Consider the following 57671-nt stretch of genomic DNA (forward strand, 5'->3'; position numbering starts at 1 on the left):
AAATCGATGAATTGGCAGTTGTTATTTTAGCTATTTATGATTTTTATGTAACAGAAGGAACGGAGGAAAGAGACAAAATTGTACACATGCCATACGGCCATGGAAATGTGTACATTCCACAAATAACAGAGCGTATGCCACATTTTCCTACGTTAGAGGATTCCCTTCAGTTAACTTGTCAAGTAGTTACTAATGAGTTAGTAGAATCGGTTACGGTAAAGATTGAAAACGAATCGAAAACCTGGGAATTAGAAGAAATATTAAAACCTATTGTTAAAAACAATACACAAGTGTACGAACAAAAACTAGCACCTCTTCCTTACCATGAAAAATATCAATATTATTTTGTTGCAACATTAAGTAACGGAGAGCAGCTATTGTCGGAACGTTTTGAAGTGTCAACATTAGAAGTACACAAAGTTCGCCATTTTAATTTGATTCAACAAACAGACAATCAGTTGTTGTTATCATTTGGGGAGGGCGAAAAAAATTATGGTTTATCATTTTCATTTAGAGATTGTGGTTTGGATATTAGCTTACAACAAAATGTTCTGATAAAGGCTGACAGAGTTACTAATACGAAATCTACTTCATTGCAATGTGGAGAATATATCTTAAAAGTGATTCTAGATAAAACAATAATTGAAATTTACAAAGGTGGAGAAAGAATTCTCGCAACTCATCCATTGTATACTCCAATCGAATGGAAGACGGATGTAAATGAGCAGGTTAAAGAATTTGTCATTCATTGGTTTAGTCCAGAAACTGAGCAGTTTTATGGATTTGGAGAACGTTATAATTCAACAGAGCAACGCGGACAGCTGATTGATTGTTTTGTTTACAATCAATATCGTGATCAGGGTACGAGAACGTATATGCCAATACCGTTTTATATGACAAACTCAGGATACGGTTGTTTTGTTAATACAAATTTATATACAAAATTTGATATTGCAAGAGAATTAAAAGATAAATGTTCGATTACTATAGAGCAGGTTCCTCATATTCCTGAAACTAAGTTGCATTTTTATTTTGGAAATTATAAAGAGAACATTCAGGCCTTTACGAATGATACAGGTAAACCAAAAATGATTCCTGCTTGGGCTTTAGGACCATGGATGTCAAGTAATAATTGGGATAGAGAATCAATTGTGATAAAGGAAGTAGAAGTAACAAACAAACATCAAATTCCAGCAACTGTTCTCGTTCTTGAACAGTGGAGTGATGAGACCACTTATTACATGTTTAATGATGCTGAATATATGCTAAAGGCTCCAAGTGAAAGCTATAGCTATAAAGAAATAAATTTTCCAGAATGGGGTAGATGGCCGAATCCGAAAGGAATGATTGACTATCTTCATGATAATGGCTTAAAACTTATTCTTTGGCAAATTCCAATTCAAAAATATTTAAACAAACAGCAACATCCCCTTAAAGATCAAGATGAAGCGTATATGATTGAAAAAGGGTATGTTGTAAAAAATGAAGATGGTTCACCTTATCGCATTCCGGAAAACTGGTTTACTGGAAGCTTAATAATGGATTTTAGTAATAAAGAAGGTTGTGAATGGTGGTTTAAGAAACGTCAATATTTAATTGATATTGGAATAGATGGTTTTAAAACTGATGGTGGTGAATTTGTATTCGGGAAAAATCTGAAATTTGCAAATGGTCAAACAGGTAGTGAAATGCGGAATCAATATCCGAATGATTATATTTCAGCTTATTTTAATTTTGCCCAACAAAATAAAGGTATTACATTTAGTCGAGCTGGTTATGCTGGAGCACAAAATTTTCCGGCACATTGGGCAGGAGATGAACGCTCTACGTTTGCTGCATTTAAACGCTCTTTAATAGCAGGTATAAATGCAGGTTTAGCAGGAATACCTTTCTGGAGCTGGGATTTGGCTGGATTCAACGGGGATATCCCATCAGCTGAACTATTTATGCGTTCTGCAGCGATGGCAGCATTTTGTCCGATTATGCAGTACCATGCTGAGAGTAAAGGAGAATTTAATCAAGATCGTACTCCCTGGAATATTGCGGAAAGAACAGGACAAGACGAGGTAATTGATGTATATCGCTTCTTTGCAAATGTCCGTATGAATCTTTTACCGTATATTTATCAAGAAGCCCAAAAGGCAAGTGAATCAGGTTTGCCAATGATGAGAGCGCTAATGGTTGATTATCCAGATGATGTTAGGGGCCGTGGATTATATGATGAATATCTTTTTGGAGAATCACTATTGGTTGCTCCCATAATTGAAGAAGGAGCAGTAACAAGGAATGTATATCTACCCGAAGGTACTTGGTTTGATTTTTGGACAAATAAGAAAATCAAAGGACCAATCATGATTCGTGTGAATGCTCAGGTGAATCAAATTCCTGTATTTGTAAAAGCAAATCGAATATTATTATTAAATGTGGCAAAAAGTAAGCAATTAGGTTCTTGGGTAGGAAATGATATAACTAGCTATAAAACACCATTATGCAAGATTTACTGTGATGGTACATTTGAACAGAAACTTATAGATCACCTTGGAAATCAAGTTTTCATATCGGTTCACGAGGAAGAAGAAGAGATTGTAATTAAAGTTAATGGTGAAATAGATAGCCTGGAATTTGAAATAGTTGGAATTAATAAATCTGCGAGAATCATTCAACATTGATTAATAATTCATATTGATCCAGTTAACAATCCATCGTAATTTTAAAAATTATCATTTATTGTCAAAAAAGGGAAATGGAGGTATTTCTATGTTAGATACAACAAGTCATGCAATTTTACCTTCAAAAGTAAATAAAAAAGCAGATGTCTGTCATGCGATAACTTCCATTCAATCATTTGAATGGGATGGGAAAGTATTAACAGGTACCCTGTCAAAAGGAACATTTTGTCTCTATCTCGTTAATGAGAAGACAATACGATTTATTCTAAATCCTTTTGGAGAAGTTAATCGTACCCCATCAATAGCAGCAATTGGTGATGTTGGGTGTATGTCAGGATCCCTTGTAGAAATAGATGATGCGATTTTACTTCAATTTGGTATTAATGAGTTAATTATAAAAAAACAATCTTTTGGATTAACTGTTAAAAAAGAGGGACAAGTAATATTTCAAACAGCTAATCCTTCAATTGCTTATAATTCAGCAAAACATATATTTTTTTCAATAAAAAAGAATCCTGACTCTCCTATTTATGGTTTAGGTGAAAAAAGCGGATTTATAAACAAAAATGGCTCAAAGATTAGTAATTGGAATACGGATGTATACTCTCCACACAATAAAGATACAGTAGAACTTTATCAATCTATTCCACTAGCTATAATACATGATCAAACTAAAACAACCGGAATCTTCTTTGATAATTCCTATCGTACAGAGTTTGATATGCAGACATATCGTGATCAAATGTCAATTATGGCTGAAGGTGGGCAAGTAAACACATATATCATATTAGGACAAGATCTCAAAGAGACTGTCATGTTATATACAAACCTTACTGGTAGAACACCCTTACCTCCGAAATGGTCACTTGGTTATCATCAGTCGCGGTATAGTTATACCTCTCAAGATGAAGTTATGCAAGTTGTCCATCAATTTAAAAACATGGAAATTCCTTTAGATTGCGTGTTCTTGGATATTCATTACATGGACGATTATCGGGTCTTTACTTTTGATGAAGACAAATTCCCTCAGTATAAAGAAATGATAGCGGAACTTGCCCGACAAAATATTGATATAGTTCCAATAGTTGATCCTGGAATAAAAAAGGATGTTGATTATTCGGTTTATAGAGAAGGAATTGAAAAGGGTTATTTCTGTAAATACCTAGAGGGTGAAGTATATTTAGGTGAAGTTTGGCCAGGAGTAAGTGCTTTTCCAGATTTTTTTAATAGTACAGTTCAAGAATGGTGGGGCGAACTTCATCGTTTTTATACAGAATTGGGTATTAGAGGAATATGGAATGACATGAACGAGCCTTCTGTTTTTAATGAAACAAAAACAATGGATTTAAATGTTATTCATAATAGAGATGGAAAGAAGATTACTCATAATGAAGGACATAATTTGTTTGGTTTATATATGAGTAAAGCTACGTTTGAAGGATTACAGAAACAGTTAGGGAACGGTCGACCATTTTCTTTGACAAGAGCAGGCTATGCAGGTGTTCAAAGATATTCAGCTGTATGGACTGGAGATAACCGCAGCTATTGGGAGCATTTGGAGATGTCTTTACCCATGATTATGAATCTTGGAATGTCGGGAGTTGCATTAGCTGGTGCAGATGTTGGTGGCTTTTCATCAGATACAACTCCAGAATTACTAATTCGCTGGACACAAGTTGGAGCCTTTCTTCCATATTTTCGTAATCATAGTGTACAAGATTCTATTTATCAAGAGCCATGGGCATTTGGAGAAAAAACATTAGTTTCGGTTAAAAAATATATAGAATTACGTTATCGGTTTATGCCATATTTATATACTATATTTCATGAAGCAGAACAAACAGGACTTCCTGTTGTTCGCCCATTAGTTATGGAATATCCTAGTGATCCGGAGACATTCCAATGCAGTGATGAATTTCTTTTAGGAAGTCAGGTATTGATTGCTCCTATTCTTCGTCCAGGTAAAAGTCATCGTTCCGTATATTTACCAGAAGGTAGTTGGTACGATTTTTGGACAGAGCAAAAGTACGAAGGGGGTCAATACCATTTAATATCTGCGGATTTAGATATACTACCAATATTCATTAAAGCAGGGACCATATTACCTTTAGGAACACCTGTTAAAAATACGAAAGAAAATCAAGATATAGAATTGCAAATTTATTATTCTGAGGAAGATATGATTGGGTATTTGTATGAAGATGATGGTTATTCATATAATTACCGAGATAAGCAGTTTAGTTTCACTACTTTTAAAATAAAAGAAGGTCAACTTAATATTGAAAGGGAAGGACAACTTTCCAAATTAGCTTCCATTAAAAGTACAAGATTAATCGGTGAAATTTAATAAATAAAAACAAGTAGAGGATGTAATATAATGGAAAAAACAAAAGATTGGTGGAAAAAAAGTGTTGTTTATCAAATCTATCCAAAAAGCTTTAACGACACAAATGGAGACGGAATAGGTGATATTCAAGGTATAATTGAAAAGCTAGATTATCTAAAAAATCTTGGAGTTGATGTAATATGGTTATCACCTATTTATGACTCTCCACAAGAAGATAATGGCTATGATATTAGAAACTATAAATCTATTTTTGAACAATATGGAACGATGGAAGACTTTGATCAATTATTAATCGAAATGCATCAAAGAGATTTAAAGCTGGTCATGGATCTAGTGGTAAATCATACTTCAGATGAGCACTATTGGTTTGTAGAATCAAAGCGCAGTAAGGAAAACCCTTATAGAGATTATTATATTTGGTGTGATGGTAAAGGGAATGGAGAACCATTAAACAATTGGGGATCCATTTTCAGTGGATCTGCTTGGCAATATGATGAAGAAACAAAGCAATATTATCTTCACTTATTTGCAACAAAACAACCGGATTTAAACTGGGAGAATCCAAAATTAAGAGCAGATATTTATGAAATGATGAAATTTTGGTTAGATAAGGGAATCGATGGCTTCCGAATGGATGTAATTAACTTCATCTCAAAAGATCCTTTATTTCCTGATGGAGAAGTTAGAGAAGGTCAATTATACGGTGATGGTGGTCCATATTTTGTAAACGGTCCACGAATCCATGAGTTTTTAAAAGAAATGAACCGTGAAGTTATTTCACATTATAATGTGATGACTGTTGGTGAAATGCCAGGTGCCTCTCCTGAAGAAACGAAGATTTATACGAATCCAGAGAATAAAGAACTAAATATGGTTTTCACATTCGAACATATGAATTTAGATTGTGAAAATGGTGATAAGTGGGACTTGAAGCCGATTGATTTAGTTGAATTAAAAAAGAACTTCGAAAAATGGCAAACATCGCTATATGAGGTAGGCTGGAACAGCTTATACTGGAGTAACCATGATCAGCCGCGAATAGTTTCCCGCTTTGGTAATGATCAAGAGTATCGAGTGAAGTCTGCGAAAATGCTTGCTACATGTTTACACATGATGCAGGGGACACCATACATTTACCAAGGTGAAGAAATTGGAATGACTAATGTGCATTTTGAAACACTTGATGATTACCGTGATATTGAACTCTTGAATATGTATAAAGAAAAAACATCTTTAGGCTGGTCACATGAAAGAATAATGGAAGCTATTTATACAAAAGGTAGAGACAACGCACGTACGCCAATACAATGGGATGATTCAGATAATGGGGGTTTTACTACTGGTACTCCTTGGATTAAAGTCAACCCAAGATATAAAAAAGTAAATGCTAAGGAAGCCTTAGATGATCCAAATTCAATCTATTACTATTATCAACGACTTATACAATTAAGAAAAAATAATGAGATCATTACCACTGGCAAATTTGAGCTGATTTTGCAAAATGATAATAATATATTTGCATACAAAAGAATTGGGGAAAAAGAAACGTTACTGGTACTATGCAATTTCTCTAGTCAATCAATTGAATTACATGATAAAGAGATTTTGGCATCAATAAATAATGCAACCATTTTAATATCGAATGAAGAGGACAAAAAAGTACGAAGTTTCTTAGCACCTTATGAATCAGTGGTTTATTCTATAAAATAAATATTTAGTATACATTCGTATGCAATAGTTTTGATATTTTTTCTGTCCACCAATCATTTAATTTAACAAATTTTAAAAACATATTTAACTAATCGAATAATTCCCATCTTAGCAGATGGGAATTATTTGGTGCTTACATCATTTTCTATTTGGCTTACTTTATGATATTGTTTCCAATCGAGTAGTAGGGAGGTTTACCTAAACCACCACAATTATTTGTTCTACTATAAAAATAACCCCAAAACTGGTAGCACTTTAGGGTACAGCTCGGTCAAGGAAATACAGGTGGGTCCTTACCAGTTTTATAAGGAGGTAAAAAGATGAAAAGAAGATTATTAATTGGGATAGATTTAGGTGGTACAACCGTAAAATTTGCCATTTTAACTATGAATGGTAATATTCAACTAAAATGGAGTATTGAAACAGATATTGAAAATGAAGGAAAGAATATCATTCCAAACATTATTGAATCTATTAATCATCGCCTAAACTTATATGGATTATCAGCTAATGATTTCTTAGGTATCGGAATGGGTTCTCCTGGAATAGTGGATCGTGAAAAAGGGACTGTCATCGGAGCGTATAATTTAAATTGGAGTACATTACAACCAGTAAAAGAACTGATTGAAGCTGGTACAAGCATTCCATTTTACCTTGATAATGATGCTAATGTAGCTGCATTAGGGGAAAGTTGGAAGGGGGCTGGTGAAGGTGTTGCCAATGTTGCCTTTGTTACACTTGGTACAGGTGTTGGTGGTGGCATTATAGCAGAAGGAAAATTAATTCATGGTTTTGCTGGATCAGCAGGGGAAATTGGCCATCTTATCGTAGAACCTAATGGTTATCAATGTACTTGTGGAAATCAAGGTTGTCTAGAGACAGTAGCAAGTGCAACAGGTGTTGTCCGATTAGCACGAGATTTGTCTGGTGAATTTGCTGGTGAATCAGAATTAAAATGGTTAATTGACGATGGACAAGAAGTGACTTCAAAGACAGTATTTGATCTAGCAAAACGAGGAGATAGGCTTGCTATCATTATAGTAGATAAATTTTATTATTATTTAGGATTAGCTTGCGGAAATATTGCTAATGTTTTAAACCCTGAAGCAATTGTTATTGGTGGTGGAGTTTCAGCGGCAGGAGATATGCTGTTAAAGGGAGTAAAAGAATACTTTCATAAGTTTACATTTCCACAAGTAAGAACAAGTACAAAAGTGAAACTAGCTCAGTTAGGAAATGACGCCGGAGTAATAGGAGCAGCATCGTTAGTTATACACTCAGAAAAAGAAATTTAGATTAATTAAAAAATGAAATTTCCACATTAGTCTTTGTATTATTTGAAAACAAAGAAATATTTGTATTATATAGAGATAAAGTTACTAAAGGAAAATTGACCGGATTTTCTTTATAATAAATTTTGTAAGCATCACTGTTGCCACCTAGTTAAAGTCTTTTTAGCTATGTGACTATCGGATTGGCAATAATATGCTTCATTATACTTTAGACAAAATTATATTCAATAAAGGGATACAAAAAAAGTTGCTGGTGGAACATTTACCTGTAGCTTTTTTAATTTTAGACTTTAGTCTGTTGAGCCAGAAGAAGGTGAAATATTAAACCACCTAAGTCTATAGTGCATAATTTACATCAAAATTAAATACAATTCATTTTGGTATATAGGTTGATAGCTAAGGTTATCAATCTATATTTCTATTACAAAGACTTAATAATTATTTTGTTGAAATAAATAGATAAGTGATTTATTATATAAGCAGATGATTATATAAATAATGTACATGGAACGATTATAAATAAGTAAATCTATAAATGGAGGTGTTTTAGCATGGAAAAAACAACAGTAGAATTAGAACGAGCTGCTAACGTTATCAAATTGTTAGGCGATAAAACACGATTAACCATCGTTGCGATTTTAAAACACCGGGAGTGCTGTGTTTGTGAAATTCAAGAAGTGTTTGATATGAGTCAGCCATCTATCAGTCAGCATCTTCGCAAATTAAAGGATGCAGGGCTGGTTAAAGAAGATAGAAGAGGTCAGTGGATTTATTACTCACTAAATTCACAAAATGATCTATATGGTCTTATTGAAGATATTTTGGAGCATGTACCAGATCAAACAGAGAAAATTAAAGTAATAGAAAAAAACAATCCTACACTTCAATGCGGTTGCTAGGGGGTGTGTTCTGTAAGGGGAAAAAACAATGAAAAAAAAGTTAATCAGTGAATTCTTAGGCACCTATTTTCTTGTTTTTGCCGGGACAGGTGCAGTCGTAATTGATGAAATCACAAAAAGTTTAACACATGTAGGAGTAGCCATTACATTTGGGCTGGTAGTCACGGTATTAATTTATACGTTTGGACATTTATCTGGTGCCCATTTTAATCCTGCTGTTACCATTGGTTTTTTAATCCATGGGGATATAAACAAAAGGGAAACACTTTATTACATTGTTACTCAAATCATTGCAGGAATTGCAGCAAGTGCAACGATATTATGTTTATTTGGCAAGGTTGCTTCATTAGGGGCTACTTTACCAAGAAGTTCATGGTCACAAGCATTTATATTGGAATTTATACTTACGTTTTTCTTAATGCTTGTTATTTTTGGATCTGCCATTCATGGAAAAGCTCAAAAGTCATTTGCAGGAATTGCCATTGGTGCAACAGTAGGTTTAGAAGCTATGTTTGGCGGTCCTATTTCTGGTGCCTCGATGAATCCTGCCAGATCAATTGGTCCTGCAATTGTATCAGGTACAACTCAATATTTATGGGTATATATTGTCGCAACGATTTTAGGAGCAAGCTGCGCGGCAATTATTTATAAAATACTAGACGAAAAATAAAGGAGAAAACATCATGTCTACAAAAAGAATTTACTTCTTATGTACAGGAAACTCATGCCGTAGCCAAATGGCTGAAGGTTGGGCAAAAAAATATTTAAGTGATGAATGGGAAGTTAAAAGTGCAGGGATTGAAGCTCATGGTTTAAATCCTAACGCTGTAAAAGCGATGAAGGAAGTAGATATTGATATTTCTAATCAAACGTCTGACATAATTGATCCTGAAATTTTAAACAATGCTGATATGGTTGTAACATTATGTGGAGACGCTGCTGATAAATGCCCAATGACTCCCCCACATGTGAAACGTGAACACTGGGGATTTGATGATCCAGCAAAAGCCGAAGGAACCGAAGAAGAAAAATGGACAGTCTTTCAACGTGTTCGTAATGAAATCGGAGCCCGCATTAAACGTTTCGCTGAAACGGGAGAATAATAAACTAAATAACCAAGAGGTTGTCTCTTGGTTTTCTTTAAACGGAGAGAATAAGCAAATGCTTATTTAATAATATATTGGGGGTATAGATATGAACAAGGTTGAGATTTTTGATCCTGCGATGTGCTGTTCAACTGGCGTATGTGGTCCAAGTGTTGATCCAGAATTAACAAGGGTGGCTTCTGCTGTTTATTCATTAAAGAAAAAGGGCTTTACTATTCAACGTTATCAATTAACAACAGACCCTGATAAATTTGCGGAGAACAAGGAAATAAATCGTGTTTTTATGGAAAAAGGGCCTGATGCGTTACCTGTTGTCTTAGTAAATGATCAAGTTGTGAAAGTAGGAAGTTATCCAACAAACGAGGAATTTGCTGAATGGTTTGAGGTAAAGGCTGAAGAGTTAAATGAAAAACCAAAAGCGCGCCTTTCAATCAATTTAAAAGATCTGAAATAAATTGAAAGAAGGAATAAACATGTACCCATCATTTAGTCCTAATGATATTAATACGCAGTTTTTGTTCTTAACAGGAAAAGGCGGAGTAGGAAAAACATCTACAGCTTGTTCCCTTGCCGTGGCATTAGCGGATAATGGAAAAAAGGTTTTGTTGATTAGTACAGATCCGGCTTCCAATCTACAAGATGTATTTGGAATTGATTTAAACAGTACTCCAAAATCTGTTCCTACTATTGAAAATCTATTTGTGAGTAATATAGACCCTGAAGCTTCAGCCAAGACTTATCGTGAGAAAGTTATAGGGCCTTATCGTGATAAGTTTCCTGAAGCAGTGGTAGCTACGATGGAAGAACAATTATCAGGTGCTTGTACAGTTGAAATTGCCGCGTTTGATGAATTTACAGGTTTTCTTACCAATAGTGAAATTGTGGATCAATATGACCATATTATTTTTGATACGGCGCCAACAGGACATACATTACGACTTTTACAACTACCAACTGCTTGGAATGGATTTTTAGAAGAAAGTACGCACGGTGCATCCTGTTTAGGACCTTTATCTGGATTATCAGAAAAAAAAGCCCTGTATTCAAGTGCAGTATCTGTCCTTTCTGATCCAGCTAAAACAACTTTAATACTCGTAACAAGACCAGAAGTTTCAGCCCTGTTCGAAGCAAATCGTGCCTCAATTGAACTGAAAGAGATTGGAATTAAGAACCAAATGCTTATTATAAACGGTCTCCTTCAGAATCATAACGAGGATGATAAAGTATCAACCGCTTTTTACCGGAGACAGAAGGATGCACTAAACCAGATACCGGAAAATTTAAAGAGGACCAACACGTACTCATTACCATATGTACCCTATTCCTTAACAGGTATCGATAATCTTCGACATCTAATTAAACCATACGATTTGGTTTCGACAACTAAGTTGAATAGTGAAAATCAATCAAAAAATCTTCCAGGATTAAAAGATGTCATTGATGACTTTTCTGCAAAAGGGACAAAGCTGATTTTTACGATGGGCAAAGGCGGAGTAGGAAAAACAACCGTTGCATCTGCCATCGCGGTTGGTCTTGTTGAAAAAGGGCATCGGGTTCACTTAACAACAACCGACCCTGCTGCGCACTTAGATTATCAATTTAAATTTGACCATTTGAATCAAAATTTAACCATTAGCAGTATTAATCCCAAAGTAGAAGTTGAAAAATATAAAGCTGAAGTGATTGCCAAATCAAGTACGGATTTAGATGAAGCGGGTCTCGCTTACTTAAAAGAGGATTTGGAATCACCGTGTACAGAAGAAATTGCTGTTTTTCAAGCTTTTGCTGAAGTAGTAGCTAAATCAAAAAATGAAATTGTCGTCATTGATACGGCACCAACAGGACATACCTTATTATTGTTGGATGCCTCCCAGTCTTATAGTAAAGAAATCGAAAGGTCAACCGGTGATGCCCCGGAAAGTGCAAAAGAATTGCTGCCGCGTATTCGAAATCCAAAAGAAACAGCGGTTGTCATTGTTACTCTTGCAGAAACAACTCCTGTTTTAGAAGCATCCAGGTTACAAGATGACCTAAGACGGGCTGATATTCGTCCACAATGGTGGGTCATTAATCAAAGCTTATCTGCTACGAACACGAACGATCCTATTTTAAAAGGAAAAGCTATGGCAGAAAATGCATGGATTCAGGAAGTAGATGAAAATCTTGCAGAGAAATGTGCGATTATTCCTTGGTTACATGAAGAAAAGGCTGGATACGAAAAGCTAAAAGATTTCATTTATTAATGTTGAAGCAAGATGAATAGGAGGAAATGAAAATGAAAATTACAGATGAAGCAAAAGAATTGTTAGAAAATGTACTAAGTGAAAAGGGAGCAGAAGGAGTTCGGTTATTTACCGTTGCTGGTTGCTGCGGACCTCAATTTGCGTTATCTTTAGATGCACCGCAGGAATCTGATACTGTTAAAACGATTAACGGAATTAAAGTAGCGTTCGATTCACAAATTACTGGGACTGAAGAATTAACGTTGGATAAGGAAAAAAATCAAGATGGCGAAGGATTAGTTTTATTAGGTGCAAGTAGCTGTTGTTGAGAATAATATTTGACTGGAAGACAGACCTATTCATATTTGTGAATAGGTCTGTTTTTATTGGTTAAAACTTAACGAATACTAAAAGGAACTATATGAAGAGACGTTTCGTATGCTTTCCTTCTGTGAAAAAACATAAAAACATACTTAGTGATGAAAGCACGACAATTGTATCTTTCAATCCCCTTTGTGATTTTGAAGCTCGGTATTATCTATTTGTCGCCAGGCCCTAAATCAAAGCCTGGCGACTACTTTCTACTTATTTAAGGACTAAATCATTTTCTTTTTCACGAAGCTTTTTATCAAGTAATTCCTTGCCGGCAATACCAGGATGCGTCATTTCAAGTGGGTGTAAAATGATATCCAGCTCGCTATTGGTTAAAACACCTCTTTCAAGGACAATTTCTCTAACCGGTCTGTTTGAAATAATCGCTTCCCTTGCAATCGATGCGGCTGTTTCATAGCCGACATGTGGATTGATTGCTGTGATTACACCCACACTATTATTCACGTAAGCTTCCAATCTTTCTTTGTTAGCTGTAATACCGCTTAAGCAATGGGTACGGAACACGGTAAAGACATTGGTCATTACTTTAATAGATTGTAATAGATTGAAAGCGATGACAGGTTCCATAACATTGAGTTCAAACTGACCGGCCTCGGATGCCATGCTGATTGTCAGGTCATTCCCGGCTACCTGGAAAGCACTTTGATTTAGGACCTCTGCCATAACCGGGTTAACTTTTCCTGGCATTATAGATGAACCCGGTTGGCGCGGGGGAAGATTAATTTCACCTAAACCACAGCGTGGACCAGAGGTCATCATCCGCAAATCATTGGCCACTTTTGACATGTTCAACATGCAGATTTTAAGGGCAGCTGATACTTCAATATAGCAGTCTGTATTTTGGGTGCCATCAACAAGGTCTTCTGATCCTTTTAATGGTAAGCCTGTTATTTTCGCTAAAAAATCAACTGCCTTTTTGATATATTCCGGTTCGGCGTTTAATCCTGTACCCACAGCTGTTGCCCCAATATTGACTTCATATAAATTATTGCGTGTTGCTTTAATCCGTTTAATATCTCTTCGCAACACACGTGCGTAAGCTTCAAATTCTTGGCTGAGAAGGATAGGTACAGCGTCCTGCAGATGAGTTCGCCCCATTTTAATCAGTCCATCAAACTCATTTGCCTTTTTCATAAATTCTGAGTGAAGGTCTTCCATCACTTTAATTAACTTTTCTAAAGTCATGAGTGCAGACAAATGAATCGCTGTAGGAAAAGAGTCATTTGTTGATTGTGCCATGTTAACATGGGAGTTTGGGCTTATGGCCTTATAATTTCCTTTTTGCTCGCCTATTATTTCAAGCGCACGGTTGGCAATAACTTCGTTGGTGTTCATGTTAATTGACGTCCCTGCACCGCCTTGAATTGGGTCTACGATGAATTGGTCATTTAGTTTTCCTTCGATTACTTCATCAGCGGCTGTCATAATAGCATTTGCTATTTTTTTATCCAATTGTCCAATTTCTGAATTGGCAAACGCAGCTGCTTTTTTCACCATTGTAAGCGCTTTAATTAAAGCTGAATCTATTTTATATCCGGTGATTGGGAAATTCTCAACTGCACGCATTGTTTGCACACCAAAGTAGGCATCAGCCGGAACCTTTTTTTCTCCAAGAAAGTCTTTTTCAATACGGAAATTCTTTGAATCATTCATTCTAGTCATCTCCAATGTATTTTTTAAGATTTTTCTAAAAAGTAATCGATAGGATTGAGGAAGTAATTTTTCGTTATAAGATAATCATACTCAGGATCATACCAAGCCCTACGGAAACGATTGTAGCAATTAAGCCCGGTATCATGAAGCTGTGATTTAATATATATTTCCCAATTTTCGTTGTACCAGTTCTATCAAAGTTGATGGCTGCTACAACTGTTGGATAGTTTGGTATAAAGAAATATCCATTCACTGCCGGAAACATTGCAATTAACAAAGCCGGAGAAATTCCGAGTGTTATACCAAGAGGCATTAAAGTACGAACAGTTGCTGCCTGGCTGTATAACAGGATCGATAAAGCAAATAAAGCAACAGCAAATAACCACGGTGCTGCTGTAACTAAATCAGAAATAGAACCGGAAATTAATTTAAGATTTCCTTGGAAGAAAGTGTCTCCCATCCAAGCAATACCAAAAATAGCTACAACAGCAGTTGCACCTGCTTTGAAGACACTGCCCGAAACAATTTCTTGTGCATCTGGTTTACAGAAAATAATAATAAGCGCGGCAATCGTTAACATGACAATTTCAATTGCAGCCGGCATGCTCAGCCTTGTAAAGGTTCCATTAATCGTCCAACCCGGGCGCAACGTTTCAAATGAGCCTAATAAAACAACCAAAATTGTTGCTATAAGGAAGAGAACGACCGAGAATTTTGCTTTGCTAGATGCGATGAATTCTTTCTTATCTTTTTTAATCGGCTCTAAACCTTCTTCTAAACGTTTTAGATAATCAGGATCCTCGTTTAACTCTTTTCCCATTTTGCTTGATACAAAAGCTGCAATCATACAGGCAATAAAAGTAGACGGAATACAGATTAATAGAATATCGAGCAAGTTGATTTTAAAACCAGATAAAAGTGAGAGTAAGGCAACAGTTGCTGCTGAAATCGGGCTTGCTGTTATGGCTTGTTGTGAGGCAATAACAGCGATGGCCATTGGCCTTTCCGGTCTCACACCGGATTCACGAGATACTTCCGCTATAACTGGTAAAACCGAATAGGCAACATGGCCTGTTCCGGCACACAGTGTAAATAGATAAGTAACGATTGGGGCAATGAATGTGATCCTTTTTGGATTTTTCCTTAAAGCCCTTTCTGCTACATGAACAAGGTAGTCCATGCCTCCGGCTGCTTGCAGAGATCCAGCCGCTGTCACGACAGCCAAAATCATCAGCATAACATCAATTGGTGCTGTAGTAGGTTGAAGTCTAAAGACAAAAACAAGAATAGCCAGCCCCACTCCGCCCATAACACCGAGACCGATACCGCCTAATCGCGCGCCGATGAATATGCATGCTAGAACAATTAAAAATTGTATCCAAAACATAGTAATTGCCTTACCTCCTAACAATTGGAATGTTCAATAACTAATCTTTGCTTTTACCCGAAATGAATCTTGATGTTTTCCTTTACCCCCGTAAGTAATTGTGAAAAAATAAAGCCTTTTGTTGACCCATCCTTTTAAGTTGGAACATTTCTTTGTTCAATAAGAGCATGTTTGACAATCTACATAAATCTACATAAATCTACAAAACCAATAGGAAGTGTAATAAATTTGTCGTTTTTCATCATTCAAATACAAAATGTTTTATATTAATTTGTATTAAGATGTAGAAGTGAAACACTCTCTAAAATGGAAGTGGTCCTTATGTGCGATAAATTATTGACCTACTTATTTATGATCATTACAGTTCCTATTGCTGGGGAATTAAAATTCTATCCATTTGATGGTTCTGACATTAGAGTAAGCTTGGGAACACCCGTCTTTTTCTTTATTTTGTTATGGTTACGCAAAATCCATCCTGTAATTGCCGGCTGTTTAACCGGAATTGCAGTTGTGGTCTTTCGGATATTTCTTGACAGTATTCAGGTTCATTCATTCACCATCCAGAACGATATTTGGTTAAATTTTCCTGCATTCTTTTATTACTTAACATTCGCTTCGCTCTTTTATATTTTCAAAATCAATAGTTTGAATGAACGTCCATTTCTCATTGGATGGTACGGCGTCCTGATAGAAATTATCTCCAGTTTAGTTGAAATTTCTATACGTTTTTCCATCGCCCATGTACGAATTACTATCCATACTTTTATTCTCATTGCAGGGATAGCTGTTATCCGAAGTTTCTTTGTCCTCGGCTTTTTTAATATTCTTATATTGAGAGAGACAAGACTTGAGAAAGTACACATTCAAGAACGGACGGAGCAGATTTTACTATTAATTTCAAATTTGTATGTAGAAATGTTTCAATTGAAAAAGTCCACTATGAATGCTGAGGAATTGACAAGTGCCTGCTATGTGCTTTATCGGGATTTAAAAAGGCGGGAGAATCACGAACAGGCAAAAGTAGCTCTTAAAATTGCAGGGGATTTGCATGAAATCAAAAAAGATAATCAGCGTATTTATGCAGGATTATCAAAGCTAATGATTAAAGAAAACTTAGATGATTTCATGAACATTGAAGAAGTCATCGACATCATAATTCGTGCAAATAAAAGTTACGGAGAGATGCTCGGTAAAACGATTCATTATCAGGTAAACATCTTGGGTGTACATCCGCAATACCTAACGTTTTTCCTCTTTTCTCTAATAAATAATCTTGTAGCTAATGCTGTCGAAGCCATTCATATGGAGGGGAGGATTAGGTTAACAGTTGAGAGAATTGTTGACATGGTCAAAATAAAGATAAATGATAATGGCTGCGGAATTTCCCCGAAAAACAAACCTTTTATTTTTGAACCTGGTTTTACGACAAAGTTTGACCAAATTGGAGTTGCTTCAAATGGAATCGGATTATCTTATATCAAAAGTGTCATTGAAAATATTGGTGGAGAAATGATACTCGTAGATTCAACTCATACAGAAGGAACTACCTTTGAAATGCTCCTTCCGGTAGCAAGCTTAATTGATAAAGGATGATAAATAGTGAATTTTTTTATTGTAGATGATTCCGCGATTATTATTGAAATGCTTTCAAATATCATTGAAGAAGATGGATTCGGGACTACGGTAGGTGAAGCAGAGGACGGCTCAGAAGTCTATCCTGATATTCTTGCTAAACTGGAAGTTGATGTCCTGCTCATTGACTTGCTCATGCCCAATCGCGATGGAATTGAGACAATCAGGGAAATAGCCCCTTTCTTTAATGGAAAAATCATTATGCTCTCACAAGTCGAAACAAAGGATATGATTAGTGAAGCCTACTCGCTTGGAGTAGAATATTATATCACAAAACCAATTAACCGTCTTGAAGTTGTGAGTATCCTTAAGAAAGTAAGTAACCATCTGTTGCTGGAAAAATCACTCCATGACATTCAAAATTCATTAAGCTTTTTAAGTAATCATACTCAAAACAATTTACCTAAAATCGTTTATCAGAACAAAGTAAATCCGATTATATCTTCCGGAAAAAGTATTTTGCTGAAACTTGGGGTTATTAGTAACAGCGGGACAAAAGATTTACTTGATTTATTAGAAGTATTAAATCAATTAGAAAATGAAGGAATACGTGAAATGCCACCTTTAAGGGATTTGTATGAGATGGTTGCTGAAAAACGACTTGGCAGTACCGTTTCACAAAATGAAATAAGAAAAGAAATAAAGTCAAGTGAACAACGGGTACGAAGAACCATCTATCAAGCGCTTGAGAATATCGCTTCACTTGGGTTAACTGACTTTGCAAACCCAACATTTGAAAATTATTCATCGGAGCTTTTTGATTACAGTCAAATAAGAATGAAAATGCTTGAGTTGGAAAGAAAAACGAACAATAACCCCAGTTCCATACGGATCAACATCAAAAAATTCATAAAAGCGTTATTTATGGAAGCAAAAGAAAACGAATAAACCTGTTTTTGCTGTTTCCCTATATTTATTAAATATCCTCCAATGCAATAGTAAGCTTCTGTTAGCCATTGTTTTGATTGATACGAGACCAGATAACAACAGGGATAAGCAGTAGTGAAAGGATGCCTCCGCAAAGTGAGAGCATAGCGTAACTCGATTGTGCTACAACCATCCCAGAAAGAGCTCCTCCAGATGCTCCAGCCAAAGCTATTAAAACATCAACCGTTCCCTGCATTTTTGCACGGGTGGATGGGTGAGTGGAATCAACGATGAGTGCTGTACCACTAATTAAGCCAAAGTTCCAGCCAAGCCCAAGTAAAGCAAGGGCGATCATGAGTACTAGCATGGAATCGGCTGGTGCAAAAGCAGCCAGAATACCTGCAGCTAGTAGAGTGAAACCGGAGGCGATTGCCATTGTAGTTCGCCCAACCTTGTCAACAAGTACTCCAGTTATAAGGGATGGAAGGTACATGGCCCCGACATGGATACCAATTACCATTCCTACCTCACTCAAGTTATGCCCGTGATGCTTCATGTGTATGGGTGTCATTGTCATAATTGCAATCATGACAACTTGAGTTAAGATCATGAGTGTGGCACCCACAATTATTCCTCGGTTGTTTATTGCCGGTGTTTTGGAATTCGTGTCTAAAATGTTACTCTTATCCGCTTTCTGCACCTTTGCAATGGCTTTTGCAACGATAAGAGGGTCATGACGAAGGAAAGTGAAAAGTACCAAACCTGCAAGGATGTAGGACGCAGTTGCTAGAATAAATGGACCGGCTAGAGCAGGGACACCAATTGACATAGCAAATCGGCCCATTACATCAACCAAGTTTGGCCCCGCAACAGCACCGAATGTGGTTGATACCATTGCGATACTGATTGCTGTTGCACGCTGCGATGAATTTGCTAAGTCGGTACCTGCATAGCGTGCTTGTAAATTTGTAGCAGTTCCAGCACCATAGATTAGTAGGGAAGCAAAAAGTAATACGATATTATTGGTTAATGCTGAAACTACTACGCCAATCGCGCCAATACCACCTGCAAAGAATCCTGTAGCTAGTCCTACGCGGCGCCCAAAACGTTGAGAGAGTCGCCCTACAACTAACGCAGCTCCAGCAGAACCAAGAGTAAACAGTGCGACTGGAACTCCCGCAAAACTATCTGTTCCTAGCATCTGCTGAGCGAGCAGTGCTCCAACTGTAATACCTGCTGCAAGTCCTGCCCCTCCAAAAATTTGTGAAATAACAACGATGAACAACGTCCGTCGATATAGCTGTCGTTGTTTTTCTGGAGAATCAATGTAGCTTTGTAACCAAGTCGGTTGATTTGATTCATCAGATTTAGACACCATTTCTGTTATCATTATGTCCTCCTAAATAATTTTAACTTTATTAAAAAGTGACTGTTTTTTCCCCATTCTACTAAGTTAAGACAATCATTCATTGTAGAAATCGGGCAGGCTCCAAATTCATCCATCTTTCTTGATTTAATACATGTTCCGCACCTTGTAACTCTTCAAACTTTTTCATCTCATCAACAACTTATATTTCGGGTGCTGAATAGTTTCACATTCAACGGCTTCGCCCATTAGAATAGGTATATTGTAAATTCTTTATATCTTAAGGTCAATTGAATTGTCTGATTATTAAATAAAATTCGTGTAGTTCAATAAAAACTCCATAAACGGATAAAGAATCGGAATGGTACGGGGTACATGTAGAAACAAAAAACGAGAGCAAATTGTTGAATTTTTATCAACAGTATATGTAAAGGATAATATACTTCAGGAAAACGATAAAAAAACTTCATAGTCCTAATAATTTGTAAGTTTCGTTATTAATAAGGATATAGATTCTTGTTATTTTTCAAAGGGAGTTGTGATTTTGTCAACATTATCTCAACGGACTTGCACTCATCTCAATATTTCATCATAACCTGTTGTATAAATAATAAAAGAATATTTCAGGATTGTATCCTACATCTTAGGGATACGAGTATAGAATTACTTTCAGAAGAGGTGAAGGAGTCATGTATTACTATTGTACTGTATGTTCAAATCTGCATAATGAAGAAAATATCCCTGGAAAGGTTTTTGAAAAAGGATTTTATATAGAGCCAGGAACTGGAGCAAGGATTCATCTAGGTACGTGTGACATATGTGATATGGAAGTTAAGGGAGAAAATATGCAACAATCAACTGAATGTAATATCCATAACTTGAATATTACTAACTGGTTAGCTGTTCATGATTATATTAATTCCTACTGTCTACCTAAATCATATTTATGAAAATTTGACTCAGGGTTATTCAGAGAAGTGAATGCGTAGAAATAACAAAACGAGAGCAAAGGTCGCTTTTGCTCTCGTTTTTTGCACATGTTCCCCGTGAAACGTTGTATATATGAGGGATTAAACTTGCTTATTTACGATCAGGCGCAACAATTCAAATAGCAAGAAATTCAAGAACATCCACACCCCGCCATATACATATCCACCCGCGATATCACTTGGAAGGGAAGGAGTAAGGGCAATGTTTGCAATTGCTTCACATAGTAAAAGCAGGATACCTAGAATAGGGAGACCAACTTGTATATACATATTCTTCAGATGACGTACCGTTAGAAATGAGCAGGTGCCATATATAATGATCGTGATGGTTGCCTTTTCATCTGGAAAAGTAGCAGAACGAGCCGCTGCGTCTCTTCCGAGAAAATGAAAATAGTGTAGCCCGTGTAAGATAGCATCATGATAAACAGATGCTCCCAATAGAGTAACAACGAGTAAAAGACCTTCAAGCCATCGATTCTTTCCTTTTCTCCAAATGGTTAAAATCGTAATTATAATTAGAATGCTAAATGCGATAGGAGACTGCAACATTAGGATTTTACTCATGATGCTTGTCCATCCTGTTGGAAATACAGTATGGACAATATAGGTTGTAACCTCATTAAACTGAGGAAAATCGTTATATAAATAATCCTGTGCAAGTCCCAACATTAAGGTGATCATTCCTAGTAAGACCAGTGTAAGACTGATAAGGAACACTTCCGTTGCTTGGATGGTTCGAAAGTAAGAAATGAGCCGATTAAGCTGTCGTACGAAAAAGGCTTTGATTTGGTTTCTGTAAAATTTGTAAGCTAGTAACCCGCCGATAACGATAGCGAGTGCAAGGACAATGTAGATGAGATATTGTCCGGCCAATTTATGAAAATCCTGCCAGCGTGGTCCTAAAATTTTCCCAAGTGTGATAAAGCTAATTGCCCATAAGCTTGCTCCTATATATGCCGGAACAAGAAAGGTTCGAAACGGCATTCTCGAAATGCCGGATACGTATCCTGTGAAGTGCCGAACCCCAGTAATAAAATAAGCAAATACCAACAATTTACTGCCTGATCGTTCCATCCAGGCGGCTACTTTTTGGTAGTTCTTAGGTCCAAGGTGAATATACTTTCCATACTTCTCGATCAGTTTATAGCCTCCTAGCCTTCCTATCCAGTATGTGACTGTAATTCCGACTCCTCCAGCAGCAATAGCTGTCAGAATGGCCAAAGTGTAGTTCATTTTTCCTTGAAATACGAAGTAGCCGGCAAAACTCATAAAGAATTCAGCCGAAATCGGAATCGCAAGCAGTTCAATCAAAATAACAATGAATAAAATTATATAGCTGTGCTGCTCAAATAATGAAATAAAATGTGCCATGTCATTTCTCCTAGCCTTATTCTTTTTCATTTTTATTTTTTGGTAGAGGCTTTGGTTACTATTCGTTTTTTATCTTCATTTATACTCCAATATAGCACTAAACTCACGTTATTTATTCTTTTTTAACTTCATTTTTAACATATTTTTGAAAGAAGTCTTGAAATATTTCCATAGAAAATGATTGAGGGAGAGAGGCGATGAGGTATTCATAATACTATGCAGGGGTATCGTCAATCATATAAAATGAAAATGGAAGCCCCTTATCGGGCTTCCATTTTGTTTCCTTCTTGTTCAACTACATTTCTTTTATGAAATCCTTTTGCATAGTAAATGCCTACAAGGAAAACGATCCAGATTGGTCCGATAATCACCGCTATTTTTGTATCGGGGATAAAAGCCATTACGATTACAACCAATGCTAGAAAGGCTAATGATATATAGGAAGATAGAGGATAAAACGGAATTTTAAATTTTAAAGATGCTACCTCTTTCGGCTTTAAGCTTTTCCGGAAACGTAATTGCGCCAAAAGGATAATCGCCCAGGTCCAAAGAGCAGCGAATGTCGCAATACTTGTCACCCATGTAAATACTTTTGCAGGTACAACGTAATTTAACAAAACGCCCACTAATAAAACAACGGATGAGATGATAACCGCTAAACCTGGAACACCGTTTTTGGTCACCTGTCCAAATTTTTCAGGAGCTTCTTTATTTTCCGCAAGGTTGAAAAGCATTCTGGAAGTACTAAAAATGCCGCTATTACAAGATGAAAGGGCAGCGGTCAAGACAACAAAGTTAATAATGCCAGCTGCTGGTGCAATCCCTAGTTGCTTAAAGGTAAGAACAAAAGGACTTCCATTTAAGCCAATTTCATTCCATGGATAAATGGCCATAATCACGGTTAGTGCTCCCACATAAAAAATTAGGATTCTCCATAATACATTATCAATGGCTTTTGCTAGATTTTTTTCTGGATTTTTAACTTCTCCGGCTGTTACACCAATCATTTCTATGCCGAGGTAGGCAAACATAACCATTTGCAGTGCCATTAAAACGCCCTTAATTCCATTTGGGAAAAACCCGCCATGGCTCCATAGATTCTGAATTCCTGTTGGAATACCGCCATTACCGATTCCAAAGATAATAACGAGAGCGCCCATAACAATCATACAGATAATGGTAATAACCTTAATAAGAGCAAACCAGAATTCTAACTCACCATAGGCTTTAACAGTAAGAAAGTTAATAGTGGCCATGATACTCAGTGCAGCAAGTGACCAAATCCATTGTGGAACGTCTGGAAACCAGTATTGCATATAAATACCGACAGCTGTTATTTCAGCCATACAGGTTACAATCCATAAAAACCAGTAAGTCCAGCCAGTTAGATAGCCGGCTAGAGGACCTAAATAATCATGTGCATATTGACTAAATGAACCAGAAACAGGCTTGTGAATGGCCATTTCGCCAAGGGCTCTCATAATAAAAAACATAATAACCCCAGCGATTGCATATTCAACAATGATACCTGGACCAGCCAATTTGATTGAAGTTGTAGAACCGAGAAATAGACCTACACCAATGGCTGCACCTAAAGACATTAATGTAATATGTCTTTCTTCTAATCCACGATTCAGTTCTGTTTTATGAGTTTCCTTGCTCATATCATTTCCCCCTATGAGTCTACAAGAAAAGGTTTTCCTTTTACTATGTATACACAAACTATTTCTCTCAGAAGCTCCAATGGTGAGTGAGATATATCAAACCAGTGATAAAGCTTCTTTTATTTATTAAAATTACAATTCCTTATTGTACCATAAAGGAACATACGATCCTATACATACTTAATATAATTTTCAGATTAGTCCAGATTTCGAAAAATTGCGTCTAGAAAGGAATATGATAGATAATATCGAATTCTCCTATTTATAGATATGTACGAGAATATTCACTAAAGTCATGAGGTGAAAGAAGATGAAGGGCTGGATTTATATTGTATATGCTGTGGTATTAGGTATCCTTTCTTTTTTTACAGGTGAAATCGTAACATTTGTGATGCTGGGTTTTATATTAATAGCCCTAAATAATATTAATTCGACATTAAAGAAGATGTATAAAGAGAGTAATGACAAAAATGATGAGATGTGAAAGTAAGATCACGAAAGTTATATATGTCTTTCCCAATGAATCATCGTTTTTGTCACACCTACTTGTTTCATGCTTAGTTTTTCTAATACACGAATAGAACCATGATTGTCATGCAGCGTTTCTGCAATTATCGTGTCGACTTTTGCTGTGCGAAATGCCCACATCATTAATGCTCCTACAGCTTCTGTTGCGTAACCATTATTCCAATACTTTTTAAGAAAACCATACCCCACTTCCACTACTTTATTCTCGTCTGGTTTTCCCTTAAAACCTATGTCGCCGAGGACAATCCCATCGGCTTTTCGAACAACAAGCCAAACACCCCAACACAATAAAGAGGAATCTTCTTTTAGCTGCTCTAAGTAAGAAGTGATATGCTGTCCGATATCGTATTCTTGATTAAGAGCAATTTTTACCGTTTCTTCCGTACATGGTATAACAAGTAATCTTTTTGTTTCTAGTTCCATGATTACTTCTCCTTTTTCAATAATCACATTGCAAAGATAAGATTTATTCATTATACCATTTAATACAGAATATTCAAATAATTAACATGGTTATTTTTGGATAATAAAACTCCCACCTTAAAATTCTGAGAAGGTGGGAGATAGCTCTGGTATGTGTCTAATTGGTGGGCTAACCCGAAAGTAGGGGGAACCCCCTCACTTCAGTTCGCCTGTTTCCATTCCATATATTTTTGAATAAGATCATCAGCATTATCTACATTCACTAGGAACTTACCACCACTTGTAGTAGAAAAGATCATTCGATTCCGATTAATAGCGGGAACTAAAGTGGTGGCATTCCCGCTATACCAGGACCCGTTCATTACTACTGTATGCTTTGGAAGGCCTTCCTCGAAAATATATAGATCTTTAATCTCGTGTTTGGAAAATTTTCCAGTTGAAAATTTGGAAGTACGAATGACCATCTGATCGTTCTTGAAAGTCACAGCTTTTTTAGGACTAGCCATAAGCAAATAAAATATACTAATACCAAGCAAGATTAGTAGATAAACCATTCTGTATTTATAATTTTTTTACAAATTCAGATTTTAATAACATGGCTCCAAAACCATCAATTTTGCAATCAATATTATGGTCGTTATTCTGGTCGCCATCAATTAAACGTATATTTTTTACTTTTGTACCTATTTTTAATGGGGATGAACTACCTTTTACTTTAAGGTCTTTAATTATTGTTACAGAATCACCATCGTGCAAGATATTTCCATTTGCATCTTTGATAATCTTATTATCTTCACTACTTTCAGCTTCTAAAGTCCACTCGTGCGCACATTCTGGGCAAACAAGAAGATTTCCATCTTCGTAAGTGTATTCTGAATTACATTCTGGGCAATTTGGCAAATTGGACATACTTTCATTTCCTCCATTTGTCTTATTCTTTTCTTAAAAATATAGCGAGTTCCTTATATATTGCCATAGTTTTATTATATTTACAACCCTTCCTTCATCTCCTATTTACAAGAATGGTTTCCATAAAAGCAGATACGGCTTTTGTAAACATTTCACAAGGATACGAATTCTTTATTTTGTAGTAGATATAATGAATATAGGAAGGAGATGATTCTACAATGGGAAATGGATTTCATCCATTTTATGGAGGCGACTGGATCATGACGTACGGTATGATTTTATTCTGGATTGTCTTACTTATCTTACTCATTATAGGATATAACATGGTACAGAAAACGTTGAAACTTCCGAAAGAACAAACGAACGCAATTGATATTTTAAAAGAAACATTCGCAAAAGGTGAAATTACAGAAGAAGAATACGACCGAATGTTAAAAAAATTAACAGAATAAATGATAACCCTAATGTCTCCAAGCATTAGGGTTTTGTTTTTTTATTATTTCATTGTAATATATACCCGTAACGGGTATGATGTATGTATAAAAGATCTTCTGAAAAATGAGGTGATACAATGAATCATCAACATGATGGAAATGGAAAGATGGTACCAAGAACAGAAGAGGAAATGGCAAAGCTGACGAAACGTTTGAAACGAATCGAAGGACAGGTTCGCGGTGTACAGAAGATGGTGGAAGATAATCGTTATTGTGTCGATATATTAATACAAATTTCAGCGATTCAAGCGGCGCTAAATCAAGTAGGATTTCAATTAATAGAGCGACATACAAATCATTGTGTGGCGAAAGCAATTCGCGAAGGCAACGGGGAAGAGTCGATACAAGAACTGATTCAGGTGTTAAAACAGTTCTCGAAATAAAGGAGAGAGGCGTTATGAGTGAACAGAAGCTCGTTACACTAGGTGTAACAGGGATGACTTGCGCAGCCTGCTCCAACCGGATTGAGAAAAGTTTAAACAAGATGGATGGAGTGGAAGCAAACGTTAATTTAGCGATTGAGAAAGCAACGGTTGCTTATGATCCAGAAAAGCAAAGTCTTACTGACATTCAGAAAAAAATTGAATCGTTAGGATATGGTGTTGAAGTTGACAAAGTAACGATCGACATTGAAGGGATGACCTGTGCGGCTTGTGCAACCCGCATTGAAAAGGGCTTGAATCGTCTAGAAGGAATTGAAAAGGCAACGGTTAATTTAGCCATTAATCGTGCAGTGGTGGAATACAATGAAGGCTCCGTTACGACGGAGGACATGCTGGAAAAAATTAAAAAGCTAGGATACAAAGGATCAATTCAAAGCGAGCAGGATAATCAAACGCAGCGAAGAGAACAACTGCTTAAGCATAAGCAAAGACAATTGACGATTTCGATTCTATTATCATTGCCTTTGTTGTATACGATGATTTTACATTTACCATTTGCTATCGGCTTGCCGATGCCAAATATTCTGATGAATCCGTGGTTTCAGCTGCTTTTGGCAACCCCTGTTGAGTTTTATATTGGCGGCCCCTTCTTTATTGGGGCGTATCGTGCTTTACGTAACAAGAGTGCCAATATGGATGTATTGGTTTCACTCGGAACAGCTGCGGCGTATTTTTACAGTTTATTTGAAGCAATCAAAACGATTGCGAATCCAGATTATATGCCGAATCTATATTTTGAAACGAGTGCGGTTTTAATTACGCTTGTACTTGTTGGAAAATATTTTGAAGCAAGAGCAAAGGGTAGAACAACGGAAGCAATATCGAAGCTATTAAGCTTGCAAGCAAAAGACGCCCTTGTTATTCGTGATAATGTGGAGATAAAGCTTCCGCTTGATCAAGTCGTTATCGGTGATACTATTCTTGTAAAGCCTGGTGAAAAAATACCGGTGGACGGTATCGTTTTATCAGGAATCTCATCAGTAGATGAATCGATGATTACTGGTGAGTCCATTCCAGTCGATAAAAAAGAAGGAGATGCGGTCATCGGTGCGACAATTAATGCGAATGGTGTGCTGACAATTCGGGCTGAAAAGATTGGCAAGGATACAGCGCTTGCCGGAATTGTAAAAATTGTCGAAGAAGCCCAAGGATCAAAGGCGCCGATTCAACGTATGGCGGATGTGATTTCCGGTATTTTTGTTCCGATTGTTGTTGGAATCGCTATCGTTGCATTTCTCGTGTGGTATTTCGCCATAGTACCGGGGGATTTACCGAAGGCGTTAGAGGTTGGGATTGCAGTGCTTGTTATCGCTTGTCCGTGTGCACTCGGCTTAGCTACCCCAACTTCTATTATGGTAGGTACCGGTAAGGGAGCAGAACAGGGAATCCTCTTTAAAGGGGGTGAGTACTTAGAAGGGACGCATAAGATAGATACAGTTTTACTTGATAAAACAGGGACGGTAACGAAGGGCAAACCGGAAGTAACTGATGTGCTGGAATTTCAAGAAGGTATGCTCGCCTATGCAGTTGCTGCTGAAAGTGTTTCCGAGCATCCACTTGCACATGCCATTGTGGAACATGGGAAGAGTATTTCGGTTAAGCCTTTAGAGCGATTTACAGCTATTACAGGTAAAGGTATTGAGGCGATCATAGATGGCAAAACGATTTTAGTTGGTACGAGAAAACTTATGCAGGAACGAATGGTTACGATTACGGATCATGAAGATAGAATGATAGAACTTGAGCAGCAAGGAAAAACAGCAATGTTAGTTGCCATTGATCATCAACTTGCAGGTATCATAGCTGTTGCTGATACGGTAAAAGAAAGCTCGAAGGAAGCCATCCAAAGCTTAAAGCAGCTTGGTATTGATGTATATATGGTTACCGGAGATAACAAACGCACGGCAAATACAATCGCGAGTCAAGTTCAAGTAGACCATGTCTTTGCAGAAGTACTTCCAGAGGATAAGGCAAATATCGTAGCAGATTTGCAAAAGCAAGGAAAGAAAGTAGCAATGGTGGGAGATGGAATTAATGACGCCCCTGCTCTTGTGAAAGCCGATATTGGCATAGCGATTGGAACCGGCGCAGATGTTGCCATCGAGGCTGCAGCTATTACATTGGTCGGCGGCGATTTGACTCATATTCCGAAGGCCATTGACCTTAGCCGTAAAACGATGAAAAATATTCGTCAAAATCTATTTTGGGCCCTCTTTTACAATGCGATTGGCATTCCAGTCGCGGCAGCAGGGCTATTAGTACCATGGGTTGCCGGAGCAGCTATGGCATTTAGCTCCGTATCAGTTGTTGCAAATGCGCTTCGTTTGAAACGCGTTCACATATAAGGGGAATACCCCTAATAATACATGAGGAGGAATTTTCAATGAGTATTACATTACAAGTAGAAGGCATGAGCTGTGGACATTGCAAAATGGCGGTTACAAATGCATTGAAAGAATTAGATGGAGTTGCAAATGTAGACGTTCACTTAGAACAAGGAACCGTAGATATCGGTTATGATGAAGCAAAGGTTAGCTTAGATAAGATGAAGGAAGCTATTGAAGAACAAGGCTATGATGTGAAATAAATTAAATAACAGGAGAGGTCATGGCATAGCGCTATGACCTCTTTTGCTATTTGAAGTTAACATTATTTTAATATTGCCTTTGTTATAAAAATACATAGATATGTTAGTGTGTTATCATTATTCGATTTTGAAACAGGCAAAGGAGGTGCGAAATGGACACGGGATTACAGCAGAATTCAAAGCAGGAGAAAGGAAAGCTTTCTTTACTCCTTGAAGTGTTGCTCGTTTCTACTAAATTAGGACTTACTTCATTTGGAGGGCCTATCGCTCATTTAGGTTATTTCAGAGAGGAATATGTAAAGCGCCGAAAGTGGTTAGATGAGAAAACATATGCAGATTTAGTAGCGTTATGTCAATTTTTACCTGGACCGGCTAGCAGTCAAGTAGGAATGGGGATTGGCTTTATTCGTGCAGGGTTTTTAGGTGCTCTTTTCTCATGGATTGGATTTACGCTTCCATCTGTCATTGCTCTTGTTTTATTTGCCTACTTTTTAAAAGGAACATCGTTTCACGATACCGGCTGGTTGCACGGATTATTGGTTGTAGCAGTAGCTGTAGTCGCGCAGGCGGTTTGGGGGATGGCCAAAAGTGCAGCATCGGATCGTCCGCGTGCTACCATCGCTATAGCAGCAGCTATTTTAACGTTATTAATTCCAAGTGTATTTAGTCAGGTCGGTATTATCCTTGCTGCTGGTATACTAGGATGGTTTTTGTTTCGAGGAACTGCGGACGATAAGCCAGCATTCCTTTCTTTATCCAGTAATAAAAAAGTTGCTAGTATTCTATTAGCTTTGTTTTTTGTATTGTTAGCGATTCTCCCTATTATCAGGCAGGCTACCCATTCTCCTTTTGTTGCCCTATTTGATAGCTTTTATCGTTCGGGTGCTTTGGTATTTGGGGGAGGACATGTTGTACTTCCATTATTACAAGCAGAGGTCGTTCCAGCAGGGTGGTTGTCAGCTGATCAATTTTTAGCTGGATACGGAGCAGCACAAGCAGTACCAGGACCATTATTTACATTCGCATCGTATGTAGGAATGGCAAGCTTTGGATGGAAAGGGGCAATTGTCACAACCATCGCAATCTTCCTCCCGTCGTTTCTATTAATCATGGGGACTCTCCCTTTCTGGAATTGGTTACGCCATCATCCACAATTTCAAGCGGCATTGCAGGGGATTTCGGCAGCTGTTGTTGGGATTTTACTAGCAGCGCTGTACAATCCAGTATGGACTAGTAGCATCAAAACTCCATTTGATGTTTGCCTGGCATTAGCAGCCTTCGGTATACTAACGATTTGGAAATGCCCTCCTTGGATTGTCGTTGCATGTTCAGCAGCTGCAGGAGCTTTTTTTTCTATTATGTAATATATATTTGTCCTTTTTTTGAACAGGTAGAAACTGCACAAATTCTGCATAATGTAGATGTATAATGAAGTTGTAGAAAGGAGCTGACTCTATAATGGGATATGGATTTCAATCATGTTTTGGATATGGAGGTGGCTGGATCATGATGGGTGGAATGTTGCTATTCTGGCTTATATTGATCGCTTTACTTTTTATGGGATATACGAAGATACAAAAATCTGAGAGAACTTCTACAAATCAAAATGAGGCGCTTGCCATTTTAAAAACAAGATTGGCAAAAAGTGAAATTACAGAAGAAGAGTATGAACGACTTCTACAAAAATTAAGTTAGTATTTCTATAATAAACTCCCCAATGCTTCATGCACATTGGGGTTTTTCATGTGCTAGATTAGAAGAGTAGCATGATTATGAATAAGAAAACAAATGAGGTAAGCTTTATATAGAAATTTAAAGGATAGAATAGTGGAAAGAGTTAGAAGAGGTGATGAAATGCATTCTACTACATCTAAAACAAAGATGAGTCGTGTTATTCTTGTACTTGGATTTGTCAGCTTATTTACGGATCTTTCTAGCAATATGATTGTTCCGATTTTGCCGTTATACCTTACGAGTGTCTTACATGTTCAAGTAAGTTCGGTCGGTGTAATAGAAGGAATTGCGGAAAGTACAGCAAGTGTTTTGAAATTGTTTTCTGGCTGGTTAACGGATCGTTTAGGAAAACGGAAGCTTCTCTTGTTTCTTGGCTATGGCCTGTCCAATTTGACGAAGCCTTTCTTTGCAATCAGTGCATCGTGGAATCAAGTTCTTATGGTTCGGCTTATGGACCGTTTTGGAAAAGGAATACGAACCTCTCCGCGTGATGCTCTTTTAGCAGATTCGGTAACGATGGAGGAGCGTGGGAAGGCCTTTGGATTTCGCCGTGCTATGGATGCTTTAGGGGCAGCTTTAGGACCTTTAGTTGCTTTTGGCATTCTTGCAGTGTATACAGGGAATTATCGTCTTGTATTCTGGCTATCTGTGATTCCTGGGGTTCTAGCAGTCGTACTTATCCTATTATTTATAAAAGAAAAACCAACCAATCGTGAAAAACGTGCAAACCTTCCAAAATTCGGATTTAAAAATTTGGATCGCAGGTTTATTTGGTTTTCTCTGATTTATACTCTTTTTACAGTTGGTAATTTTTCAGATGCATTTCTAGTCTTACGTGCCCAGAATATAGGGATGCTGCCAGCTTTGATTCCACTAGCTTTTTTTGTATTTAATATGAGCACTAGTATATTTTCCGTCCCAGTTGGGATGTTATCGGATCGTATTGGCCGTCGTCCTGTTCTAATCTCCGGATTCTTTCTATTTGCGCTTATTTACTTTGGGTTTGGTATCACGAAAAGTATGATTGGAATCTGGATCTTATTTGTCTTATACGGTCTCTACTATGCTTTTACAGAAGGAATACAAAAAGCATACATTGCCGATTTGGTACCCGCAGGGCAGCGAGGTACTGCTATGGGTACTTTTAATGCTATGACGGGTCTTGCTGCACTGCCAGCAAGCATTCTTGCAGGATTTCTTTGGCAGATGTTCGGACCTATGGTGGCATTCAGTACAAGTAGTGTGATTGCAGTAATCGCTGCGCTGCTTATGATGCTTTTACGTATTTAAACCTCGGTATTCTCTTTCTGTAATGTTAGGGTAAAGACGGAACCTTTTCCTTAAACTGTAATAAAATGGTATCCTATGCTTTGATAATGGACAATAAAATAAATTTGTTTTTTATAATAAAACTAATAGTATTGAGATTGTAACAATAGATATTAACATTGATAAAACTATGGATACTGAGGTTTCTTCCTTGAACGAATCATATTTCTGTGCAAACACGTATACTCCTGCTCCTACTGGTAATGCAGACATAATAATGGTAGTAGTCAACCAAACATCCTTTATAGGAAAAATATATAGAGCTAAAAGCAACGTAATTAGTGGCTGAATAAAAACTTTTGAAAATATAATGGTTGTAATTTCAAATTTGTTAAATGTCTGATTAGTGAATAGCTTTCCTTGACCTACAAGCCCAAGTCCAAGAGCAAATAATGCTGTTGGTCCAGATGCATCAGCTAATAATTTGGCAAATACATGTACAGATTTCGGTAGATTTATATGCATTATAGCAACTAAAATTCCAGCAAGAACGGAGAGGGTAAAGGGACTTATAAAAACGGATTTACATACATCTAAAACTATTTTTTGTATATTGTTTTTTTGCCGATACACTATTTGTGTTGATGTCGACTCTTGACCAACAGCTTGTGCCAATAATTTCTCTTGGTTTTGTGTTAATGCTTTATGTAGTTCAAAGGAAATTGTTACTATAATAATTACAGGGATATTATGAATTAAAGTAGCTAATGCAGCTGGTAATGCAGCTGTTTGACCAAATGCTGCAATTAATAATGGAACCCCCATATACCCAGTTGTTCCATAAGAAGCACCCATTCCATAGATAGATATATCAGGGAATTTCTTTTTAAATACTAAGGCTGATAATAAGACGGTTACTAAAAAACTTGCTAAAATACCAAATAAATTGGCAAATAAAAAATTCCAATTGGTTAATTGATTTACGGGTGCTTCAGCTAATGATAAAAAAAGTAAAGCTGGAAGAGCAATATAATATACATAGTTGTTCAAACTTTTAGAACCTGCAACATCAACTACTTTATAAATACCAGCTAGAACTCCACATAATATAATTGCAAAAACAGGAATTAAAACATCAAAAATGATTTGCATTTTAATCACACCTTCTATCTTTCTTCAGAATTAATATAATTTACGAGCAGGAGATTTGAATCACCTGCTCGCACAACTTTATATAATTATTTTGTGTATTCCAAAACAAAGTTTTTAGCTGTTTCTTGTATATCCTTTGCACCAAAAATACCAGTACCATATAACTCGTTAATGTTTCTTGAAATTTCAGAAAACTTAACTCTCTTTTCAACATAAATATCATTCATTTTCTTTTCCATAGAATCAATTACCTTATAAATAAATTCATCATTATTAATTTGTTCAGAATCAAATCCAGCAGCTTCGAGAGTTCTTTTAATAGTGTTAATGTGTAATCCGACGTTGTTTAAAAAGTAATCAGTTTTACGATCTACTCCCAAATAATCTGGAATATTAGCTACACCAAGATTTTCTTTCTGAACAATGATGCCACTAACAGGTCGATAAATATTTGGAATTGTCATAAAAACTTCTTCAGTAAGAACAGCAGTATGAGAAATTCTTTCACCTTTAAGTGCTAAATTATTGAATGTAATATTTTTTTTATTAAAAATTAGATTTAAAAGTTCTATTGAAGGTAATCCAGAACGATTTCCGTATCCTGCGAAAGCCCCTTCAATCATGTTAAAGCCATGGTAAATCGAAGTTAATGCATTTTGAAGTCCAAGTCCTTTGTCGTTATGAGCATGTACACAAAAGTTAACATTTGGATACTGGTGGACAAGATTAGCTGCCAGTATAGCCATTGTCTCTGGATAAATAACTCCTATCTTTTAAAATCATCAATCGAAAAAAGACAACGTTCAGATCCTTCTCTTAAGGTTTCATCTAATAATCCATCAAGTTGAAAATTTTCATAGCGAGGTTCATGTCCTTTTGGAAAAGATAATTGCATAACATCACGCCTTCCATATTTTATATATTTATTTAATTTTTTCAATTTTCATTTTATTCCCATATATACATGATGTAAAATGAACATGAATAATACTGAATATCAGTTTTAGTAATATCTACGGAGGATGTATAGTAATGGAAATTAAAGAACTTGAAATATTCCAAATGGTAGCTAATCATCACAGTATCAGCAAAGCAGCGGAACAGCTGCATTATGTTCAGTCCAATGTGACCAATAGAATTAATAAACTGGAATTAGAACTTAAAACTTCTCTATTTCATCGGAATAACAGAGGGGTATCCCTAACATCTACTGGCGAGATATTACTAAGCTTTGCAGATAATATCTTGAAGCTTATAAAAGAAGCAAAGGAAGCCGTACGAAACCCAGATATCCTTTCTGGGCCTTTAGCAATCGGAGCAACTGATATCACTGCTGCTGTACGTTTACCATCAGTCCTTGCTAATTATCATAGGTTATATCCTGAAGTAAACTTGTCATTAGCAACTGGATCAACAGAGGAACTTGTCAGTGAAGTATTAAAATATAATTTAGATGGTTCATTCGTAACTAATCCAGTGGAACATCCTGATATTATTCAATACCCCCTTATTGAAGAAGAATTAGTATTAATTACAGATTTGTCACAACCTACTTTAAAGTCGATAAAAGATCTCAAAACACAAACAATTTTAGTATTTCGTTCTGGATGTACATATCGGGCGAAGCTTGAATGTTGGTTACGTGAGGAAGGAATCTTACCTGAAAAGAAAATATCTTTTGGAACAATTGAAGGTATATTAGGATGCGTCAAGGCAGGGTTAGGTGTTGCCCTTGTTTCAAAAAAGGTTGGGGAGCAACTTGAAAATGAGGGAATTGTTAAATGTTATCCTGTCCCGGATAAATATAAATTTGTAACCACGGTTTTTATTCGGCGTCATGATGTACCAGTATCCAATGTGCTTAAAAAGTTCTTGGAAACTACAAAAAATTGTTTTTATGAAGACATAAACTAAGCAAGTTTGACATAAAACATTTTTTATAAATTAGTTTATTTTGAAATAAACGAAAACTATCATTCTTAAATAAAGCATGTTTTGAGGTAGTAAGGAGATTAAGATTTCTCTTTACTACTTTTTTTATAAGAAGACAAAAATGAAGTTATTCATGAGAAAAAAGAATAAAGTATTTCTAACCCTATAAATTTTATTTTTTTTATTATTATATGGTATTACATATGTTTATTCGAAACAACAACTGCATTTAGTTCTACTGATAATAAATAAGATAAACTGCTAATAACTTTTACGGATAATAACTAAATTACTCATTATTATAAAATTAATGAAGGAATGAAAGCTTTAGTAAAGTATGAAGGAAGCAAGAAGCAAGGACATGACTGATAACCCTAATGCAAACGAGCAGCTTCCAGTACTAGACATGACAAATTACGGAACAAAGAAAGAAGGAACGTTCACATTAAATCAAAAGTATGATGTTACCTACACGATGGAGCTGAACACCGTGATGAACGGAAATAATATGGCCTATACCATTAATGGTAAGACATTTCCAAATACAGATTCGATAGAAGTGAAGAAAGGTGATCTTGTGAAAGTAAAGTTAAGGAATAATTCCATGATGAATGATCATCCGATGCATTTACATGGTCACTCTTTCCAAGTATTAAGTAAGAATGGTAAACCGATAGAAGGATCTCCCATTGTGAAGGATACAATTAACCTAAAACCAGGTGAAGAATATGAAGTGGCATTTGTAGCAGATAATCCAAGTGAATGGATGTTCCACTGTCACGATTTGCATCATGCTTCTGCAGGTATGGTGAGAATTAAAATATACTGATTTTCAGTCATCATTTAAGCCGAATGTAGCTATTCCTAATATACCAGAGTAATATGGAAGAATATGAAGTAGGGGGGTTCCCCTACTTTAACATTTTCTTGGGAGATTGGCCTTGAACATGAAAAAGTAAAGGGATGTGAAACCATTATGGCTTTATTCGATCAATCTGCTAAAACTTATGACGATTGGTGCTCTACTTCTCTTGGCTCCTTTGTAGATGAAACAGAAAAAAAGATCATGCTAGAAGTAGCCAATCCAAAACCAGGGGAAAAGGTTCTTGATATCGGCTGCGGTACAGGAATCTACTCTCTTTTGCTTTCAAAGCAAGGTGCAGAAGTTACAGGAATTGATATTTCAACTGCTATGCTGAATAAGGCAAAAGAGAAAGCAAATCAGTATAATCGACCTATTACCTTTTTAGAAGGAGATATTCAGCATCTTCCTTTTGCAGATGATACATTTGATCTTGTCATTTCGAATATTGTGCTGGAATTTGTTAACTATCCGCATGATGTGATAAGTGAAGCAATGAGGGTGTTACGCCCAGGAGCTAGGCTTGTAATTGGCATGATTGGGAAACATAGTGAGTGGGCAGCTATGTATGAAAAACAAGGAAAAGAGAAACAAGAAAGTGTGTTCTCAGGTGCTCGTTTTTATCGGTTGCAAGATATTGAAAAACTATATACGGATATTCCCTCTGAAATAAGACTCGGGTTATATGTAACACGGGACGAGTTTGTTACATATGAGCAGGCAGCTGTGCTTGAAAAGCAGCGCTCTATTCTTCAACAAGAAGAAGGAGCCGGGTTTATCGTTGCGAAATGGGTAAAAAAGTAATATAAGAATAACAAAAAAATCATTAATAGTCGAAATAGTCGCAAATGTTACGTTTCATCGATGCCAAAGTTAGATTATAATGAGTAATAGTATGCTGTAGGATTCTCACTACAGAAAATTTATGTTAAAGGGTGACTTTCATATGAGTAACTTACAATCTTTAAGCGAAGCAGAATTGAAAGAACTTTATCAAACCTTAGAAGAAAAATATGAAGGATATAAAAGTCAAAAATTAGCCTTAAATATGGCAAGAGGAAAGCCATCTCTTGAACAACTTAATCTTTCTATGGATATGCTGCAAATTTTAAAAACGAAAGAAGATTTAATCGCCAAAGATGGAACAGATGCTCGTAACTATGGGGGTCTTGATGGTCTTCCTGAAGCAAAGGAATTGTTTTCAAAAGTATTAGAAGTAGGCACAAATGAAATTATGATTGGCGGTAGTTCCAGCCTTACTATGATGCACGATACAATTGCAAGAGCAATGTTCTTTGGGGTATTAGGCAGCGAGCAGCCTTGGGGCAAGCTTCCGACTGTGAAATTCTTATGTCCAAGTCCAGGCTATGATCGCCACTTTGCGATATGTGAGCTTTTCAATATTGAAATGATCGTCGTGGATATGCTTGAAGACGGTCCTAATATGGATGTAGTAGAAAAGTTAGTTGCTGAAGATGAATCGATTAAAGGAATTTGGTGTGTGCCAAAATATAGCAACCCAGATGGAATTACTTATTCTGATGAAGTGGTAGATCGTTTAGCTAACATGAAAACAAAGGCGAACGATTTCCGTATTTTCTGGGATAACGCCTATACCATTCATCACTTAACGGATACACCAGATCAGCTTAAAAACATTCTTACTGCTTGTAAGGAAGCAGGAAATCCAGACCGCGTCTTTTTGTTCGGCTCAACTTCTAAAGTAACATTCCCAAGTGCTGGGGTTGCCATGATGGGCGCAAGTGAAGACAATTTAACCTTTATTAAAAAACAATATATGTTCCAAACGATTGGTCCGGATAAAATCAATCAGCTTCGTCATGTGAAATTCTTTAAGGATATGGACAATTTACAAAATCACATGAAAAAGCATGCTGCGATTATTAAACCAAAATTTGATATGGTACTTACTATTTTAGAAAGAGATCTTGGTGACAAAGGAATTGCCTCTTGGCATAAGCCAAATGGCGGCTATTTCATTAGCTTGAATACAATGAACGGTTGTGCGAAGGAAGTTGTAAGCTTAGCGAAGCAAGCGGGTGTTACCTTAACCGGAGCTGGCGCAACGTTCCCATACGGAAAAGACCCTAGAGACCGCAATATCCGTATTGCACCAACTCTACCTCCTGTAGGTGAACTAGAAAAAGCCATTGAAATCTTATGCTTATGTGTACAAATTGTAAGTGTGAAGAAGATTTTGGCTGAGAAATAAAAATAGAAGAGGAGCCCTACCTGCTTGCAGGTAGGGCTTTTTTGTATGTCCCGTTTTTTGCTCCTCCTTACGTTAATGTAAACATTTTTTTAATTAATAAAATTTTCGATATTTTTTTAATTAAAATGTGGTATTTTTGAATAGTAATTAAAAAAATATTTTTCCTATGAGGTATATAGGTAAGTGTCGATCAGAATGAGAATAAGAGAGGATGTTAGATGTGAAGAAATTTATGGTAATTGGTTCTGCAGTTCTAACGATGGGTGTGTTTGCAACCCCTGCAAGCTTTGTTTCAGCTGCATCAACAGATGGTCAATTAAACATAATGGATCAAAGTGCTTTGATTGGTAATGTGCAAGGTGATGGCATTTGGACACATCCTTATGGGGAACAGGGAGCTAGCTATGAAGGAGATATTTCTCTTCATGCCGGAACAATCGTACATATTACAGCAAGTATTCAGCATGGATCTGTTACATGGTATGCCATTGAAGTAGATGGGAATTTTATTGGCTGGGTGGACAGCCGGGCACTAGAAACTAACATCCCTGCTGTTTCGAATGTAAACGCGGATCAAGTAGTCGTACAAACAAACGGAAATGGCATTTGGTCTAGCCCATATGGACTTCAAGGAGCAAAATATATCGGATCTACTAACGATTATGTTGGAAAAGATGTAAAGATAGTAAAACAAATGACGAATCAAAATGTACTATGGAGCAAGGTTTCTATAGATGGCAAAGTGATTGGCTGGGTGGATAACCATGCACTAAGCTCATTAACTGATATAAGTGAATCGAACGACTCAGCTGTTATGGATGACACGGAAGGAAATGCCATTTGGACGATGCCGTATGGTCTTCCTGGTGCACAGTATGTAGATAATACAAATAAATATGCATTTCGTGATCTTCAAGTCGTAGCGAAGACAACGAATGGATCAACGCAGTGGTACAAAGTAATGGTAGATGGCAAGGCAATCGGTTGGATTGATGCAAAGGCTATTGATACAGCAGGAAAGACGACAGCAGAAAATAAGGATGCTGTAATTGGAAGTAAGGCAAACGGCATTTGGTCCGCTCCATTCGGAGTAAATGGAGCACAATACGTAGGAAGTACCCTTGATTACGCCCTTCAGCATATTCAAGTAAAGAAATCTGTTAAGCAAGGTGACGTAACATGGTATGAGGTGCAATTAAATGGACAAACGCTTGGCTTTATCGATGCAGGAAATGCTCTTTCCGATTTACAAGTAACGGATGAAAACAGCACAGAAACTGTTACAACTGCTTCTACAGGTGATGGTATCTGGAGCCTTCCTTACGGAGAAAACGAGGCAAAATATGTTGGCCCAACAAACAAAATTAACAATCAAACTGTCCAAGTAGTACAAAGTGTGCAGAAGGGATCTACAACTTGGAAGAAAATCAAAGTTGGAGATCGTGTCATTGGCTGGGTAGATGGTCATGTCTTTAAAAAATTAGAAAACGTTAAGGATGAAGATCGTGATGGTGTCATTGGCTCTGTAAATGATGGAGATGGCATTTGGAGCTTACCTTACGGAGAAGATGGCGCTCGCTACATGGGTCCAGTTAACAATTACAGTTTTGATACAATGCATATCATTCAAAGCGCAACAAAATCAGGCGTGACATGGAATAAAATTGAGCTTCCTGATGGTACAACAGGCTGGATAGATGCACGTATCTTCGATAACGAATACAATGGCTTAGACAACATAAAGGATGAGGACCAACAAGGACTTGTAACTCAATCGAATGGAGATGCGATTTGGAGCGCTCCATACGGCGAGCATAATGCCAAATATTTAGGCTCTGTTGATTCATTACGTAATAAATATGTTCAAATCGTAAAACAAGCGAAGAAGGATGGGACTACTTGGTATAAAATTAAATTACCAAATAATGGATTCGGATGGGTAGATGCTCGTGTATTTGGTTCCGTAACGTATACAGCTGACACCGTAAAACAAAAAGCATACAGCTTAGGCTTCTTTGACCGCGGCAATGTACTTGTATACAATAAAAACGGTCAATCTGGAAATGCCTCTGATGACTTATTGTACTTAAAGCCAATTGGTAAAGGAGATACAGACATTCAACTAACGGCTGTTAGTCCAGATCCATCTGTATTATCAATCCTAAAGGATTTAGGTGCAACGATTCTACCAACAGGCAGTCAACAATTCTATGATACATTGAAAAATAACCCAGAATCGCAAACACTTCAGCTTGATGGACGTACGATTCAAGTCAACGTTACTGGCTTTTCGAAAGTAGATATCAAGTTTGGGCCGATTGTGAAATAAAACTTAAAGTTTAAAACAACATAAAAAAGGTTGTCATTTTATTATTTTGTAAAATGGCAACCTTTTTTTGTCTATTTTCAGACGAACATGTGGTGGGATTCAGTACTATAAATTGTAAACAAGAAACAGTCCTTTGTAGAAGAAGGACTGTTTTCTTCTTTTTAAAATATTAAAAAGTAAAAAGAATGTAATATTTTATAACTATTTACAAATTTCGACAAGTTACTCATTTTTCATATGATATTTTTAGACTGCTACATAAAATTCTATAAATTTACATTTATTTTATTATTTAGGAAATAGAGTGGTTGAATTAAATTATAATAGAAAGAAGATGAAAAACATGAAGAAATGGGTAGTAATTTCTGCAGCAGTCGTAACGATTGGCATGTATACAGCTCCAGCAATAAACATACATGCAACTAATGGTCAAGCACAGGCGCAAGCAATCACAATCAGTGTCAATGCATTAATCGGAAACAAAAGCGGAGACGGGATTTGGACACGCCCATATGGAGAAGCAAATGCAGTTTATAAAGGTGATGTTTCCCTTTATGCCGGAACGATTGTTCATGCTACATCCTCAATAACATATGGATCTACGACATGGTATTTCATTCAAATCAATGGCAAAGATATCGGCTGGGTAGACCATAATGTTTTACAAGAAAACATTCCTTCTGTTTCTCAAGTATCCCAGAAGCAAATTATGGCGAAAACAAACGGGAATGGCATTTGGTCAGCGCCGTATGGGATGGAGGGAGCAAAATATATTGACTCTACCAATAATTATACAGGCAAAGACGTTCAACTCTCGCAACAAATGACGTATAAAAATGTAGTATGGGATCAGTTTTCTGTCGATGGCAAAGCCATCGGCTGGATAGACAGCCGTGCTTTAAGTAATTTGTCAGAAATTACTACCGTAGATGAGCAGCCTGCTGTTATGGGGGAAACACAAGGTAATGGGATATGGACATTGCCATACGGTGTGCCAGGAGCCGAATTTATAGATGTAACGAGTAAATATACATATAGTGATATTGTATTACTAGAAAGTGCAAAGGCTGGATCGGTTACATGGTATAAAGTGTTTGTAAATGGGAAGATCGGCTGGATTGATGCAAAGGCACTCGAGAATGCAAACGGAGTAACTCGGACATATATGGACGTTGTGATAGGAAACACTCCCGATAATGGGATATGGTCAGCGCCTTATGGTATTAAGGGTGCGCAATATATAGATAGCACGCAGAAGCTTGCTTTGCAACAAGTTACTGTTACAAGTACAGTGAAAAGAGGAAATATTAATTGGTATCAAATTCGAAATAAGGATTCGTTAGCTTTTATAGGCTGGATTGATGGGGACAAGGCTGTATCACAATTAAAAGATTTAAGAGATGAAGGGCGTATCGGAATCGTTACCTATTCTGCAAAGGGAGACGGGGTTTGGAGCCTGCCTTACGGGGAATACGGAGCTAGATACTTAGGACCAACGAACAATTATGCGAATCAAACTGTACAAATCGACCAAAGTATAAAAGGCGGAGAAACGATTTGGTATCATATTAGGAATAATAATCAAGATATCGGCTGGGTAGATTCTCGTTTATTTTCTACATTAGATAACGTAAAAGATGAGAATCGTCAAGCTGTCTTAGGTTCGGTAGAAAGCTGGGAGGCGATTTACAAAGTTCCAGAAGGTGAACCAGGTGACGATATATTAGCTTGGGTAAGTGAATACAACTACCAATCTGTTCAAGTGATAAAAAGTGCTAAAATAGGAGACACAATTTGGAACCAAATTCAGCTTAAGAATGGACTGATTGGCTGGGTAAACTCTCGTGTATTATCGAAAGAATACAACGGTTTAGAAAATATAAAAGATGAAAACTATGATGCAGTTGTTCAATACTCGCCAAATGGAGATGGGATTTGGTCTGCTCCTTACGGGGAGCATGCTGCTGAGTATTATGCCCCAACAAATTATTTCAGCAATCAAACGGTACATGTTATTCAAAGTGCAAAAAAAGGAGCAACAACTTGGATCAAATTTGAATTTGCAAATGAGATCATTGGCTGGATGGATGAGCGTGTATTACATACACAGTCTGGCGGATCAACAAACGGTGCTACCTATACAGCTCCAGCAATAAGAGATAAGGCTTATAGTTTAGGATTCTTTAATGATCCAAGTGGAGCTTTAGTGTATAACAAATATGGCGTACAGGGAATTAGTTATTACGATTATGCGAGTTTGTATCCAACTGGCGGGGGCGACACAGATATTCACTTAGAATTATATAAATCTGATTCTGACTTCAATGGTAAATTAAAAGAGTTATTATCCACAATTTTACCAACACAAGGAGAAACCTTCTTTACTATGATTCAGCAAGACAACTCTTCTCGTACACTTACATTAGACGGACGTACGATTAAATTGACTACGAACTCATGGGGATTAAGCATCTCATTTGGTCCGATAAAGAAGTAAATCATTTAATCTTACCAATTCGAAACGAGGGTTCCTACACCCTCGTTTTTGTCATTCTCAGGAAGCTACATTTCTAGAAACAACTTAACAAAAAAATAATACGAATATTTGTTCGTATAAATAGTATTTTTTTCTGTCGCCGTGGTAAAATGTAACTATATGATTTGTAGTTTGGGGAGGTTGAGCGGTTTTGGAAAATACATTTGAAGTTGTGTCCCCGTACTCTCCACAAGGGGACCAGCCAACGGCGATTGAAGAGTTGGTGAAAGGTATAAAGGAAGGAAAGCGACATCAAGTATTGCTTGGTGCGACGGGAACCGGGAAGACCTTTACGGTTTCTAATGTAATTAAACAAGTGAACAAGCCAACGCTTGTTATCGCTCATAATAAGACGTTAGCAGGACAGCTATACAGTGAGCTGAAAGGATTTTTTCCAAATAATGCAGTTGAGTATTTTGTCAGCTATTACGATTACTATCAACCAGAAGCGTATGTACCGCAGACGGATACCTATATCGAAAAGGACTCTAAGGTGAATGACGAAATTGATAAGCTGCGTCACTCGGCGACGTCTTCCTTATTTGAACGACGAGACGTAATTGTAGTTGCTAGTGTGTCGTGCATATACGGTCTCGGTTCACCAGAAGAATATAGCGAACTTGTCGTTTCACTTCGTGTTGGGATGGAAAAAGGTCGCGACCAGCTGCTCCGTCAGCTCGTGGATGTACAGTATGCTCGCAATGATATTGATTTCCAACGCGGAACTTTCCGTGTTCGCGGCGATGTCGTTGAAATATTTCCAGCGTCTCGCGATGAGCATTGTATTCGCATTGAATTTTTTGGAGATGAAATTGACCGCATTCGAGAAGTGGATGCTTTAACAGGAGAAGTGCTTGCAGAAAGAGAACATGTTGCAATCTTTCCGGCATCTCACTTCGTAACTCGTGAAGAGAAACTGCGTGTGGCTATCCAAAATATTGAGAAAGAACTAGAAGAACGGTTAAAGGAATTACGTGAGAATGATAAGCTCCTAGAAGCGCAGCGGCTTGAGCAGCGGACACGTTATGACTTAGAAATGATGCGGGAGATGGGGTTCTGTTCAGGGATTGAAAACTATTCACGCCATTTGACGCTTCGGCCTGCAGGTTCTACACCGTATACGTTGCTAGATTATTTTCCTGATGACTTTCTCGTGGTTATTGATGAGTCGCATGTTATGCTACCGCAATTGCGGGCGATGTATAACGGTGACCAAGCGCGTAAGCAGGTGCTAGTCGATCATGGTTTTCGTTTGCCATCTGCACTCGATAATCGTCCATTAATGTTTCAGGAGTTTGAGAAAACAGTGAAGCAGGCTATTTACGTATCCGCAACGCCGGGACCATATGAGCTTGAGCATGCACCTGAAGTGGTACAGCAAATTATTCGTCCGACTGGATTGCTCGATCCTACGATTACGATTCGTCCAATCGAGGGGCAAATTGATGATCTGCTTGGTGAAATTCAAGACCGTATAGAAAAGCAGGAGCGCGTGTTGGTTACAACCTTAACGAAAAAAATGTCAGAGGATTTGACCGACTTTTTAAAGGATGTCGGCATTAAAGTAAACTATCTTCATTCAGAAGTAAAAACATTAGAACGGATTGAAATTATACGTGACCTTCGGCTTGGAAAGTATGATGTGTTAGTCGGAATTAACCTTCTAAGGGAAGGGCTGGACATTCCTGAAGTTTCGCTCGTTGCTATTTTAGATGCAGATAAAGAAGGCTTCCTTCGTTCAGAGCGGTCTTTAATTCAAACAATTGGGCGTGCAGCACGTAATGAACACGGAAATGTCATTATGTATGCAGATAGGGTAACATCCTCTATGGAGGTTGCCATTAACGAAACGAAGCGACGCCGTGAAGTCCAAGATGCCTTTAATAAGAAGCATGGTATTACTCCGAAAACGATTAAAAAGGAAATTCGCGATGTCATTCGTGCAACTACGGCTGCCGAAGAAGAAGCAGGCTATGATGCAGCGCCTAAGAAGAAGATGAGCAAAACGGAGCGGGCAAATGTCATTGCAAGACTTGAAATGGAAATGAAGGAAGCGGCGCGAGCACTCGACTTCGAGCGTGCGGCTGAGCTTCGCGATCTCATGCTAGAGCTTAAAGCGGAAGGATAGGATAACGTGGCTAACAATCAAATTGTTGTGAAGGGTGCAAGGGCACACAACTTAAAAAATATAGATGTAACGATACCAAGAAATGAGCTTGTTGTTGTAACCGGGCTTTCAGGATCAGGTAAGTCTTCACTTGCCTTCGATACGATTTATGCAGAAGGACAGCGCCGTTATGTCGAATCGCTATCGGCATATGCGCGTCAATTTTTAGGACAAATGGATAAGCCGGACGTGGATGCGATTGAGGGGCTTTCTCCTGCTATTTCTATCGATCAGAAGACAACGAGCCGGAATCCGCGTTCAACGGTCGGAACTGTAACGGAAATTTCCGATTATTTACGTCTTTTGTATGCGAGAATAGGTACGCCAATTTGTCCGAATCATGGAATTGAAATCACATCACAAACGATTGAACAGATGGTGGACCGAATTTTAGAATTTCCAGAGCGTACGAAGCTTCAAGTTCTTGCACCGATTGTGTCAGGACGTAAGGGAACCCATGTGAAGGTATTAGAGGATATTAAAAAGCAAGGATATGTTCGTGTTCGTGCTGATGGTGAGCTTCGTGACTTGTCTGACGATATTGTCCTTGATAAAAATAAAAAACATACGATTGAAGTCATTATTGACCGAATTGTTGTAAAAGACGGCGTTGCAACCCGGCTTGCAGATTCCTTGGAATCTGCGCTGAAGCTAGGAGAAGGGCGCGTTCTGATCGATGTCATTGGCGAAACGGAACTGTTATTTAGCGAGCATCATGCTTGTCCTCATTGCGGATTTTCGATTGGCGAGCTAGAACCGCGCATGTTTTCCTTCAATAGTCCTTTTGGTGCGTGTCCTGCATGCGATGGGCTTGGATCAAAGCTAGAGGTTGATATTGATTTAGTCATTCCGAATTGGGATGTAACGCTGCAAAACCATGCGATTGTCCCATGGGAACCAACGAGCTCCCAATATTATCCACAGATGTTGCAAGCGGTTTGTGATCATTATGGTATTAATATGGACATACCGGTTAAAGATATTCCAAAATCTCAAATGGATAAAATTTTATATGGAAGCGGCGAGGAAAAGATTTATTTTCGTTATGTGAATGACTTCGGGCAAATAAAGGAAAGCAATATTTTGTTTGAAGGTGTCGTAATAAATATTGAACGACGTTATCGCGAAACAAGTTCCGATTATATCCGAGAGCAAATGGAAAAATATATGGCGCAGCAGCCTTGTCCAAAATGTAAAGGCGCTCGCCTAAAGCCAGAGGCATTGGCTGTGTATGTGGGCGAGTCTAATATTGCCGACATTGCGAAGCTGTCAGTGAAAGAGGCTTATGAATTTTTTGATACGATTACATTGACAGAAAAGCAGCAACAAATTGCCCGTTTGGTTCTTCGTGAAATTAAAGAACGGCTTAGCTTTTTAATTAATGTAGGACTTGATTATTTAACGCTGAATCGTTCTGCCGGTACTTTATCTGGAGGAGAGGCGCAGCGTATCCGGCTCGCCACACAAATTGGTTCACGACTTACTGGTGTGCTTTATATTTTAGATGAGCCGTCTATAGGTTTGCATCAACGTGATAATGACCGTTTGATTGCTACACTGCAAAGTATGCGAGATTTAGGTAATACCCTTATTGTCGTGGAGCATGATGAAGATACGATGCTAGCAGCCGATTATTTAATCGATATTGGTCCAGGTGCCGGCATACATGGCGGACAAGTTATTTCTGCTGGCACACCGGAAGAAGTGATGAACGATACGAAATCGCTAACGGGTGATTATTTAGCAGGACGTAAATTTATCCCGATCCCGCAGGAGCGAAGAAAAGGTGATGGCCGTAAAATCGAAATTGTCGGAGCAAAGGAAAATAATCTACGCAATATAAAAGTATCGTTTCCGCTCGGCACTTTTGTTGCTGTAACCGGTGTTTCCGGATCCGGAAAAAGTACACTTATTAATGAAATTTTGTATAAGACGCTTGCGCAAAAACTATATAATGCCAAATCAAAGCCAGGTGTACATAAAGATATCAAAGGGGTAGAATTGCTTGATAAAGTAATTGATATTGATCAATCGCCAATTGGCAGAACCCCTCGTAGTAATCCTGCTACGTATACCGGTGTGTTCGATGATATTCGTGATGTGTTTGCTCATACGAATGAGGCAAAGATGCGCGGTTATCAAAAGGGACGCTTTAGCTTTAATGTAAAAGGCGGGCGCTGCGAAGCATGTCGCGGCGATGGCATTATTAAAATTGAAATGCATTTCCTTCCGGATGTATACGTTCCGTGTGAGGTTTGCCATGGAAAACGATATAACCGTGAAACGTTAGAAGTGAAATATAAGGATAAAAGCATCTCAGACGTTCTCGAAATGACGATTGAGGACGGATTGGAATTTTTCGAAAACATTCCGAAAATAAAACGTAAGCTGCAAACATTAGCAGATGTTGGACTCGGCTATATGAAGCTGGGTCAGCCAGCAACGACCTTATCCGGCGGAGAAGCGCAGCGTGTAAAGCTAGCTTCTGAATTGCATCGTCGTTCAAACGGACGTACGCTTTATATTCTGGATGAGCCTACCACAGGATTACATGTGGATGATATTGCCCGTCTACTAGTCGTATTGCAGCGCCTTGTGGAAAATGGAGATACCGTCCTTGTTATTGAGCATAACCTAGATGTCATTAAAACTGCTGATTACATTATCGACCTCGGCCCAGAAGGCGGTGACAAAGGCGGAAGCATCATCGCAACTGGAACACCAGAGCAAGTCATGAAGGTAACAGGCTCATACACCGCCAAATACTTAAAGCATATTATACAGCGAGATACCGCCCGTATGCAGAAAAAAATAGAACAAGTCGAAATGATGTAAACAAAGCCCGCAGCGCTGAAGCTCTGCGGGCTTTGTTAAGGCGGAATTTATTCCTATTTTATGAATCACTTATCGAAGTTCACATACATTATCATAAGACTTGCACCACGCCATGAACATCTAGAATCGCCAAATATCTGTCTGGTACACCCACTCGAACATGATCCCAATATCGAATTTTTTTGGTGTTTTCCATCTAGATATCGTATTATGGAATAGTGTAAGCATTTGGCTGAAAAGGATGTGCTAAGATGAAATGGATCATTTCCATTTTGATGAATAGTCTTGTATTAATCGTGGTTTCTGGGCTGTTAAAAATCATAGCTCCGAACGCGTTCTATATAGCAAATATTCCGACCGCAATAGTGGCAAGCATTATTTTGTCTATTTTAAATGTGTTTGTAAAGCCATTTTTGGTTTTAATTACGTTGCCGATTACGCTATTTACATTTGGTTTCTTTTTAATCGTAATCAATGCATTTACACTGAAAATTGTAGAAGCCTTGCTTGGTAACGCTTTTCATATACAAGGGTTTGGAACAGCGATTGTAGCAGCGATTTTCATTGCGGTATTAAATATGTTAATTGATAGTACAGTAGTAAGTCCTTTTGCAAAGAAAAATCGAAAATAATCTTACGCAAGAAGCCTGCTTTTATTAAAAACAGGCTTCTTCTTTCTGCCTTCAACTGATAGGTGTTACCCTTGCTGCCATAACAAAATGCTTCCGTTTTCACCTTGCCAGATATGGAAGCTTTTCTTTTGAAAAAATGATACAATAACGCTGTCAGCGATTTAACTAACATACTTATACTTACATACATGGAGGTTCAGCATGCCAAAGGTTCGCACGAAGGATTTAATTGAGTATTTTCGTCTTGATCTTGTAAGTGGTGAGAAGGGGATTCATCGTCCAATTCAAACGAGTGATTTGTCAAGACCAGGTATTGAGATGGCGGGTTTTTTTACATATTATCCTGCTGACCGTGTCCAATTGCTAGGTAAAACGGAAATTACGTTTTTTAATACATTAACGGTGGAACAAAAGAAGGAACGGATGGAAGCATTATGTACGGATGAGACTCCGTGTATTATTGTAACAAGAGGACAAGAGGTTCCACCAGAGCTGCTTCTTGCTTCGCAGCAGTCAAATGTTCCTCTCTTATGTTCAACGCAAAAAACGACGCGCTTAGCCAGTCGATTAACGAACTATCTAGAAGGTAAGCTAGCACCGACAACTGCCATTCACGGTGTACTTGTCGATATATACGGCGTGGGTGTCCTTATTATGGGATCAAGCGGCGTAGGGAAAAGTGAAACGGCCCTTGAGCTTGTAAAGCGTGGGCATCGCCTTGTTGCGGATGACAGCGTAGAAATCAGACAAGAGGATGAGGATACGCTAGTTGGAAGTTCACCGGAACTCATTGAGCATCTTCTTGAAATTCGCGGTCTTGGCATCATTAATGTGATGACATTATTTGGAGCTGGTGCCGTTCGAAATCATAAGCGTATTTCCCTTGCTATTCATCTTGAACTGTGGGATCAAAAGAAAAACTATGATCGCCTAGGGCTTGATGAAGAAAAAATGAAGATTATTGATACAGAGATTACGAAAATTACGCTTCCTGTACGACCTGGACGTAACTTAGCTGTTATTATAGAAGTGGCGGCAATGAATTTCCGTCTGAAACGTATGGGAGTAAATGCAGCACAGCAATTTTCAGAGAGATTAATGAATGCAATTGATTCGGGAGAGTAAGAACAGATAAGACGAGGAGTTGAGAAGATGGATCCTGTAAGTGTGCCCTATTTAAGTCGAGTATTTTTTTATTTAGGGCCGTTCCCTATTTATTGGTATGGCGTTCTCATTGGTACAGGTATGATGCTCGGTCTATGGCTTGCTATACGAGAATCTGACAGAAGAGGTTTGCCGAAGGACACTTTTGTTGATTTAGTTCTATTTGCTATTCCTATTGCTATTATTTGCGCACGTGCGTATTATGTCATTTTTGAATGGGACTACTATGGCAGCAACCCTTCTCAAATCTTTAATATTAGACAGGGCGGATTGGCCATTCATGGCGGTTTAATTGGCGGGGTGTTAACAGGGATTATCTTTGCCCGTGTTCGTCATTTATCATTCTGGAAACTAGCGGATATTGCTGCTCCAAGCATTTTGCTAGGACAAGCAATTGGCCGTTGGGGAAACTTTATGAATCAGGAGGCACATGGCGGACCTGTATCGCGTGCCTTTTTAGAAAGCTTACACTTGCCTAATTTTATTATTAATCAAATGTACATTGATGGTGTATACTATCAGCCTACTTTTTTATATGAATCACTTTGGGATTTTGCTGGCGTTATTTTGCTATTGCTACTTAGAAAAGCGAATCTTCGCTATGGCGAGTTGTTCTTCACCTATTTGACTTGGTATTCAATCGGTCGCTTTTATGTGGAAGGACTTCGAACGGATAGCTTAATGCTAGGACCTCTTCGCGTAGCGCAGGTTGTATCGATTGTACTCGTAGTTCTATCCATTCTTTTCGTATTCGTTCGTCGGAAAATGGGCTATGCAAACAAGCGGTATTTAGAAGAGTAAACCTTAGCAGGCTTTGCTTTTTGAATATATGTAATAAAAACAACTCCCTTTCAAAGAGGGAGTTTATCCATCTTTACGGGTAAGTAAATGTAAAGGAGAGAAGCGATGTGAGACGTACGACGCGCTATCCTGTTACAGGAGCAAATTCACTTTGGCATGTGTTTAAAACCGTACCGTTTTGGAAGGTAATGAAAAACTTTATTATTATACAGTTGGCACGATATACGCCGTTTTTAAATATGAAAAACTGGATGTATCGTACATTTTTACGGATGCAGGTAGGAAAACAAACGTCCTTTGCACTAATGGTGATGCTCGATATTATGTTTCCAGAAAAAATTAAAGTGGGACGCAATACGGTGATTGGCTACAATACAACTCTTCTTGCTCATGAATATTTAATTACGGAGTATCGTCTCGGTGATATTGTCATTGGTGATGAAGTGATGATTGGTGCAAATTGTACCATTCTGCCCGGTGTGAAAATTGGAGATGGCGCAATCGTTTCCGCCGGTACGCTCGTTCACAAGGATGTTCCAGCTGGCTACTTTGTTGGCGGAAATCCGATGCAAGTGATTTATACGAAGGATGAGATGAGGAAAAGAATAAACAAAGAACAAACACTTTCTTAAAAAAAATCAGGTATCTTTACACATAATTTTACATAAAATATAGTGTTTTGTTTCTTATACAATCGTTTATACTTAAACTAGAATATATCGGATATAAGTAGATGGAGGATTTATGGGGAAAAAACAAAGAATGGAAGAAGAGAAGGGACAAGTTATTGTGTTGCAACAATCTGCCCAATTTTTGTATGAAAAAGGAATGAAAGCGTATCGGCAACATAATTTACAGGAAGCGATTAAGTATTTAAAGCGTGCTGCACATACAGAGAAAAAGCCGATGATTTTATGCCAGCTGGCTTCAGCTTTATCGGAAGCTGGGCAATATCATGAATCTAATCAATTTTTAAATCAAGTAATTCGTATAGATTCTTCTATGACGGAATGTTATTACTTTCTAGCCAATAACTATGCCTACCTTGGTTTGTTTCATCAGGCAAAGAAATATGCAGAACGCTATTTAAATGAAGAAGAAGATGGTGAATTTGCCGATGATATTCTCGATCTGCTAGATATAATAGCAGATGAGGAAGAGGATGAGGCTGAATTTGAGGATGAGGACGAGCTCATTTTGCTGCAGGACCAAGCAAATCGCTATATTCGAAATGGTCAGCTGGATGAGGCGATTTCTACGCTTGAAACGATGCTGGAAGAGTATCCTGATTTTTGGGCAGCCTATAATAATTTAGCAATTGCTCGTTTTCAGCTAGGTGAAATTGGAGAAGCTATGCGTATTGTAGAAATGGTTCTTGAGAAAAACCCAGGAAATATACATGCGCTTTGTAATGCGTTGATTTTCTTATACAGTATCGGAGAGGAAACGCAAGTGGAACTGCTAGCCAAGCGACTCGAGAATGTATACCCAATTCTAATCGAGCATCGATTTAAGCTTGGTACAACACTTGCAACGATTGGAAAGTTTGAATCTGCCTATCGATGGTTAAAGCATTTGAAAAGACAAGGATATGAAGGAGAATTTAGCTTCTATTATTGGCTTGCTTATTCAGCTTATATGTGTAATGACAAGAGCGTGGCTGAAAAAACGTGGCACTATGTTGTAGAGATGTATCCCGATAAGAAAGGGAAGGAGCCATGGAACTCTATTGATTTAGCCGACGGCAATCAAAATGTTCTTCTGGCTCAACTGAAGCATTCTCTTGAAAGTGCGAAATGTACGGAAGAAAAAATGCTAGCTCTTTATTTAATGAATGAATTAAAAACGAGTGAGAATGAACAAGTATTCTTCGAAGTGATGCAAGCAGCAGAAAAATCCGTTGTTACCGAATGGGCACGCTATTTCTTTATTGTAAATAGTAAAAAAAGCATTCCTCGTGATCTACGAGTCTATGAAAAATGTGCGCAAATTGCAGATGTTCTATACGAATATTCGAAAAAAGATGACACACTTATTGAAGAATGCTTACAGTTCTGGTTTCGGACGTTTTCAGCTATGTTCGAAACGAATGTTTCGTTTGCAAATATATTTGGATGGTCAGCGGCGATTGAATATATCATTCGTATCCGTCAAAAACAAAACATGACGCAAGCAGAGCTTGGGCATATTTATAATGTAAGCATCTCGACGATACGAAAGTACGTAAAAATCATCAATCAAAAATAGAATGCCCGTACGTTCTTACTAGGCAAATTAATAGAAAAAAGCAGGTTCTGTCAGTATAATGAATGTATATTTTGAAGGAGAGCCATGTTAGAAAAGGAGTGAGAAGGGTGTCAGAAGAAAAAATTTATGACGTAGCGATTATTGGAGCGGGACCAGCAGGAATGACAGCAGCCATTTATACGTCTCGTGCGAATATGAGTACATTAATGATTGAACGAGGTATTCCAGGCGGCCAAATGGCAAATACCGAAGCAATTGAAAATTATCCAGGTTATGAAAGCATTCTAGGACCTGATTTATCTACAAAAATGTTTGACCACGCTAAGTTCTTTGGTGCTGAATATGCGTATGGTGATGTTAAGGAAGTAATTGACGGGAAAGAATACAAAACGATTGTTGCCGGTAAGAAAGAATATAAAGCGCGTGCCATCATTATTGCCAGCGGTGCTGAATATAGAAAGATTGGCGTTCCTGGTGAGAAAGAACTAGGCGGACGCGGTGTTTCTTATTGTGCGGTATGTGACGGAGCGTTCTTTAAAGAAAAAGAACTTGTTGTTGTCGGCGGCGGAGACTCAGCGGTTGAAGAAGGCGTGTATTTAACTCGATTTGCGAAGAAGGTTACGATTGTTCATCGCCGTGATAAACTTCGTGCGCAAAAAATTCTACAAGACCGCGCCTTTGAAAATGAAAAAATTTCGTTTATTTGGAATCACACAGTAAAGCAAATCAATGAAAAAGACGGTAAAGTAGGCAGCTTAACATTAGTTGATGTGAATACAGGGGAAGAGCAAGAATTTAATGCTGACGGTGCATTTATTTATGTAGGGATGCTTCCTCTTACTAAGCCATTTGAAAGCTTACAAATTACCAATGAAGTGGGCTATATCGTAACGAACGATCAAATGGAAACGAAGATTCCGGGAATCTTTGCAGCAGGAGACGTTCGTGAAAAAACACTTCGTCAAGTTGTAACTGCTACGGGTGACGGCAGCATTGCTGCACAAGCAGCCCAGCATTATGTGGAAGAACTAGTAGAAGAATTAAAAGCTGTTAAATAAGATGTAATTTTCCTACCGTAATAGGAAGCTGAACTACTAAAATCAAATACAGCAAAAAAGGCATAGGTGTATATCCTATGCCTTTTTATGTAAAGTAATGAGTCGTATTTTTTACAATGCCACAACATCGCCTTCATTGTGACAAACTACTTTTGATAGTATAATAAGGGGAAGATAATCACGAAAGTAGACTTGCTCGTTTTAGTTGAGGTGAAAATCTATGCAAAGAATTACAAACTGTATTTTAGTGAAGGATAATAGGGTTCTTTTATTGCAAAAGCCGCGTCGTGGCTGGTGGGTGGCTCCCGGTGGAAAGATGGAAAGTGGAGAACATATCCGTGAAGCAGTTGTACGCGAGTTTCAAGAAGAAACTGCGATAGAGATAAAAAATCCTACTCTTAAAGGTGTATTTACTTTCGTCATTCAGGAAAACAATCAAACGGTATCTGAGTGGATGATGTTTTCCTTTCTTGCTGCAGAGCATATCGGAAACAACAACCATATATGTGATGAAGGTACGTTAGAATGGCATTCTACGGAAGCGATTGCCTCGTTACCTATGGCAGCAGGAGATCGTCGTATTATAGATTATGTGTTGCATGGTAACGGAATTTTATATGGAACGTTTGTATATACACCGGATTTTGAGTTGATTTCATATCGCCTGGATCCGAGCTAAAGGGGAGACGACTGTGGAAGAGAAGAACAATATAAAAATGGTCATTATCACCGGGATGTCGGGTGCTGGTAAAACAGTGGCATTACAAAGCTTTGAAGATTTAGGTTATTTTTGTGTAGACAACTTACCGCCTGCACTGTTACCTAAGTTTGTAGAGCTTATGTCCGAATCAACAAATAAAATGGATAAAGTAGCACTTGGGATTGATTTACGCGGACGAGAATTTTTCGACCATTTATGGGGAGCCTTAGATGATCTTACGGAACGAACATGGGTGATGCCGCATATCCTATTTTTAGATGCAAAGGATACGACACTTGTTACGCGTTATAAGGAAACGAGACGATCGCACCCATTAGCTCCAAACGATTTGCCATTAAAGGGCATTATGCTAGAACGGGATTTGTTACTAGATATGAAGGCGCGAGCAAATATCGTACTGGATACTACAGACTTGAAGCCGAAGGAATTACGAGAAAAGATTATAGGTTTATTTTCTACGGAAGATGAAACGGGATTTCGTGTAAATGTAACATCCTTTGGATTTAAATATGGTGTGCCAATTGATGCAGATTTAGTCTTTGATGTTCGCTTTTTACCGAATCCATTTTATATTCCTCATATGAAACCTCTTACAGGTTTAGATGAAGAAGTTTCAACTTATGTAATGAAGTTTTCTGAAACACATAAATTTTTAGAAAAGCTTACTGACTTGATTGGATTTATGTTGCCTCACTTTAAGAGAGAGGGAAAAAGCCAGCTTGTCATAGCGATTGGTTGTACAGGCGGACAACATCGCTCTGTAACGATTGCTGAGTATTTAGCAAAGTATTTTGAACAGGATTATAGTACGCATGTGTCTCATCGTGATGTTGATAAAAGAAAGGGACATTAAGGTATGGTAAAAGAGAGAAAACCAAAAATGGTCATTTTTGGAGGGGGAACAGGATTATCCGTCCTCTTGCGGGGGCTAAAAAAATATCCCGTCGACATTACCGCCATTGTGACGGTTGCCGATGATGGAGGAAGCTCAGGCAGGCTGAGAGATGCATTAGAAATTCCACCTCCAGGAGATGTTCGCAACGTTCTCGTTGCGCTTTCCGATGTAGAACCTTTAGTAGAGGCATTGTTCCAGCATCGCTTTACTACCGGAGATGGTTTGTCAGGTCATGCGCTAGGCAATTTATTGCTTGCTGGAATGACATCGATTACAGGGGATTTTTTCCACGCCATTACGGAAATGAGTAAAGTATTAAATGTAAGAGGGCGTGTCCTCCCGGCAGCAAATCAAAGCGTTGTGTTACATGCTGAATATGCAGATGGCACAATTATTTCAGGTGAATCGAAAATTCCTGACTCTGGTGAAAAGATTAAGCGTGTCTTTTTAACACCAGAACAGGTTGAGCCGCTTTCAGAAACATTAAATGAAATTAAAAAAGCCGACCTGCTTGTATTTGGTCCTGGCAGCCTATACACGAGTATATTACCGAATCTTCTTGTTAAGAAAATTGGAAAGGCTGTTCTTGCTGCAAAAGCAAAGAAAATTTACGTATGCAATGTAATGACGCAACCAGGAGAAACAATAGGATATGCTGCATCTGATCACGTTCAGGCACTCCATGATCATCTCGGAACATCTTTTATTAATACTGTTATCTTAAATAACGGGGAAATACCCGATCATTTGTTAATACGATATCAGAAGCGGGAGTCAGAGCCAGTAGCGTGTGATGAAGATAAACTAAAGTCTCTTGGAATTGAAGTCATTCAAGATAAGCTGGTCAAATATAATGATGATGTTATTCGTCATAATACAGCTAAATTAGCATCAATTTTGTATGCGCTATTATAGGATTTTACGGGAGGTGAGAACATGTCATTTGCATCAGAGACGAAGAAAGAACTGACGAATATAGCCATAAAGGACTGTTGTGTTAGGGCAGAATTGTCAGCTCTTATTCGTATGAACGGCTCACTTTCCTTTTCAAATCGTCGTCTTATTATAGATATTCAAACGGAAAATGCGGCAATTGCCAGGCGTATTTATGTGCTATTGAAAAGAAGCTATGAAGTGACGGTAGAGTTGCTCGTTCGAAAGAAAATGCGTTTAAAGAAAAACAATGTGTACATTGTGCGACTCGTGGAAAAGGCGAAAGAAATTCTGGATGACTTGCAAATTATTCAAGGTGATTTTTCACTCGTTCATAATATTTCACATGATCTTATTCGCAAGAAGTGTTGCAAACGCTCTTATTTACGCGGAGCGTTTTTGGCGGGAGGATCGGTGAATAACCCGGAAACTTCCTCCTATCATCTAGAAATATTCTCACTATACGAAGAACACAATGATAGTATATGTGAACTCATGAACGAGTTTGATTTAAATAGCAAAACGCTCGAACGTCGAAAGGGATACATCACCTATTTAAAGGAAGCGGAGAAGATTACAGAATTTCTGAATATTATCGGTGCTCATAATGCCTTGCTTCGCTTTGAGGATATTCGAATTTTACGAGATATGAGAAATTCAGTAAATCGTCTTGTTAATTGTGAAACCGCTAATTTAAACAAAACCATTGGGGCAGCCCTTAGGCAAATCGAGAATATTAAATACATTGATCGGGCCGTGGGACTCGATTCTCTTCCTGACAAGCTGCGCGAAATTGCAGAATTGCGTATTACCTATCAGGATGTTACCTTAAAGGAATTAGGGGAGATGATGTCCGGAGGAACAATAAGTAAATCCGGCATAAATCATCGTTTAAGAAAAATAGATGAACTAGCGGAGAAACTGCGAGCTGGAGAACCAGCACTTAAGAAATAAGGGGGTAAATGAAAGTGGTAAACAAACAAGTAACAGTATCATTAAAGTCTGGATTGCAAGCACGTCCAGCGGCGTTGTTTGTGCAAGAAGCAAATCGATTTCATGCAGATGTTTATGTGGAGAAAGACGGCAAGAAAGTTAATGCGAAAAGCATTATGGGGATTATGAGCTTGGCAGTTGGAGCAAATAGTGAGGTGACCATTACTGCTGATGGTTCTGACGAAGCAGAAGCAGTAGAGGCATTAATAAAATTTGTACAAAAAGAA

The 57671-nt window shown here is 37.7% G+C and carries 50 protein-coding genes and 1 pseudogene (2 of these 51 cut by a window edge); 40 read left to right on the top strand and 11 right to left on the bottom strand.

All coding sequences use genetic code 11. The features are described 5' to 3' along the window. From ACM5BR_RS13150 to ACM5BR_RS13195, 10 genes are all read left to right on the top strand, one after another. Positions 1-2669, top strand: partial view of a glycoside hydrolase family 31 protein gene (locus ACM5BR_RS13150; protein WP_416828412.1) — the 3' portion only. The gene continues 685 nt to the left of window position 1, outside the view; 2669 of the gene's 3354 nt are visible here — the last part of the coding sequence; its start codon lies off the left edge, out of view; its stop codon occupies positions 2667-2669. Between the two features lie 88 nt (positions 2670-2757). After that, positions 2758-5016, top strand: a complete 2259-nt coding sequence (locus tag ACM5BR_RS13155; protein WP_416828413.1) for a glycoside hydrolase family 31 protein — start codon at positions 2758-2760, stop codon at positions 5014-5016. Positions 5017-5046: 30 nt separating this feature from the next. Beyond that, positions 5047-6726, top strand: a complete 1680-nt coding sequence (locus ACM5BR_RS13160; protein WP_416828414.1) for a glycoside hydrolase family 13 protein — start codon at positions 5047-5049, stop codon at positions 6724-6726. Positions 6727-7046: 320 nt separating this feature from the next. After that, positions 7047-8021: an ROK family glucokinase gene (locus ACM5BR_RS13165; RefSeq protein ID WP_416828415.1), complete on the top strand. Its 975-nt coding sequence runs from the start codon at positions 7047-7049 to the stop codon at positions 8019-8021. A gap of 548 nt (positions 8022-8569) precedes the next feature. Continuing rightward, positions 8570-8917: an ArsR/SmtB family transcription factor gene (locus ACM5BR_RS13170; protein WP_416828416.1), complete on the top strand. Its 348-nt coding sequence runs from the start codon at positions 8570-8572 to the stop codon at positions 8915-8917. A gap of 28 nt (positions 8918-8945) precedes the next feature. Continuing rightward, positions 8946-9587: an MIP/aquaporin family protein gene (locus ACM5BR_RS13175; RefSeq protein ID WP_416828417.1), complete on the top strand. Its 642-nt coding sequence runs from the start codon at positions 8946-8948 to the stop codon at positions 9585-9587. Between the two features lie 13 nt (positions 9588-9600). Next, positions 9601-10020 carry an arsenate reductase (thioredoxin) gene (gene arsC / locus ACM5BR_RS13180; RefSeq protein WP_416828418.1) on the top strand — a complete coding sequence of 140 codons (420 nt, stop codon included), beginning with the start codon at positions 9601-9603 and terminating at the stop codon, positions 10018-10020. Between the two features lie 91 nt (positions 10021-10111). Next, entirely contained in the window at positions 10112-10477 is a 366-nt protein-coding gene (gene arsD, locus ACM5BR_RS13185; protein WP_416828419.1) for an arsenite efflux transporter metallochaperone ArsD, read from the top strand. A 19-nt stretch (positions 10478-10496) separates the two neighbouring features. After that, positions 10497-12266 (top strand): arsenical pump-driving ATPase, encoded by a 1770-nt coding sequence (arsA, locus tag ACM5BR_RS13190; protein WP_416828420.1) that lies wholly within the window; start codon positions 10497-10499, stop codon positions 12264-12266. A 32-nt stretch (positions 12267-12298) separates the two neighbouring features. Beyond that, positions 12299-12574, top strand: coding sequence for an adhesin (locus ACM5BR_RS13195; RefSeq protein ID WP_416828421.1), 276 nt, complete (start codon positions 12299-12301; stop codon positions 12572-12574). A 256-nt stretch (positions 12575-12830) separates the two neighbouring features. Here the strand turns inward: ACM5BR_RS13195 and aspA are convergent, their stop codons facing one another. Together aspA and ACM5BR_RS13205 are read right to left on the bottom strand one after the other, a co-directional pair. Next, positions 12831-14291, bottom strand: coding sequence for an aspartate ammonia-lyase (aspA, locus tag ACM5BR_RS13200; protein WP_416828422.1), 1461 nt, complete (start codon positions 14289-14291; stop codon positions 12831-12833). Positions 14292-14364: 73 nt separating this feature from the next. Continuing rightward, entirely contained in the window at positions 14365-15678 is a 1314-nt protein-coding gene (locus ACM5BR_RS13205; RefSeq protein ID WP_416828423.1) for an anaerobic C4-dicarboxylate transporter family protein, read from the bottom strand. A 321-nt stretch (positions 15679-15999) separates the two neighbouring features. Between ACM5BR_RS13205 and ACM5BR_RS13210 the strand changes: the two genes are divergently transcribed. Both ACM5BR_RS13210 and ACM5BR_RS13215 read left to right on the top strand, forming a co-directional pair. Next, the gene (locus ACM5BR_RS13210; RefSeq protein WP_416828424.1) at positions 16000-17271 is read left to right on the top strand and encodes an ATP-binding protein; all 1272 of its coding nucleotides are present in this window, start codon (positions 16000-16002) and stop codon (positions 17269-17271) included. 6 nt (positions 17272-17277) lie between these two features. Continuing rightward, positions 17278-18198: a response regulator gene (locus ACM5BR_RS13215; RefSeq protein WP_416828425.1), complete on the top strand. Its 921-nt coding sequence runs from the start codon at positions 17278-17280 to the stop codon at positions 18196-18198. Between the two features lie 61 nt (positions 18199-18259). Here the strand turns inward: ACM5BR_RS13215 and ACM5BR_RS13220 are convergent, their stop codons facing one another. After that, positions 18260-19567, bottom strand: coding sequence for an MFS transporter (locus ACM5BR_RS13220; protein ID WP_416828426.1), 1308 nt, complete (start codon positions 19565-19567; stop codon positions 18260-18262). A 665-nt stretch (positions 19568-20232) separates the two neighbouring features. Here ACM5BR_RS13220 and ACM5BR_RS13225 point away from each other — a divergent pair. Then, complete coding sequence (locus ACM5BR_RS13225; protein WP_416828427.1) at positions 20233-20493, top strand: DUF3973 domain-containing protein; 261 nt, start codon at positions 20233-20235, stop codon at positions 20491-20493. 120 nt (positions 20494-20613) lie between these two features. Here ACM5BR_RS13225 and ACM5BR_RS13230 read toward each other — a convergent pair whose 3' ends face one another. After that, positions 20614-21903: a DedA family protein gene (locus tag ACM5BR_RS13230; protein ID WP_416828428.1), complete on the bottom strand. Its 1290-nt coding sequence runs from the start codon at positions 21901-21903 to the stop codon at positions 20614-20616. Between the two features lie 260 nt (positions 21904-22163). Beyond that, positions 22164-23567, bottom strand: a complete 1404-nt coding sequence (locus ACM5BR_RS13235; RefSeq protein ID WP_416828429.1) for an amino acid permease — start codon at positions 23565-23567, stop codon at positions 22164-22166. 310 nt (positions 23568-23877) lie between these two features. On the opposite strand from ACM5BR_RS13235, the gene ACM5BR_RS13240 reads away from it, so the two are divergent. Continuing rightward, positions 23878-24051, top strand: a complete 174-nt coding sequence (locus ACM5BR_RS13240; RefSeq protein ID WP_416828430.1) for a hypothetical protein — start codon at positions 23878-23880, stop codon at positions 24049-24051. 17 nt (positions 24052-24068) lie between these two features. On the opposite strand, the gene ACM5BR_RS13245 is transcribed toward ACM5BR_RS13240, so the two are convergent. The 3 genes from ACM5BR_RS13245 to ACM5BR_RS13255 form a co-directional block, all read right to left on the bottom strand. Next, complete coding sequence (locus tag ACM5BR_RS13245; RefSeq protein WP_416828431.1) at positions 24069-24518, bottom strand: GNAT family N-acetyltransferase; 450 nt, start codon at positions 24516-24518, stop codon at positions 24069-24071. Positions 24519-24718: 200 nt separating this feature from the next. After that, positions 24719-24880, bottom strand: a complete 162-nt coding sequence (locus ACM5BR_RS13250) for a hypothetical protein (RefSeq protein WP_416828432.1) — start codon at positions 24878-24880, stop codon at positions 24719-24721. A 199-nt stretch (positions 24881-25079) separates the two neighbouring features. Next, a complete protein-coding gene (locus ACM5BR_RS13255; protein WP_416828433.1) occupies positions 25080-25427 on the bottom strand; it encodes a zinc ribbon domain-containing protein YjdM in 348 nt (115 codons plus the stop codon). A gap of 218 nt (positions 25428-25645) precedes the next feature. Between ACM5BR_RS13255 and ACM5BR_RS13260 the strand changes: the two genes are divergently transcribed. From ACM5BR_RS13260 to ACM5BR_RS13290, 7 genes are all read left to right on the top strand, one after another. After that, on the top strand, positions 25646-25879 hold the full coding sequence (locus tag ACM5BR_RS13260; RefSeq protein WP_416828434.1) for an SHOCT domain-containing protein: 234 nt from the start codon (positions 25646-25648) through the stop codon (positions 25877-25879). A gap of 119 nt (positions 25880-25998) precedes the next feature. Beyond that, positions 25999-26304, top strand: a complete 306-nt coding sequence (locus ACM5BR_RS13265; RefSeq protein ID WP_416828435.1) for a metal-sensing transcriptional repressor — start codon at positions 25999-26001, stop codon at positions 26302-26304. A gap of 14 nt (positions 26305-26318) precedes the next feature. Further along, the gene (locus ACM5BR_RS13270) at positions 26319-28709 is read left to right on the top strand and encodes a heavy metal translocating P-type ATPase (RefSeq protein ID WP_416828436.1); all 2391 of its coding nucleotides are present in this window, start codon (positions 26319-26321) and stop codon (positions 28707-28709) included. 38 nt (positions 28710-28747) lie between these two features. Then, positions 28748-28951 (top strand): copper chaperone CopZ, encoded by a 204-nt coding sequence (gene copZ, locus ACM5BR_RS13275; protein WP_416828437.1) that lies wholly within the window; start codon positions 28748-28750, stop codon positions 28949-28951. Positions 28952-29103: 152 nt separating this feature from the next. Continuing rightward, positions 29104-30315, top strand: coding sequence for a chromate efflux transporter (gene chrA / locus ACM5BR_RS13280; protein WP_416828438.1), 1212 nt, complete (start codon positions 29104-29106; stop codon positions 30313-30315). Positions 30316-30409: 94 nt separating this feature from the next. After that, on the top strand, positions 30410-30646 hold the full coding sequence (locus tag ACM5BR_RS13285) for an SHOCT domain-containing protein (protein ID WP_416828439.1): 237 nt from the start codon (positions 30410-30412) through the stop codon (positions 30644-30646). Between the two features lie 159 nt (positions 30647-30805). Then, positions 30806-31975, top strand: coding sequence for an MFS transporter (locus tag ACM5BR_RS13290; protein WP_416828440.1), 1170 nt, complete (start codon positions 30806-30808; stop codon positions 31973-31975). A 111-nt stretch (positions 31976-32086) separates the two neighbouring features. Here ACM5BR_RS13290 and ACM5BR_RS13295 read toward each other — a convergent pair whose 3' ends face one another. The 3 genes from ACM5BR_RS13295 to ACM5BR_RS13305 form a co-directional block, all read right to left on the bottom strand. Then, the gene (locus tag ACM5BR_RS13295) at positions 32087-33106 is read right to left on the bottom strand and encodes an AEC family transporter (protein ID WP_416828441.1); all 1020 of its coding nucleotides are present in this window, start codon (positions 33104-33106) and stop codon (positions 32087-32089) included. Positions 33107-33192: 86 nt separating this feature from the next. Beyond that, positions 33193-33852 carry a beta/alpha barrel domain-containing protein gene (locus ACM5BR_RS13300; protein ID WP_416828442.1) on the bottom strand — a complete coding sequence of 220 codons (660 nt, stop codon included), beginning with the start codon at positions 33850-33852 and terminating at the stop codon, positions 33193-33195. A 20-nt stretch (positions 33853-33872) separates the two neighbouring features. Then, positions 33873-34046, bottom strand: coding sequence for a hypothetical protein (locus ACM5BR_RS13305; protein WP_416828443.1), 174 nt, complete (start codon positions 34044-34046; stop codon positions 33873-33875). 92 nt (positions 34047-34138) lie between these two features. Between ACM5BR_RS13305 and ACM5BR_RS13310 the strand changes: the two genes are divergently transcribed. The 19 genes and pseudogenes from ACM5BR_RS13310 to ACM5BR_RS13400 all read left to right on the top strand — a co-directional run. Further along, complete coding sequence (locus tag ACM5BR_RS13310) at positions 34139-35020, top strand: LysR family transcriptional regulator (RefSeq protein ID WP_416828444.1); 882 nt, start codon at positions 34139-34141, stop codon at positions 35018-35020. 330 nt (positions 35021-35350) lie between these two features. Beyond that, positions 35351-35919: pseudogene (locus ACM5BR_RS13315) on the top strand (multicopper oxidase domain-containing protein); the annotation flags it as partial. 95 nt (positions 35920-36014) lie between these two features. Next, positions 36015-36704, top strand: coding sequence for a class I SAM-dependent methyltransferase (locus ACM5BR_RS13320; RefSeq protein WP_416828445.1), 690 nt, complete (start codon positions 36015-36017; stop codon positions 36702-36704). Between the two features lie 142 nt (positions 36705-36846). Then, positions 36847-38133 carry an aspartate aminotransferase type Ic gene (locus tag ACM5BR_RS13325; protein WP_416828446.1) on the top strand — a complete coding sequence of 429 codons (1287 nt, stop codon included), beginning with the start codon at positions 36847-36849 and terminating at the stop codon, positions 38131-38133. A 220-nt stretch (positions 38134-38353) separates the two neighbouring features. After that, complete coding sequence (locus tag ACM5BR_RS13330; RefSeq protein ID WP_416828447.1) at positions 38354-40462, top strand: GW domain-containing glycosaminoglycan-binding protein; 2109 nt, start codon at positions 38354-38356, stop codon at positions 40460-40462. Positions 40463-40805: 343 nt separating this feature from the next. Continuing rightward, positions 40806-42959: a GW domain-containing glycosaminoglycan-binding protein gene (locus tag ACM5BR_RS13335; RefSeq protein WP_416828448.1), complete on the top strand. Its 2154-nt coding sequence runs from the start codon at positions 40806-40808 to the stop codon at positions 42957-42959. 190 nt (positions 42960-43149) lie between these two features. After that, complete coding sequence (gene uvrB / locus ACM5BR_RS13340) at positions 43150-45126, top strand: excinuclease ABC subunit UvrB (RefSeq protein WP_416828449.1); 1977 nt, start codon at positions 43150-43152, stop codon at positions 45124-45126. Positions 45127-45132: 6 nt separating this feature from the next. Further along, a complete protein-coding gene (uvrA, locus tag ACM5BR_RS13345) occupies positions 45133-48000 on the top strand; it encodes an excinuclease ABC subunit UvrA (RefSeq protein ID WP_416828450.1) in 2868 nt (955 codons plus the stop codon). Between the two features lie 251 nt (positions 48001-48251). Continuing rightward, positions 48252-48632: a phage holin family protein gene (locus tag ACM5BR_RS13350; RefSeq protein ID WP_416828451.1), complete on the top strand. Its 381-nt coding sequence runs from the start codon at positions 48252-48254 to the stop codon at positions 48630-48632. Positions 48633-48833: 201 nt separating this feature from the next. Then, positions 48834-49757 carry an HPr(Ser) kinase/phosphatase gene (gene hprK, locus ACM5BR_RS13355; RefSeq protein ID WP_416828452.1) on the top strand — a complete coding sequence of 308 codons (924 nt, stop codon included), beginning with the start codon at positions 48834-48836 and terminating at the stop codon, positions 49755-49757. A gap of 27 nt (positions 49758-49784) precedes the next feature. Continuing rightward, entirely contained in the window at positions 49785-50597 is an 813-nt protein-coding gene (lgt, locus tag ACM5BR_RS13360) for a prolipoprotein diacylglyceryl transferase (RefSeq protein ID WP_416828453.1), read from the top strand. Between the two features lie 107 nt (positions 50598-50704). Next, a complete protein-coding gene (locus ACM5BR_RS13365) occupies positions 50705-51229 on the top strand; it encodes an acyltransferase (protein WP_416828454.1) in 525 nt (174 codons plus the stop codon). Between the two features lie 112 nt (positions 51230-51341). Continuing rightward, the gene (locus ACM5BR_RS13370; protein ID WP_416828455.1) at positions 51342-52844 is read left to right on the top strand and encodes a tetratricopeptide repeat protein; all 1503 of its coding nucleotides are present in this window, start codon (positions 51342-51344) and stop codon (positions 52842-52844) included. Positions 52845-52951: 107 nt separating this feature from the next. Further along, entirely contained in the window at positions 52952-53902 is a 951-nt protein-coding gene (gene trxB, locus ACM5BR_RS13375; RefSeq protein WP_416828456.1) for a thioredoxin-disulfide reductase, read from the top strand. 220 nt (positions 53903-54122) lie between these two features. Continuing rightward, positions 54123-54581, top strand: coding sequence for an NUDIX hydrolase (locus ACM5BR_RS13380; protein WP_416828457.1), 459 nt, complete (start codon positions 54123-54125; stop codon positions 54579-54581). Between the two features lie 13 nt (positions 54582-54594). Further along, positions 54595-55476: an RNase adapter RapZ gene (rapZ, locus tag ACM5BR_RS13385; RefSeq protein ID WP_416828458.1), complete on the top strand. Its 882-nt coding sequence runs from the start codon at positions 54595-54597 to the stop codon at positions 55474-55476. 3 nt (positions 55477-55479) lie between these two features. Then, positions 55480-56433: a gluconeogenesis factor YvcK family protein gene (locus tag ACM5BR_RS13390; protein ID WP_416828459.1), complete on the top strand. Its 954-nt coding sequence runs from the start codon at positions 55480-55482 to the stop codon at positions 56431-56433. A 21-nt stretch (positions 56434-56454) separates the two neighbouring features. Then, positions 56455-57405 (top strand): DNA-binding protein WhiA, encoded by a 951-nt coding sequence (whiA, locus tag ACM5BR_RS13395; RefSeq protein WP_416828460.1) that lies wholly within the window; start codon positions 56455-56457, stop codon positions 57403-57405. Positions 57406-57419: 14 nt separating this feature from the next. Continuing rightward, positions 57420-57671 carry the 5' portion of an HPr family phosphocarrier protein gene (locus ACM5BR_RS13400; RefSeq protein WP_416828461.1) on the top strand. The gene runs 6 nt beyond the window's last position, so only the first 252 of its 258 coding nucleotides appear in the window; its start codon is at positions 57420-57422; its stop codon lies beyond the right edge, outside the window.

The organism is Ectobacillus polymachus (assembly GCF_048159605.1).
GTDB classification, from domain to species: Bacteria; Bacillota; Bacilli; order Bacillales; family Bacillaceae_G; genus Ectobacillus; species Ectobacillus polymachus.

Excerpts from the sequence above, each read along its gene's own strand:
- arsC (WP_416828418.1), top strand. The coding sequence starts at position 9,601 with ATGTCTACAAAAAGAATTTACTTCTTATGTACAGGAAACTCATGCCGT.
- ACM5BR_RS13270 (WP_416828436.1), top strand. The coding sequence starts at position 26,319 with ATGAGTGAACAGAAGCTCGTTACACTAGGTGTAACAGGGATGACTTGC.
- ACM5BR_RS13160 (WP_416828414.1), top strand. The coding sequence starts at position 5,047 with ATGGAAAAAACAAAAGATTGGTGGAAAAAAAGTGTTGTTTATCAAATC.
- ACM5BR_RS13240 (WP_416828430.1), top strand. The coding sequence starts at position 23,878 with ATGAAGGGCTGGATTTATATTGTATATGCTGTGGTATTAGGTATCCTT.
- whiA (WP_416828460.1), top strand. The coding sequence starts at position 56,455 with ATGTCATTTGCATCAGAGACGAAGAAAGAACTGACGAATATAGCCATA.
- ACM5BR_RS13235 (WP_416828429.1), bottom strand. The coding sequence starts at position 23,567 with ATGAGCAAGGAAACTCATAAAACAGAACTGAATCGTGGATTAGAAGAA.
- ACM5BR_RS13335 (WP_416828448.1), top strand. The coding sequence starts at position 40,806 with ATGAAGAAATGGGTAGTAATTTCTGCAGCAGTCGTAACGATTGGCATG.
- ACM5BR_RS13320 (WP_416828445.1), top strand. The coding sequence starts at position 36,015 with ATGGCTTTATTCGATCAATCTGCTAAAACTTATGACGATTGGTGCTCT.
- chrA (WP_416828438.1), top strand. The coding sequence starts at position 29,104 with ATGGACACGGGATTACAGCAGAATTCAAAGCAGGAGAAAGGAAAGCTT.
- ACM5BR_RS13380 (WP_416828457.1), top strand. The coding sequence starts at position 54,123 with ATGCAAAGAATTACAAACTGTATTTTAGTGAAGGATAATAGGGTTCTT.
- ACM5BR_RS13325 (WP_416828446.1), top strand. The coding sequence starts at position 36,847 with ATGAGTAACTTACAATCTTTAAGCGAAGCAGAATTGAAAGAACTTTAT.
- arsA (WP_416828420.1), top strand. The coding sequence starts at position 10,497 with ATGTACCCATCATTTAGTCCTAATGATATTAATACGCAGTTTTTGTTC.
- ACM5BR_RS13245 (WP_416828431.1), bottom strand. The coding sequence starts at position 24,518 with ATGGAACTAGAAACAAAAAGATTACTTGTTATACCATGTACGGAAGAA.
- ACM5BR_RS13205 (WP_416828423.1), bottom strand. The coding sequence starts at position 15,678 with ATGTTTTGGATACAATTTTTAATTGTTCTAGCATGCATATTCATCGGC.
- ACM5BR_RS13370 (WP_416828455.1), top strand. The coding sequence starts at position 51,342 with ATGGGGAAAAAACAAAGAATGGAAGAAGAGAAGGGACAAGTTATTGTG.
- ACM5BR_RS13390 (WP_416828459.1), top strand. The coding sequence starts at position 55,480 with ATGGTAAAAGAGAGAAAACCAAAAATGGTCATTTTTGGAGGGGGAACA.
- ACM5BR_RS13255 (WP_416828433.1), bottom strand. The coding sequence starts at position 25,427 with ATGTCCAATTTGCCAAATTGCCCAGAATGTAATTCAGAATACACTTAC.
- ACM5BR_RS13225 (WP_416828427.1), top strand. The coding sequence starts at position 20,233 with ATGTATTACTATTGTACTGTATGTTCAAATCTGCATAATGAAGAAAAT.
- ACM5BR_RS13295 (WP_416828441.1), bottom strand. The coding sequence starts at position 33,106 with ATGCAAATCATTTTTGATGTTTTAATTCCTGTTTTTGCAATTATATTA.
- ACM5BR_RS13220 (WP_416828426.1), bottom strand. The coding sequence starts at position 19,567 with ATGATAACAGAAATGGTGTCTAAATCTGATGAATCAAATCAACCGACT.
- lgt (WP_416828453.1), top strand. The coding sequence starts at position 49,785 with ATGGATCCTGTAAGTGTGCCCTATTTAAGTCGAGTATTTTTTTATTTA.
- ACM5BR_RS13195 (WP_416828421.1), top strand. The coding sequence starts at position 12,299 with ATGAAAATTACAGATGAAGCAAAAGAATTGTTAGAAAATGTACTAAGT.
- ACM5BR_RS13155 (WP_416828413.1), top strand. The coding sequence starts at position 2,758 with ATGTTAGATACAACAAGTCATGCAATTTTACCTTCAAAAGTAAATAAA.
- ACM5BR_RS13310 (WP_416828444.1), top strand. The coding sequence starts at position 34,139 with ATGGAAATTAAAGAACTTGAAATATTCCAAATGGTAGCTAATCATCAC.
- ACM5BR_RS13285 (WP_416828439.1), top strand. The coding sequence starts at position 30,410 with ATGGGATATGGATTTCAATCATGTTTTGGATATGGAGGTGGCTGGATC.
- ACM5BR_RS13290 (WP_416828440.1), top strand. The coding sequence starts at position 30,806 with ATGCATTCTACTACATCTAAAACAAAGATGAGTCGTGTTATTCTTGTA.
- aspA (WP_416828422.1), bottom strand. The coding sequence starts at position 14,291 with ATGAATGATTCAAAGAATTTCCGTATTGAAAAAGACTTTCTTGGAGAA.
- ACM5BR_RS13210 (WP_416828424.1), top strand. The coding sequence starts at position 16,000 with ATGTGCGATAAATTATTGACCTACTTATTTATGATCATTACAGTTCCT.
- copZ (WP_416828437.1), top strand. The coding sequence starts at position 28,748 with ATGAGTATTACATTACAAGTAGAAGGCATGAGCTGTGGACATTGCAAA.
- ACM5BR_RS13260 (WP_416828434.1), top strand. The coding sequence starts at position 25,646 with ATGGGAAATGGATTTCATCCATTTTATGGAGGCGACTGGATCATGACG.
- ACM5BR_RS13250 (WP_416828432.1), bottom strand. The coding sequence starts at position 24,880 with ATGAACGGGTCCTGGTATAGCGGGAATGCCACCACTTTAGTTCCCGCT.
- ACM5BR_RS13300 (WP_416828442.1), bottom strand. The coding sequence starts at position 33,852 with ATGGCTATACTGGCAGCTAATCTTGTCCACCAGTATCCAAATGTTAAC.
- arsD (WP_416828419.1), top strand. The coding sequence starts at position 10,112 with ATGAACAAGGTTGAGATTTTTGATCCTGCGATGTGCTGTTCAACTGGC.
- hprK (WP_416828452.1), top strand. The coding sequence starts at position 48,834 with ATGCCAAAGGTTCGCACGAAGGATTTAATTGAGTATTTTCGTCTTGAT.
- ACM5BR_RS13175 (WP_416828417.1), top strand. The coding sequence starts at position 8,946 with ATGAAAAAAAAGTTAATCAGTGAATTCTTAGGCACCTATTTTCTTGTT.
- ACM5BR_RS13170 (WP_416828416.1), top strand. The coding sequence starts at position 8,570 with ATGGAAAAAACAACAGTAGAATTAGAACGAGCTGCTAACGTTATCAAA.
- ACM5BR_RS13265 (WP_416828435.1), top strand. The coding sequence starts at position 25,999 with ATGAATCATCAACATGATGGAAATGGAAAGATGGTACCAAGAACAGAA.
- ACM5BR_RS13165 (WP_416828415.1), top strand. The coding sequence starts at position 7,047 with ATGAAAAGAAGATTATTAATTGGGATAGATTTAGGTGGTACAACCGTA.
- ACM5BR_RS13350 (WP_416828451.1), top strand. The coding sequence starts at position 48,252 with ATGAAATGGATCATTTCCATTTTGATGAATAGTCTTGTATTAATCGTG.
- ACM5BR_RS13230 (WP_416828428.1), bottom strand. The coding sequence starts at position 21,903 with ATGGCACATTTTATTTCATTATTTGAGCAGCACAGCTATATAATTTTA.